Source organism: Eisenbergiella massiliensis, from assembly GCF_003435485.1.
In genome coordinates this window covers 57,672-104,176 of record NZ_QVLV01000017.1, presented here as the reverse complement: position 1 = coordinate 104,176, position 46,505 = coordinate 57,672, and the positions used below count along the sequence as shown (strand labels likewise).

34 protein-coding genes (1 of these 34 only partly in view) are annotated in these 46,505 nt (G+C 47.1%); 3 read left to right on the top strand and 31 right to left on the bottom strand.

Features of this window, described 5'->3' with window-relative positions:
• Positions 1-100: 100 nt before the first annotated feature.
• The 6 genes from DXC51_RS20545 to DXC51_RS20520 form a co-directional block, all read right to left on the bottom strand.
• Entirely contained in the window at positions 101-817 is a 717-nt protein-coding gene (locus DXC51_RS20545; RefSeq protein ID WP_102287619.1) for an RraA family protein, read from the bottom strand.
• A gap of 12 nt (positions 818-829) precedes the next feature.
• The gene (locus DXC51_RS20540) at positions 830-2,212 is read right to left on the bottom strand and encodes an ABC transporter substrate-binding protein (RefSeq protein ID WP_102287618.1); all 1,383 of its coding nucleotides are present in this window, start codon (positions 2,210-2,212) and stop codon (positions 830-832) included.
• A 98-nt stretch (positions 2,213-2,310) separates the two neighbouring features.
• Complete coding sequence (locus DXC51_RS20535; RefSeq protein ID WP_117545290.1) at positions 2,311-3,147, bottom strand: carbohydrate ABC transporter permease; 837 nt, start codon at positions 3,145-3,147, stop codon at positions 2,311-2,313.
• 15 nt (positions 3,148-3,162) lie between these two features.
• Entirely contained in the window at positions 3,163-4,044 is an 882-nt protein-coding gene (locus tag DXC51_RS20530) for a carbohydrate ABC transporter permease (RefSeq protein ID WP_242991311.1), read from the bottom strand.
• A gap of 18 nt (positions 4,045-4,062) precedes the next feature.
• Positions 4,063-6,114 carry a glycoside hydrolase family 31 protein gene (locus DXC51_RS20525; protein ID WP_117545301.1) on the bottom strand — a complete coding sequence of 684 codons (2,052 nt, stop codon included), beginning with the start codon at positions 6,112-6,114 and terminating at the stop codon, positions 4,063-4,065.
• Positions 6,115-6,292: 178 nt separating this feature from the next.
• Positions 6,293-7,117 carry a helix-turn-helix domain-containing protein gene (locus tag DXC51_RS20520; protein WP_117545289.1) on the bottom strand — a complete coding sequence of 275 codons (825 nt, stop codon included), beginning with the start codon at positions 7,115-7,117 and terminating at the stop codon, positions 6,293-6,295.
• A 229-nt stretch (positions 7,118-7,346) separates the two neighbouring features.
• On the opposite strand from DXC51_RS20520, the gene DXC51_RS20515 reads away from it, so the two are divergent.
• Entirely contained in the window at positions 7,347-7,781 is a 435-nt protein-coding gene (locus DXC51_RS20515; RefSeq protein ID WP_102287615.1) for a PPC domain-containing DNA-binding protein, read from the top strand.
• A 20-nt stretch (positions 7,782-7,801) separates the two neighbouring features.
• The gene (locus tag DXC51_RS20510) at positions 7,802-9,244 is read left to right on the top strand and encodes a 4-hydroxyphenylacetate 3-hydroxylase family protein (protein WP_102287614.1); all 1,443 of its coding nucleotides are present in this window, start codon (positions 7,802-7,804) and stop codon (positions 9,242-9,244) included.
• Between the two features lie 128 nt (positions 9,245-9,372).
• Here the strand turns inward: DXC51_RS20510 and DXC51_RS20505 are convergent, their stop codons facing one another.
• From DXC51_RS20505 to DXC51_RS20425, 15 genes are all read right to left on the bottom strand, one after another.
• Positions 9,373-9,666: a hypothetical protein gene (locus DXC51_RS20505; protein ID WP_117545288.1), complete on the bottom strand. Its 294-nt coding sequence runs from the start codon at positions 9,664-9,666 to the stop codon at positions 9,373-9,375.
• Positions 9,667-9,817: 151 nt separating this feature from the next.
• Positions 9,818-12,208: a phosphoketolase family protein gene (locus DXC51_RS20500; RefSeq protein ID WP_021639015.1), complete on the bottom strand. Its 2,391-nt coding sequence runs from the start codon at positions 12,206-12,208 to the stop codon at positions 9,818-9,820.
• Between the two features lie 278 nt (positions 12,209-12,486).
• On the bottom strand, positions 12,487-13,335 hold the full coding sequence (locus tag DXC51_RS20490; RefSeq protein WP_021639013.1) for a MurR/RpiR family transcriptional regulator: 849 nt from the start codon (positions 13,333-13,335) through the stop codon (positions 12,487-12,489).
• Positions 13,336-13,371: 36 nt separating this feature from the next.
• Positions 13,372-15,105: a type 2 periplasmic-binding domain-containing protein gene (locus tag DXC51_RS20485; protein ID WP_117545286.1), complete on the bottom strand. Its 1,734-nt coding sequence runs from the start codon at positions 15,103-15,105 to the stop codon at positions 13,372-13,374.
• 56 nt (positions 15,106-15,161) lie between these two features.
• Positions 15,162-16,271: a sialidase family protein gene (locus tag DXC51_RS20480; protein WP_117545285.1), complete on the bottom strand. Its 1,110-nt coding sequence runs from the start codon at positions 16,269-16,271 to the stop codon at positions 15,162-15,164.
• A gap of 129 nt (positions 16,272-16,400) precedes the next feature.
• Positions 16,401-17,318 (bottom strand): carbohydrate ABC transporter permease, encoded by a 918-nt coding sequence (locus DXC51_RS20475; protein WP_021639010.1) that lies wholly within the window; start codon positions 17,316-17,318, stop codon positions 16,401-16,403.
• An 87-nt stretch (positions 17,319-17,405) separates the two neighbouring features.
• Entirely contained in the window at positions 17,406-18,353 is a 948-nt protein-coding gene (locus DXC51_RS20470) for an ABC transporter permease (protein ID WP_021639009.1), read from the bottom strand.
• Positions 18,354-18,691: 338 nt separating this feature from the next.
• Positions 18,692-19,216, bottom strand: a complete 525-nt coding sequence (locus tag DXC51_RS20465; protein WP_021639006.1) for a signal peptidase II — start codon at positions 19,214-19,216, stop codon at positions 18,692-18,694.
• A 9-nt stretch (positions 19,217-19,225) separates the two neighbouring features.
• Positions 19,226-20,983 carry a S8 family peptidase gene (locus DXC51_RS20460; protein ID WP_021639005.1) on the bottom strand — a complete coding sequence of 586 codons (1,758 nt, stop codon included), beginning with the start codon at positions 20,981-20,983 and terminating at the stop codon, positions 19,226-19,228.
• A 132-nt stretch (positions 20,984-21,115) separates the two neighbouring features.
• Positions 21,116-22,639 carry an ATP-dependent Clp protease ATP-binding subunit ClpX gene (gene clpX, locus DXC51_RS20455; protein WP_021639004.1) on the bottom strand — a complete coding sequence of 508 codons (1,524 nt, stop codon included), beginning with the start codon at positions 22,637-22,639 and terminating at the stop codon, positions 21,116-21,118.
• A gap of 463 nt (positions 22,640-23,102) precedes the next feature.
• On the bottom strand, positions 23,103-24,902 hold the full coding sequence (locus DXC51_RS20445) for a S1C family serine protease (protein ID WP_243003242.1): 1,800 nt from the start codon (positions 24,900-24,902) through the stop codon (positions 23,103-23,105).
• A gap of 201 nt (positions 24,903-25,103) precedes the next feature.
• Positions 25,104-26,624, bottom strand: coding sequence for a glycoside hydrolase 5 family protein (locus tag DXC51_RS20440; RefSeq protein WP_117545284.1), 1,521 nt, complete (start codon positions 26,622-26,624; stop codon positions 25,104-25,106).
• Between the two features lie 24 nt (positions 26,625-26,648).
• Positions 26,649-27,497 carry a carbohydrate ABC transporter permease gene (locus DXC51_RS20435; protein WP_021639000.1) on the bottom strand — a complete coding sequence of 283 codons (849 nt, stop codon included), beginning with the start codon at positions 27,495-27,497 and terminating at the stop codon, positions 26,649-26,651.
• A gap of 10 nt (positions 27,498-27,507) precedes the next feature.
• Complete coding sequence (locus DXC51_RS20430) at positions 27,508-28,401, bottom strand: carbohydrate ABC transporter permease (protein WP_021638999.1); 894 nt, start codon at positions 28,399-28,401, stop codon at positions 27,508-27,510.
• 64 nt (positions 28,402-28,465) lie between these two features.
• The gene (locus DXC51_RS20425) at positions 28,466-29,773 is read right to left on the bottom strand and encodes an extracellular solute-binding protein (RefSeq protein WP_021638998.1); all 1,308 of its coding nucleotides are present in this window, start codon (positions 29,771-29,773) and stop codon (positions 28,466-28,468) included.
• A gap of 265 nt (positions 29,774-30,038) precedes the next feature.
• Here DXC51_RS20425 and DXC51_RS20420 point away from each other — a divergent pair, with 265 nt between their 5' ends.
• Positions 30,039-30,965 carry an ArsR/SmtB family transcription factor gene (locus DXC51_RS20420; protein WP_181970146.1) on the top strand — a complete coding sequence of 309 codons (927 nt, stop codon included), beginning with the start codon at positions 30,039-30,041 and terminating at the stop codon, positions 30,963-30,965.
• A 108-nt stretch (positions 30,966-31,073) separates the two neighbouring features.
• Here the strand turns inward: DXC51_RS20420 and glmS are convergent, their stop codons facing one another.
• From glmS to DXC51_RS20370, 10 genes are all read right to left on the bottom strand, one after another.
• Positions 31,074-32,900, bottom strand: a complete 1,827-nt coding sequence (gene glmS / locus DXC51_RS20415; protein ID WP_035323520.1) for a glutamine--fructose-6-phosphate transaminase (isomerizing) — start codon at positions 32,898-32,900, stop codon at positions 31,074-31,076.
• 21 nt (positions 32,901-32,921) lie between these two features.
• Positions 32,922-33,854: a glycosyltransferase family 2 protein gene (locus tag DXC51_RS20410; protein WP_102287601.1), complete on the bottom strand. Its 933-nt coding sequence runs from the start codon at positions 33,852-33,854 to the stop codon at positions 32,922-32,924.
• 160 nt (positions 33,855-34,014) lie between these two features.
• On the bottom strand, positions 34,015-35,337 hold the full coding sequence (locus DXC51_RS20405) for an LCP family protein (RefSeq protein WP_117545282.1): 1,323 nt from the start codon (positions 35,335-35,337) through the stop codon (positions 34,015-34,017).
• A 26-nt stretch (positions 35,338-35,363) separates the two neighbouring features.
• Positions 35,364-36,794, bottom strand: a complete 1,431-nt coding sequence (locus tag DXC51_RS20400; protein WP_117545281.1) for an undecaprenyl-phosphate glucose phosphotransferase — start codon at positions 36,792-36,794, stop codon at positions 35,364-35,366.
• Between the two features lie 580 nt (positions 36,795-37,374).
• Positions 37,375-38,346 carry a glycosyltransferase family 2 protein gene (locus DXC51_RS20395; RefSeq protein ID WP_117545280.1) on the bottom strand — a complete coding sequence of 324 codons (972 nt, stop codon included), beginning with the start codon at positions 38,344-38,346 and terminating at the stop codon, positions 37,375-37,377.
• Positions 38,343-39,698, bottom strand: coding sequence for a glycosyltransferase (locus DXC51_RS20390; RefSeq protein ID WP_117545279.1), 1,356 nt, complete (start codon positions 39,696-39,698; stop codon positions 38,343-38,345). The genes DXC51_RS20395 and DXC51_RS20390 overlap by 4 nt, the downstream gene beginning before the upstream one ends.
• Before the next feature lie 195 nt (positions 39,699-39,893).
• A complete protein-coding gene (locus DXC51_RS20385; RefSeq protein ID WP_025488567.1) occupies positions 39,894-41,621 on the bottom strand; it encodes a phospho-sugar mutase in 1,728 nt (575 codons plus the stop codon).
• Positions 41,622-41,748: 127 nt separating this feature from the next.
• Positions 41,749-43,746: a glycosyltransferase family 2 protein gene (locus DXC51_RS20380; RefSeq protein ID WP_117545278.1), complete on the bottom strand. Its 1,998-nt coding sequence runs from the start codon at positions 43,744-43,746 to the stop codon at positions 41,749-41,751.
• 96 nt (positions 43,747-43,842) lie between these two features.
• The gene (locus tag DXC51_RS20375; RefSeq protein ID WP_181970145.1) at positions 43,843-45,837 is read right to left on the bottom strand and encodes a glycosyltransferase family 2 protein; all 1,995 of its coding nucleotides are present in this window, start codon (positions 45,835-45,837) and stop codon (positions 43,843-43,845) included.
• Positions 45,834-46,505: the 3' portion of a class I SAM-dependent methyltransferase gene (locus DXC51_RS20370; protein ID WP_243003241.1), read on the bottom strand. It continues 1,374 nt past the right edge of the window; the window shows 672 of its 2,046 coding nt (coding positions 1,375-2,046); its start codon lies beyond the right edge, outside the window; the stop codon is at positions 45,834-45,836. Before DXC51_RS20370 ends, DXC51_RS20375 begins: the two co-directional genes overlap by 4 nt.

Genomic DNA, 46,505 nt, shown 5'->3' with positions numbered 1-46,505 from the left:
TCCCTCCGTCTTTGGCACAGGGCTCCGATTTAAAACCCCCCCCCGCCGTTCCCGGCAGAGGAGGTAATTATCTGTTACGAAAAGCCGTTCTTACAACTCATTACCCTTCAAACTTTTCCTGATTATTAACGACGCTTTCGTCCAGTTCCCAGCCAAGCTTTTCATATTTTTCCCGACGGGCATTTTTATCATTGAATAATTCTCTGTGAGCGTATTTCGCCACATCCTTTGCTATCTTTCTGGGCACGGCAATCACACCGTCGCCATCTGCAACAATAATATCTCCGGGTCTGATTGTTACGCCGCCGATTGCAACAGGAACATCCTTTGCATCATACTGCAGCCTGACCTGATCCATTTTCTGTGATACAAAATAACTCCAGACCGGAATTTCTTCCTGGATGACCTCATCAGTATCTCTGATTCCGCCGCCGTTTGTCAGAAAGCCTCTGGCCCCCTTAATCTTAGCTCCCAGCGCATTTTCAGAACCCATAAGCCCCACATCCACACCGGATACGTCAAGGACCACAAAATTTCCTTCTTCAATTTCATCAAACCAGGGATAAATACATACATTTCCATAGTACCAGTTGGACCACTGGGTATATTCATCTCCGATCACCTTCGGATCCGGACCTTCGTAAGGAAGATATCTGGCCGTTTTAGCAATCCCAACGGCTCTTGTCCGGTACAGGGGCCTGATTTTATAATCAAGAGTCCCATAATGATGATATCCCATCCAATCCATGCCATCTCTTACATCCGCCACACGCAGTGGCTCAAAAAGTTTGAGTAATTCTTTGTCTTCGCTGTTCATAGCTTCCTCCGGTTAATTTTTATTTGCTTCCAAAATAGAATTCGCTTCTTTCATAAATGCCGCAGCAGCTGTAGCAGAATCCTCCTGTCCATATCTTACCTTATCGGCAGCAGTCTGATAGGCTGTTGCAATTTCACTTGCTCCCTTTGCCGCCGGTGTTGCTGTGTCACAAAGAGGCATCAGTGCCAGTGCAAAATCAATTGCTTTCTGGTTGGGTTCATCCAACAGAGGCTTAATAAATTCTGCCATATCGGAATTAGCCGGCACACCCTGATCCATCTTAAACAGTTCCATTGACTGCTCTGTATTTACGAAGAAATTAATCAGCTTTGCAGCCGCTTCCTGATGGGCTTCATCAATATTGGAAGATATCGCAAAATGTGCGCCTTCAAGATATTCCGCACGGGTTCCGTCATCCGCAGTGGGAATTCTGATTGCCGAAATATTATTGTCAGGCATTGCATCTGCATATAAATACAGCTGATTTATCGGAACATTATGAAGAACCATTTTACCTAATGAAAATAGCCTCTGCTCCAGAGCCAGGGAACCATCTTCAGAAGCTGTTGCCGCATCCGGGATGGCTCCTTCCTCCCTAAGGGCGCTCCACATATCCAGGAAGTCAACCACAGTTTTTTCTTCAAACCCAAGCTGGCCATCCGCGGTATAGTTATCTCCGCCCGCCTCTCTTGATGCCCAACGGAAGCAGTTGATATCAGCGGAGCTGTCTCCTGAGAAATAAATTCCTGTACCTGCTGCCGCATCCGTAAACTTCTTAGCTTCCTCCTGGAACTGAGCCCATGTCCAGTCCTCATTGTATGCCGGAAGCGTAACACCATATTGTTCGGCCAGCTCATTATTTACAAGATAACAGGTAAAGCTCACCCCCATGGAAACCATATAAAGCTTGTCTTTATATTTTCCGCTGTCGATAATTGCATCTGAAAATTTTGACAAATCAATGGTGCCATTATCCACATAGGGCTGAATCTCCAGCAAAGCGCCGCGAAGTGCATAATCAGCAGCATACTGAGGATGCATTCCAAACATATCGGGAGCATTTCCTCCGGCAACCTGTGTTGACATCTTGGTCCAGTAATCGGACCATGACATAGGCTCCCTCATAACCTTAATATTGGGATTCTCCGCCTCAAATCTGTCACAGATCTCATTGTACATATCATTCCTCTTGGTATCACCCCACCAGGAGAAGCGGATTTCCACCTTTTCCCCGTCTGCCGGCTTTTCTGCCTCAGTTTCGGCCGCCTGCGTTCCTTCTGCCTTACTTTCAGCTGCCGGCGCCGGATTTTCCGTCGTTGCCTTACTTCCGCATCCTACGGCTGTTAATGCCATTACTGTCGCAAGAAGCACCGCTAACATTTTGTTGTGTTTCATACTAAAAACCTCCCGTATTATTTTTTTTGAACCGTATTATAAAGCAATCCGTTTGTCAGATTGCACGGTTTTAAATATAATTTACGTTTGCCTGCCGCTTATCCTTTAATACTTCCCGCAGTTATTCCTTCCACCAGATAATTCTGGAAGAAAACAAACATCAGGAACAAAGGAAGCAATGATAAGGTTGACATGGCAAACAACGCGCCCCAGGAACTGTTCCCTGTAGCATCCACAAACTGACGCAGCGCCAGTGCCACAGTAAATTTCTCAATTCCCGTTATGTACAGCATCTGTGAAAAGAAATCATTCCAGGTCCAGATAAAGGTAAAAATTGTTGTTGTTACAATTGCAGGTACGGATAGCGGGACGGTAATACGGATAAAACGCTGCCATTGTCCACAGCCATCACAAATAGCCGCTTCATCAATTTCTTTCGGCAGCCCCCTCATATACTGTGTCATCAGAAATACAAAGAAACCCTCCGTGGCCAGGAATTTCGGCACCATTAACGGCAGATAAGTATTAATCCAGCCGAGTTTATTGTACATAATATACTGTGGAATCAGCTTTACATGCATGGGAAGCATCAGCGTTCCCATCATAAGTGCAAACCAAAATCCCTTCAGCGGAAACTTGATTTTGGCAAACGCATTTGCCGCCAGCAGACAGGAAGACAGATTCCCAATCATGGCTACAATAACAATAAGAAAAGAATTCATAAAAAATCTTCCGAAGGTAACGCCTGACAGCCCTTGCCAGCCTTGTGAGTAATTATCCGTTTTAAAGGTCTCAGGCAAAAAATGGGTTCCCTGGAAAATTTCCAGCGTATCCTTAAAAGAAGCACTGATCATCCACAGCAGAGGGTACAGCATTAACAATGCGAACGTAATAATAAATACATGATAAAATACATTTCCAACTTTTCTTTTCATACCCTGCCTCTCCCATCAATCATCATAAAATACCCAGAATTTAGCGAACAGAAACATCAGTCCGGTTACAACTGCAATAATAAGAAGCAATATCCAGGCCATCGCGGATGCATATCCCATCTGGAAGTGGTTAAATGCCTTAATATACAAATACAGTGAATAGAACAAGGTGGAATCCAGCGGTCCGCCGGAACCATTGCTGATAATATACGCGGAGTTAAACGACTGGAAAGCGTTAATAACCTGCATGACGATATTGAAAAATACCATTGGAGTAAGCAGCGGAAGCGTAATTCTGAAAAACTGCGCTATTTTACCCGCCCCATCCAGCGTTGCCGCCTCATAATAATCCTCCGGTATCTGCTTCAGTGATGCCAGGAAAATAACCATGGATGCGCCGAACTGCCATACTGCCAGGACAATCAGCGTATTCAGGGCAGATGAGGGCGTTGCAATCCAGTTCTTTCCTTCAATTCCAAAAACAGCAAGAATCTGGTTAAATACGCCTTCCTTGTTAAACAGCTGCCTCCACAAAATAGATACTGCAACCGATCCCCCAAATAAGGACGGCAGATAATACATTGCCCGGTAAACCTTCACTCCCCGCCTGTTTTTCTTAAGCATCAGGGCAACCAGCAGGGCGAAGGCCAGCTGCAGAGGTACGCTGACAATAACATATTTAAAGGTTACCTTTAAACTGTTTATAAATCTTCCGTCTGCAAACAGGGATTCATAATTTTTCAATCCCACAGGGATAGCCGGTGTCAGCATATCATACTGTGTAAATGAAAAATAAAGTGATGCAATCATCGGAATCAATGTAAGACCAAAGAAACCGACTAACCAGGGCAGCAAAAACAAATAACCGGCAATTCCTTCCTTGACATTTTTTTTCACCTGTAACACTCCTTTCTTTTATAAATCAAATTCAATCTTTGCGCCGTTTCTGATAAATACAGGGATCTTATCAACAGGCGCATCCACCATCACACTGGTTCCTCCGGAATATTCCTCTTTACCGGAAGCCGCTGTCCACTTTTCATTCCCCGGGAAATAAACCATTTTTTCCCTTTGTCCCTCCTCCGTAACCGGCGCTACGAGAATATCCCGCCCAAACAAATACTCGTCCTTTACATTCCAGCACTCAGGATCCTCAGGATATTCCAAAAACAAAGCCCTCATAAGCGGCATTCCGGTCTCATGCGTTTCCTGCATTAAATCTGTAAGATATTCTTCAAGGCTTTTTCTGATTAATACATACTTCAATAAAATTCCGTAAATCTCTTCTCCGTAGCTGTATATTTCGTTAGGCTGTCCGCTGGTAAACTGTTTTACCCCATTTCGGAATTCCTCTTCCAGTTTTTCAAAGGGCTGCCTCGCACCATGCATCCGGAGCACCGGAGTGAAAACCGCCCATTGGAACCAGCGGATCAATAGCTCTCTGAATGTTTTATCCCCCGGATAACCGCCTAAAAATCCACCGATATCGGTTGCCCACCACGCAATTCCGGCAATTCCCATACTTATCCCTGCCTGTACCTGCTCCTTCAGCGCCCGGAATGATGAGTGTACATCTCCCGACCAGACCAGCGTCCCGTATTTCTGGCTTCCCGCCCACGCACAGCGTATCAGATTCATTACCCGTTTCTGGCCGCTGCCTGTCATTCCATCCCAGAACGTCCTGGCATACAATACCGGATAATAATTGCTTATCTCCAGTGCAGGTCCTGCCTGATACCTGAAAAGGTCATAATCATAAGGGCCATATTCCGGTTCTGCCTCGTCCAGCCAAAACATTCTGATTCCCTTATCATAATAATTTTTTCTGCACAGGTTCCAGACAAATTCTCTGGCCTCTGAAGAAAACGGATCCCAGAATCGGGTTTCTCCCATCCAGTTCATATGTATCTGGAGTCCCCGGTCATTTCTAACAAGATAACCCTTGTCCTCCATTTCCTTTTTCCCTGACGCACCTGCATCTACCGTAGGCCATACCGATACCATAACTTTGATACCATATTCCTCCAGTTCCTTTACCATTGCTTCCGGATCCGGCCAGTCCTTCGGATCAAATCGAAATTCTCCCTGTTTAGTCCAATGGAAAAAATCTATTACTATGACATCAACAGGAACCTGACGCTTTTTATATTCTCTGGCTACTGCCAGCACTTCCTCCTGATTCCTGTAACGCAGCTTTGACTGCCACAGGCCAAGCACATAAGAAGGCATCAGGGGAGAACGGCCTACGGCCTGTGTAAACTGTCTGAGTATTTCTTTCGGTGTTTCAGCCGCGGTTATATAATAATCAAGTTTTTTTGTCCGTTCTGCAGTCCATTCTGTTCTGTTATTTCCAAATATCACCTTCCCGATAGCCGGATTATTCCATAGAAAACCATAACCACGGCTTGACAGGTAAAAAGGGATACTGCACTGCGTATTTTTTTGTTCCAGGTCAAGAATTTCACCTTTTTTGTTCAGATTTGTTTCCTGATATTGGCCTAAACCATAAATTTTTTCATCTTCATATGCTTCAAATCTTGCTGTCAGCCTATATTCCGCTGCCCCCTGTACAGCCTTAAATTCTCTGGCAGAGGTATCCTGCGGAACAGCGTAGCGTTCCAGACGGTTCCGGTTTCTCCAATATTCCTGCAATAATACTTTACCGGTACAATCTTTAAAACATATCCAGCCTTCCGGATTGATTTCCCCCCGGATACGTCCATTTTCCATGTATCCACACTGAGCTGTCTGCCCCTGCTCCTCCCACGGTGCTTTTAATTCACACTCCTGTATCCCAATCTCCGGTTCCGCATCCGGCACCGCCTCTGTCAGCGCCCAGTTTCTTTCATCCTCTGAACCAGCTGGCTGCATGACAACTCTGAGAGAATTCATCCCCCATGGCATCATACGTAACAGCATCCCGTCCATCAGCATACATAGATTTTTATTATCCTTCCAAAGTCTCATACATTCCTCCAAAAAATGGACAAAAAAACAGTGCCTGCCCGTTTCAAGAAACATATTGCAAGCACTGCACAAAAAACAATTCGTGAATATGCCAGCTCTTTGTTTCATTTCCCCTGTTCATGCTGAAAATATACACAAATATAAAGCCGCATTCCACTCATTTTTTGTCCGTTTTAATTTACTTTTTGCTTTTCAAGCTCTTTTTATATTGACTGGGTGTCACACCCCTGTGCTTTTTAAAAATACGGTTAAAGCACTGAATACTCTTAAATCCGGTAGTATATGCTATATCGGTGATACACATTTCCGATGTCTGAAGCAGTTCTTCCGCCTCTCTCAACCGAATAGAATTCACATAATCCAGAAAATTTAGATTCGTTTTCTTTTTAATATATTTAGAGCAGTAAGCTGTACTGAATCCAAGATAATCCGCCACCATGGTTAATGTAATATCCTTGTGGAGATTATCTTCCATAAACTGCTGCATTTTATAAATATTTTCTGTGTTTTCAACTGTTTTTGTCGGAATATACTGCTTGATGGTATTTTTATTGCTTAATATTTCTATCGTCAGCTCTGATGCCTTTATTCCGGAATAACATTCATTCATCCTGCCATATTGGGCATTTATAAGCTCCTTAAAAATACTTTTCATCTTATCCGTAGTTTTTATAATCAGAGTATTCCTGTAAATTTCCGTTAATCTTTCTTTTGTATCCAGATAGCTCAGTATGTTTTTCAAATATACCTTTGCCACCCATATCACAGTACCCGGCTCGGTTTTCATATATGCATGCATGGCATTGGAACTGACAATCATTATTTGCCCTTCCACTACACTGTACATATTGCCGTCTACATCAATGTCCAGTTTTCCCTTATCCAGATAAATAAACTCCATTTCATTATGCCAGTGATTGCAGATTGCAAATCCATGCGTAACAACACTGCCGTATATATTGTCTTCAACAAGCATCCTAATAATGGTACAATTATCAGCCATCTTATCTCCTTCATATTTGTTGCCATGCTACCTTTCTATTGTAGTGGAAAACAATGTTTTTTTCAACTCCTGCCGCAGCTTTGCCAACAGTTTCTAAATGAACGGTTATTGTTCCCTGCTAAAGAGAGGAAAACAAAAAATAAAAATAACAGGACAAAAATAAGACAGACTTTTAAACAATATGCTTTTAATATTTTAATATAACTATATTTTATCGGGAGGGATTGCCATGCACACATTTACAACAAATGAAATCGGAAGAATAATAATTATCCATCTGGGAAAGGGCGAAGATATTCTGTCCTCCGTCCAGTCGGAAATCAATCGTCTGAATGTTAGGAACGGCATTTTAGTATCAGCTATAGGATCCTTAAGATGTGCAAAGCTTCATGCGATTACCACACTGGAGGATCTTCCTACTAATGAATATTTTACCTACACAGATCCCATTGAACTTGGCAGTGCTCAGGGACTTATTATAAATGGCGAGCCACACTTCCATCTTACCGTCTCAGACTCCAAACGGGTTTATACAGGTCACATGGAACCCGGCTGCGAAGTACAGTATCTTGCCGAATTAGCCATATTGGAACTACCTGAGCTTTCCGTAACCAGAAAGCTGGATGAATTCGGAATTTCTTATATATCAGCTTTGGAAGAATAAAGACAGGAGTAATATACACTATGATGACAGGTGAACAATATATTGAAAGCATCCGACGCATGAAAATGCATATTTTCTGCCTGGGCGAAGAACTGGAAACAGCTGTTGGGCATCCTATGCTGCAGCCTGCGCTTAATTCTGTAAAAATGACCTATGATCTTGCTCAAGATGCGGAATACAAAGAACTGATGACCGTTGTTTCCCCTTTAACAGGCAAAATAATAAACCGTTTTACAAACCTGCACCAAAATACTGATGATCTTATAAACAAAGTTAAAATGCAGCGTGTTCTCGGTCAGAAAACCGCGTCCTGTTTTCAGCGTTGTGTGGGCATGGATGCCATGAATGCTGTATACAGCACGACCTATGATATTGATCAGAAATACGGCACCAATTATAACGAGCGATTCAAAAAATTTATTATTCGTTGCCAGGAGGAAGATCTAACAGTTGACGGCGCTATGACTGATCCAAAGGGTGACAGAAGTCTTCCTCCTCATCTGCAGGCGGATCCGGATCTGTATTTGAGGGTTGTGGATAGACGCGCTGATGGGATTATCGTCAGAGGTGCAAAAGTACATCAGACAGGTATCTGCAATTCACATGAGGTACTTGTTATGCCTACCATTGCCCTTGGAGAGGAAGATCGGGATTATGCCGTATCTTTTGCCGTCCCGACCGATACCGAAGGTATCACCATGATTATAGGCAGACAAAGCTGTGATACCAGAAAGCTTGAAGATTCCTGCCGCGATGCCGGCAACTGCAGGTTCGGGGGTGTTGAGGCGCTTACTATCTTCAATGATGTTTTTGTACCCAATGAAAGAATTTTCATGGATGGTGAGACAAAATATGCAGGCCTTTTGGTAGAACGTTTCGCGGGCTACCACAGACAGAGCTACGGCGGATGTAAGGCCGGCGTTGGAGATGTGCTGATTGGAGCCACAGCTCTTGCCGCCGAATCCAACGGCGTTGCAAAGGCATCACATATAAAGGATAAGCTGATAGAGATGATACACCTGAATGAAACCCTTTATGCCTGCGGAATTGCCTGCTCCTGTGAAGGGCATAAGACTCCCAGTGGTATCTATGATATAGATACGCTGCTGGCGAATGTCTGTAAACAGAATGTCACTCGCTTTCCGTATGAAATTGCAAGACTGTCACAGGATATTGCCGGAGGACTGATGGTTACCGCACCTTCAGAAAAAGATCGCACAAATCCTGAAACAGCGCCTTTCATTGAAAAATACCTGGCCGCTTCCTCCTCTTTTTCTACCTCTGACCGCCTTAAAATATTACGTCTTATTGAAAATCTGACTCTCGGATCAGCGGCAGTCGGTTATCTGACAGAATCCATGCATGGAGCAGGCAGTCCGCAGGCACAGCGGATTATGATCTCCCGTCAGGGTTCTTTGGAAAAAAAGAAGGATTTTGCCAGGTCTATACTGGACATAAATTAAGTCTGTAAATCCAGAAAGAGGATGCCCCGCTAAAGGCATCCTCCTTTTTCGTCCTGCCGCCAGGCATACATTCTTTTTTGATAACCGCAGCCTTCCTGTGCCTTCGGCTCTGCATCCCCCAGGCCCTATCAGGCCCTAATATCCTCCAGCTTCCCCTCAAACTCCGTCATATCCGTCTCCGTCTCAAAGAACTCTTCCTCCGGATACGCATCCAAAACCGCATTCTCCCCAGTCCCGGCCGCATCCCTTTCCGCGCCGCTTTCAAGCTGTGACTCCTGTCCTTCAAGCCGCGCCTCCTGTCCCGCTTCCGTTCCCAAGATCTGGAACCCATGCATCCCCAGGGCGGCGGCCGCAACCAGCACCGCAGAGCCCAGCCCCAGCAATCCCATTCTTTTTTTCACTGAATTCTGTGTAAATTTCATGAAAAAACCCCTTTCCGGATAAAAAAGTCAGTTCCATTTGAATCAAATATCCCCGCAGTTTTATTCTACCCGGAAAAGGGCAGTTCTAACATCAAAGTACTGTTATGCTTTTGTAAAGAAAAAGTAACGCTGTTTTGGCAGGACTGTTATATCATCTTCCGAACGGCGTATGCCATTTCCAGTCGCGCACCTCCGGCAGATCCTGTCCGTATTCCGCAATATACTGCTTGTGCTCCACCAGCTTGTCGCGCATCTTCTGCAGCAGATAGGATCCCTTGTTTCCAAGCTGGGGCAGGTTATTGATCACCGACTGCACCAGATGATAGCGGTCAATTTCATTCTGTACGCGCATATCGAAAGGCGTGGTAATCGTCCCTTCCTCCTGATAGCCGTACACATGCAGGTTCCGGTTGGTACGGTAATAGGTCAGCTCATGGATCATGGTCGGATAGCCATGGAACGCAAATATGATAGGTTTATCCTTCGTAAATAACGCATCATAGTCCGTATCGCTCAGGCCATGCGGATGCTGGAATGCGGACTGCAGCTTCATCAGGTCAACCACATTCACAACACGGATTTTCAGCTCCGGCATGGCATCCTGCAGAATAGTCACTGCTGCCAGCGTTTCCAGCGTGGGTGTTTCGCCGGCGCAAGCCATTACCACATCCGGTTCCGCGCCCTGGTCGCTGCTTGCCCACTCCCAGATTCCCACGCCCTGGGTGCAGTGCTTCACCGCCTGCTCCATGGTCAGCCACTGCGGCCTGGGATGCTTGGAGGTCACAAGCACATTCACATAATTTTTGCTTCTGATGCAGTGATCAAAGCAGGAAAGCAGACAGTTCGTATCCGGCGGCAGATACATGCGCACCACATCCGCCTTCTTATTGGCGATATGATCCAGGAAACCGGGATCCTGATGGGTAAATCCGTTGTGATCCTGCTGCCATACATTAGAAGAAAGAATCAGGTTCAGGGAAGCGATTTTCTGTCTCCAGGGAAGCTCGTTGCATACCTTCAGCCATTTTGCATGCTGCGCCGCCATGGAGTCAATGATACGGATAAACGCTTCATAGCTTGCAAAAAAGCCGTGGCGTCCGGTGAGCAGATAGCCCTCCAGCCATCCCTCGCACATGTGCTCGCTGAGCATGGAATCCATAACCCTTCCGTCCGCAGCCAAGAATTCATCCTGTTCCTTCTGTTCGGCATTCCAGCTCCTGTTCGTCTCTTCAAATACGGCGCCCAGGCGGTTTGACATGGTTTCATCCGGTCCGAAAATGCGGAAGTTCCTCGTCTCTTCATTTAATTTGAAAATATCCCTTACAAAGCTGCCCAGGTTAATCATATCCTGGGATTCCACAGAGCCGGGCGCAGGGACCTCAATCCCGTAATCCCTGAAATCCGGCAGGCGCAGATCACGCAGCAGCAGTCCGCCGTTAGCATGGGGATTGGCGCTGATTCTGCGGTTTCCTTCCGGAGTCAGCGCACGAAGCTGCGGAATCAGACGGCCATCCTCATCAAACAGTTCCTCTGGATGATAGCTTTCCAGCCATTCCTTAAGCACCTTCAGGTGCTCCTCGGGCTTATCCATCAGAATCGGCACCTGATGGGCGTGGAAGGAGCCTTCAATCTGCGTTCCGTCCACTTCCTTAGGGCCGGTCCAGCCCTTGGGTGTGCGCAGGACGATCATCGGCCAGAACGGGCGGGCGGTATCACCGTTCTCCCTGGCATTTTTCTGGATTGCCTTGATTTCTTCTATTGCCTGATCCAGCGTTTCCGCCATTTTCCTGTGCATGGTCATGGGATCGTCACCCTCTACAAAGTAAGGCTTCCAGCCGCAGCCATGGAAGAAGCTCTCGATTTCATCGTGGGAAATTCTGGAAAAAATAGTAGGGTTGCTGATCTTGTAACCGTTCAGATGCAGAATGGGAAGCACCGCCCCGTCCGTTACAGGATTCAGGAATTTATTGGAATGCCATGCCGTGGCCAACGGGCCGGTCTCCGCCTCACCGTCTCCCACAATACATGCGGTGATCAGATCCGGATTATCAAAAACAGAACCAAAAGCATGGGCGATGGAATAGCCCAGTTCGCCGCCTTCATTGATGGAACCGGGTGTTTCCGGAGCCACATGGCTGGAAATGCCTCCGGGGAAGGAGAACTGCTTGCACAGCCTCTTCAGTCCGTCCATATCCTGGCTCACATTGGGATATACCTCGCTGTAGGTTCCCTCAAGATAAGAGTTTGCCACGAAAAAGTTGCCGCCGTGCCCGGGCCCGGAAATGAGGATCATATCCAGATCGTATTTTTTTATGGCACGGTTCAGATGCGTATATACAAAGTTCTGTCCGGGCACTGTTCCCCAGTGTCCCACAATTTTTTTCTTAACATCCTCAAGGGTAAGAGGTCTGCGAAGCAACGGGTTGTCCAGCAGGTACAGCTGTGCCGCCGCCAGATAATTGGCTGCGCGCCAATAGGCGTCCATCTTCTGCAGATACTCCTCCGTCAGAGGCTGCTTTTCAGCAATCATTGTGTTTTCCATTGTTTTCCTCCTCGTCGTGTCCCGACACGAAATATGCTTTATCCATATTATTTCCCATTTATTTTATCGCAGTCATTTTTTCTTCGCAACCGGTTTCAAAAATTTCGTAAGATTTATCAGACGCCCTTCTGCAAAGCTTCTGCCTGCGGGAAACCTTGTCCATCCCTTCCCCCCTCTCCTCCCTCCGCAGTCGGAAAAATGCCCTGATTTTCTGGTAATTTTCGGAAAACCAGGGCAATCCTCTTCAACAATATGTCAATACGGGCAAGGCCTGTTGTTCAGCACACCTCATCCTCCGTCCCTCTCCGTCCGCTTTCTTTTTTTCCAATAGCGGTCAGTGTATCCTGAAAAAGCGCCGTCCTGTACTTGGAATCCATTCCCATAAAAAGGCTGTAAATCACGTCCGTAATTATGAGGAACGGCAGCTGCGGGGATATATTGTCCCCAAGAGACAGCCCTTCCACCGCCGGGACCGTCAGAATCTGTCCGAACTGCTCCTGGAAATGCTGCTTCCGGCAGGCTGTGATCAGCACCGTCTCCGTATGATGGAGCCCGGCTGTGCGCAGCGCGTCCAGCACTGCCTCCGTCTCCCCGCTGATGCTCATGCCGATCACCAGATCCTCCGGCTTGGTAAGCACCGCCTGCATCTGCATCAGGTGCGGATTGTCGATAATTTCCACCAAAAGCCCCAGCCGCATGAAACGCAGCTTGAACTCCCGCGCCGCGCAGGCGGAGCTGCCCAGGGCGAAAATATAAACCCTGGCAGCCTCGGATAAAGATTCGCAGAACCGATAAACCTGTTTGGTAATCCCGCCGTCAAAATGCAGCAGTATTTTCTGGTAGGTATCAATGATTCTGTGCAGCAGCTCCTCATCATCACACTGTACCATCTGAAAATTAATTTCATATAAATACTGGAATTCCCGATACCCGGAAAACCCGATTTTTTTGGAAAATCTGGTCATGGCAGGCTCCGAAACATGCAGCCTGGCAGCCACCGCCTTGGCGGAAAATTCCATCTTTTCCGTATTGCTGAGGAAAAAATCGGCAATAATGCGCTCCGTATTCGTCATCTTTTTATAGTGCATCCGGATTCTTTCCATGATGTCCTGAAAATAAATATTCATCTCTCGCTCGCTCCATGCTGTCAATAAGAACCGCTTTTACTTTCCATAGCTGGCGATAATGTCATCCAGCGGTTCCACCTTTTCCAGTTCATCCATCATTTTGTTATAGCCCATACGATCCAGCTCCGCCAGATAATCATCCCAGGTGGCATCCACATCTATCTGTCCCAGAACCGCTTCCGTACAGTAATTGTTCACATAGGCCCATACATCGCTGCTGATTTCGGAAGAAATGGTTGCATAATCTGTCTCACTCCTGATATCGGATTTATAAGGGATCGTCTGCCACTTCATCCAGCTTCCGTTCTCTTCCGCCGACCAGTATTTCAGCCCTGCAACAAACAGCGGCTCATAGGTGGTCCATCTGGTTACGTCACGATCCTGTCCGTACTGGCCGAAGGTCCAGGTTCCCTTCTTTCCGGAAGGCATTACGTTGAGCTTCACAGGCATTTCCCCGGTTTCATCCCATTCCCAGTCAACTCCCTTTTCACCGTAGAACAGGGACGCATGGATATCAAGATCACCATCTCCGAACAGTGTGTAGTTCAGGAACTGAAGTATTTTTGCCAGCTTCTGATCATCCACATTGGCATTCACAAAAAAACTGCCGTAAGCGGGGGATTCATTGGTTCTGGCCTTCACTTCACCGCCGTCCGGCTTCACTCCGGGCGTTGCAAGGATTTTCACATCGGGGTATTTTTCAATCAGCGTCAGCGGAGGACGTTCCACTGCCCAGGAATTCAGGGAGTTGGTGGAGGTAATCCAGTAGCCTGCCGTCTGATTGTTCACTTTTTCCCAGGACAGGGTTCTGTCGCCCGTGATGATTTCCGGATCAATCAGACCGCGCTTATACATATCCGCAAAGCCCTTCAGAAATTCCTTATATTCATCCATCACATAATACTGCTCCGCCCTGCCGTTTACATCATTCACGCCGGTGTAAAAATCATAGCCGGAGAAAAATACTCCCTGGGTAAGGCTGGGAGCCGTAACGCCCACCGTATCCCTGGCCCCGGTATGGTTGGGATCCTTATTTACAAAGGCATCCATAATTTCCAGGAATTTGCTCAGTTCAATCCCATCGTCAGCCACATAAATATTATCTGATATCTGCTCCACATTCACGCCCAAATCAATGCCCAGGTCAAGAATCCAGTCATAACGGTAATAATCATTGGGCAGATAATAATCCACGAACTGGAAGGTGATCCCCGTCAGATACCGGAACTGATCCTCATTTTCCGGATCCAGCGTCATTTCATACATCAGCGGGAATTCTTCATAATATTCAATCAGCTTCGGGCAGTAATATTCCACCATTGCCCTGGGTATCGTCCTTGCCAGTTCCTGCTCATACATCCAGTTCACCGTCTTGTTGAACCATCCGCAGTCCGGCATCTCCCCGGAGGCCAGCAGCAGGTCAATGGTATCGTTGGTTTCCGCCTTTTCCACCGTGATGTCAACGTTCAGCGCATCCTCAATCATGGTTTCTATGTAGGATCCGTCTTCATAATCCGCTCCCGACCACATGCCGGTATAGCTGATGCTGTACCTTTCATCCGGGTCAGGCTGGGGAATATCCGCAGGCGCGTCCTTTGTTTCCCCGCCTCCGGCAGACTCCACCGCCGCGCTTCCCTGTTCCTGTGTTGCCAGGGCATCCGCCGTACCTGAATTTCCGCCCGCGGTATTTCCTCCGCATCCTGCAAGCGATGCCGTAAGAATACAGGCCACCCCCAATGCAATCCCCTTTTTCAATGCTCTTAACTTCATTTGTTCTCCTCCTCCCAATCATTTTCAGTTACTTAATCATGAAAACTCCCTGCGGCTCAGCGTATTTCCTCCAGCTGGGAACGCGGTATCCTCCGGATTCTCGTTTTGGCCAGACAGCTTCCGTCCTCCGGCCCGCCTGCGCAGTAAGCCAGCAGCATGGCATCTTTTGTAAAATGAATGGCACAGTAGCAATAACCGTGATCCTCTTCCTCTTCAAAGCTCACCGGCTCCGTAAAGGTCTGTCCATTGTCCCTGCTGACTGCAATCACATAAGGCGTCCTGCCTCCCATGAAAACCTTCCCCGGCTCTTCTCTCCCGTTATACTGTGGGATAGGATTCCAAATGGCATACAGCACCCCATTTTCATCCCTTTTCATGCTCAGGGGACCGTTGGGCGAAGTAAACCGGGATGGCTGGCACGCGGTCCAGGTATTGCCGTAATCCATGGAAAACATTTCATACTGCCGCCCCAAATCGGTCCTTGCCCAGCCCCACAGATGTCCGGGCGTAAGTTCCACAACTCCCGGTTCCTGCAGTCCCGAATAACAGCAGTTAGAGTAAGGCATGCTGCATTTCCCGGAAGCAGGCTTCCAGGTGGCGCCGTCATCCTCGGAATAAAAAAACATATCCTCCGCCCGGCTGTCAAAAAATCTGCTTCCTTCCTCCATATCACCACGCAGCCCAGACCTGTGGGATGCTGCCGGGATCAGTATCCTTCCGTTGGAAAGCCGTATCACCCTGTCATTATTTACAACAAAGAAACCTTCCTGCGGTGTGCACAGCACCCGTTCCCCCCAGGTTCTTCCCCCGTCCCGGGATCGCCGGAGGAACATCCGCAGCAGCGTATACGTGGTCCTGACCAGGTAAAAAAGTCCGATATCCCCGTTTTCCATATGCATCATGGACAGAGACATGGCGTTGACGCCGTCCTCACCCTCGCAGGTCAGAATGGTGCTCTCCTCGCCGAAGGTTCTTCCGTCATCCCGTGACCGCAAAAGACATAAATCCGTTGTAGCCTCATCCGAACAGCTCTTTCCCTTATAGCGGCTGTACGCATACAGAATTTCCCCATCCGGCAGCGTCAGGAACGCTCCCTCACTGTTTCTGGGATTGTCCGGCCCGGGGACCAGATCCAGACTTACACTCCCCAATTCCATTCTTTTCATACTCATCCTCCCTCGATATCGCATTTTCCTGCAATACCGCATCAATCAGCAGTTTGAAAGAAGCTGTCCAACAGCCTCCCGGCTGCGCGTTCCGACGCGCATTCTGCTGCAACTGCGTCCCAATTCCGGTCAGCCCTTCACGGCCCCAATCATGATTCCTTTCACAAAATACTTCTGCAAAAACGGATAAACAAGAATGATAGGAAGCACGACAAGGACCGTTGTGGCCGCCTTTACCGTATCAGGGTTCATATCCACCATTTCTCCCATGGCCTCGATTTCATAAGGGGTATCGGGCGTCCGGTTGAGGCTGTCCAGCATTCTGCGCAGAAGGTACTGTAGAGTTGTCAGGCTGGCGCTCCTGCGGCAGTAAATCATGTTGTCAAACCAGGAATTCCACTGGCCGACCATCTGCCACAGCGCCACCGTAGCGATAACCGGCTTAGACAGAGGCATCATAATGGAAAAGAAAATCCTCGTCTGGGATGCGCCGTCAATGCTTGCAGCCTCCTCCATTCCCTTATCCACCGAAAAAAAGTAATTCCGGATGATAATGCAGTTAAAAATGCTGAACCCGCTGGGCAGGATATAAACCATAAAGTTATTCAGAAGATGAAGATTCTTCATATTTAAATACGCAGGAATCATGCCGCCTGAAAAAAACATGGGAATCAGCAGCACTGCCGTGATAATTTTCCGGAACGGCATCTGTGTCCTTGTGAGCGAATACGCCGCCAGGCAGCACACCAGCAGATGGAAAACAGTGCCGCATACGGTCCTCGCAACCGATACAAAGGCCGCGCCAAGTATTTCATTATTCTGAAGACAGTACTGATAGGCGCTCAGCGTCCATACTTTCGGGAAAAAATTAATATGCATGTAGGAAATATCCTGCGCCCTGGAAAAGGACCGGACTATCATATCCCAGAAAGGAATCAAAATGGTAATACAGAACAGTATCATAAAGATAACATTACAGGTATCGAATATCCTGCTTGCCTTTGACTTTTTTATTTTATTTTTCTTAGTATAAGCATGCTTATTCATGGCATCCTCCCTCCCATAGCAACGGCCTGCCTCCGGGCAGCCGGATCTGCGCAGCCCGCAGCTCCTGTCCCGGACGGCTCCTGAGGCCTAAATAATCTTGTAATCCGGATTTGCCTTTCTGGCAAGCCAGTTCGCACCCAGCACCAGCACAAGGCTGACCACATTCTGGAACAGCCCCACCGCCGTGGAAAGATCATACTGGCTGTCCACCATACCTTTCCGGTAAACATAGGTGGAAATAACATCCGCCACCGGATAGGTCGCATCATTATACAGGTTGAAAATCGGATCAAAGCCAACGCTGATAAGAGAACCCACATTCAGAATCAGCAGCGTGCACATCGTGGGAAAAAGCGCCGGCAGAGTGATGTACAGAACCTTATGCAGACGGTTAGCGCCGTCAATGGCCGCCGAATCATACAGCTGAGGATCGATTCCCGAAATGGTCGCAAGATAAATTACGATACTGTAGCCGGTAGACTTCCACAGGTTTGTCAGCAGATATATGGGAACAAACATGTTCTGCTGTACCATGAAAAATATGGGCTTCTCCAGGACTCCCAGCTTAACCAGCACCGCATTTATAATACCGCTGGAGGGAGAAAGCATCTGATATACAAACGCCCCGACAACAACCCAGGAAAGAAAGTGGGGCATATAGGTAATCGTCTGCACCACCCGCTTGAATTTCATATTCAGGATCTCATTTACAAGCAGGGCAAAGCAGATTGTAACCGGAAAAGACGTAACCAGGGTCAGTATGCTGATTTTAATCGTATTCCCCAGTACCCTGTAAAAATTCGGATCGGAAAATACCTTTTTAAAATGATAAAGACCCACCCATTCACTGCCCAGGATCCCCCTCGCCATCTTATAATCCTTGAATGCAATGACTATACCCCACATAGGAAAATAACAGAATACAACAACCAGAACGAGCGCCGGCAAAAGGAAGAAGTAAAAAGGGACATGCTTCTTCACCTGCTTCATAAGCTGCGCGTTTCTGGCTGTTTTGACACTTCTCGTCATACTCATGTCTGCCTCCTCTGATTTTGCAGAATGCGAAAAAGCCGACAATCATTCCCGGGTGGATTATCATATTTTTAAACATTCCTATACTGTTTGTAATACATCAATTATCTTACCATTCCGAAAAAGAATTTGCAATACGTCAATCTATTTTTGGTTAACCATTTAACATATTGTACGTTTTTGTAGTAATTCCCAGAAAAATGTATGAAAATTTGTGCATTATTTCATACGTATTATACTGTTCTTTCATTGCCCCGCCATGCTGCGGCGCACTAAAAAAAGCGGCCGAAGTTCCGCTCCGCCGCTTTTTTCAAAGGCCCTGCTTCTATCGTCCGGGCCCCTTATTCCACTCCATTCCCGCCGGTCAGCGCCACGATCAGCGAACCTGCAAGAATACAGAAATCCGATATATTAAATACCACAGCTCTCAAAGGCGCCCATTTTACGCCCAGGCTGAAATAATCCACCACATATTTCCGCTTAAGCCGGTCATAGGTATTGCTGAACGCCCCGCCCAGCAGAAGAGACAGCCCCGCCTTCAGCCATGCATTTCCCTTCGCCGTAAGGGTAACGAGAAACACAACAGTAAGAACAGCCGTCAGAATCAGTGAAACTGCCGCCACCACGCTCCTCTTCTTTTCTCCCAGGTTCATGCAGGCTCCCTTATTGTGATATTTTCTCAACAATATCCTGCCCTGCAGTATCTCCTTCTCTTCCCCGTCCTTCCTGTTTTTTTCCACATGGTTCTTAATAAACAGTTCCCCGATAAATATCAGCGCGATAATGCCTGCATATACCATACGGCCACCCGTACCTTTCCGATTTAAGCCGCAGCACCGCCGCCCAAATCTGTCCTTATCTTTCATCTGTCCCTCTTATGGCGGTATTCCGGCAATCCAGTTGAATACGCCTTCCATATCAAGCCTCCCCATCCCCCACTGGCGGCTGGGATAGGTATAAGCCGCGTCCCTTGCGGCCCCTCTCAGGAAATAATTCCTTGTGGAAACTCCTCCGGCATATGGCGAATTATATTCCACAACCGCCCACTGCATAAACTGAGCGGCAGCGCCTGCCGTCAGCGCGGCGGCAAGGGAGGTTCCCGTTCCGGTTCCCACAACAGTTCTACCCTGTATGGTGCCTGTAGCCACCGAGATATCCACCCCCGGGGCCGACAAATCCGGTTTGATTTCACCGTTTGCACCAAACCCCTGGCCCGAATTATAATAAAAGCTGTTGTTTCTGCTGTTATAGGCAGTGACCGCCATAGGCGGCTGCGCAAACGACGGAGAGGTCAGCGTAGTCTCCGGGTTGGGTTGGAGGAACTCTGCAGTCCCATTAATAAACTGCCTTATCGGAAGCCACATGTTAAAATTCCCGCTCCCGTTTCCGCCCTCGCGGATGACAATAACTGTCCAAATCCCCTGGGTGGGATTTTCAAAACGCAGTACTGCCACTTCCTTTCCCGTTTCCGCTTCTACAGGCTGGTAATCCAGGCGGATTCTCGTTTTTTCGTACACAAAGGTATACTCCAGGCTCTGTCCCAGCCGTCCGCTTACCGGTGGGATCACCTCCCCGCCCGGCGAACGGACGGAAATGGAAAAGAAGTCCGGCACGCTTCCCCAGGCTTCCAGAAGGAAGCCTTTTGTCCCTTCACTCACCCGTATCTCCACATTGACAGAACCGGTACCATCAATATGTCCGCTGAAATGATGGGCAGAATTACCTTCATTGCCTCCTGCCACCACCACCACCTGGTTAATCTGTGTCCCAACGGTGGAAATGTACTGGGACAGCGCGGAGTTTCCGGTATGATCCCCGAAGCTGCTTCCCACCCCCAGGCAGATAACCGCCGGACGATGAAAGGGGATGCAGAAGGAACTCAGGTATTTTACCGCAAGCATGATATCGTTGGTCCCATAAGCCGGGACTCCGGGAGGCGTCATATAATAATCACGCAGAAACTGCTTCGCCTGCTTCAGCTTAACCACCACAATATCCGCATCCGGCGCTGCTCCCAGGAAATCAATGCCGCCGTTCAACGCACTTCCCGCCGCAGCGGATGCCATGGCTGTACCATGTCCGATATCATCGGTAACAGGCACCAGCTCCAGCGGATTATCCAGCTGAAGCGCTTCATTGATCTGCTCCCTTGTATATTCACTTCCATAAATAAGGCCATCCGGAGGTGTGCCGGTCTGCACACTTTGGTCCCAGATGGCCAATATTCTTGTGCTTCCGTCCTCCCGTCTGAAAACAGGATTCCGGTAATCTATTCCCGTATCCGCAAATCCAAGGACAACATTCCTGCCCGTCAGATTCAGCGGCTCCTTCTGTACGAAGGAAATCCCGCTGCGTATCAGCGGCTGTGGATCGAAATTCCTGTCCAGCGCTTCCGGCACAAACAAATCCATCAGTCCATACAGCCTGGGGATATATCTGTAAAAATAACTGGAAACCTCCAAAGGCGGCAGCACCGCCCTGCTGTAATAAATGGACAGAAACCTTTCATTAATCGGGATATAGCAGAAAACATCATCATTTCCCTGCACGCTGCCTTCCGGAAGAATAAAATAGTTAATCAGATCCATGTAGTCCTCTGACAATATTTTTTCCTTACATGTCATAGATGCCATAGACGTCAAGCTTCCCTACACCATTTTTATCAATGTATGTCGCTTGCCCTTCCGGCATACATGCTTTTTCCGCAGTCTGTTATTCCGCCGCTTATTATTTCGCCGCCGTTGCTATTCCGATGCTGTCGCCTGTTATTCTGCCGCCTCAGCCTGCTTATCCGGGATGGCGTAGCCCGCCCCTCTGATCTGGATAGCCGGCCCTCCGGTCCCTTCAATATAATTCTTCGTTATCGTTACTCTGCCGATGTTATCATCCTTGGGAATCTCATACATGATATCCAGCATAAAATCCTCAATAATGGCGCGCAGCGCCCTGGCTCCCGTATCCTTCTTCGTGGCCTTATCCGCAATGGCCGCCAGCGCCTCTTCCTCAAACTGCAGATCCACTTCATCCAGCGCAAGAAGCTTCTGATACTGCTTCAGGATGGCATTTCTGGGTTCCTTCAGAATTCTGACCAGCATCTCCTTTGTCAGGCCCTGCAGAGTGCAGATGATGGGAAGCCTTCCCAGAAACTCTGGAATCATACCAAAGTTCCTTAAATCCTCCACAGTTACCTTGGAAAGGATATCCGGATCCTTATCATATTTATCCTTCAGTTCCCCGTTAAAGCCCATGGAGGTCTGCTTTGTCAGTCTCTGCTTGATGATACCCTCCAGATCGGGGAATGCCCCTCCGCAGATAAACAGGATATTCCTCGTATTCACGGTGGCAAGGGGAACCATGGCGTTCTTGCTGCTCGCACCAACAGGCACCTCCACCTCGGAACCCTCCAGCAGCTTCAGCATCCCCTGCTGGACGGACTCACCGCTCACATCCCTTGAGGTTGTATTTTTCTTTTTGGCAATTTTATCAATTTCATCTATAAAAATAATACCCCGTTCCGCCTTCTCCACATCGTTGTCCGCCGCGGCAAGAAGCTTGGATACCACGCTCTCAATATCATCGCCGATATACCCGGCCTCCGTCAGAGAGGTGGCGTCCGCAATAGCAAGCGGCACATCCAGAAGCCTGGCAAGGGTTTTCACAAGATAGGTCTTTCCGGAACCGGTGGGCCCGATCATCAGGATATTGGATTTCTCTATCTCAATATCATCCATTGTATTCGTCACAACACGCTTGTAATGATTATAAACCGCCACAGAAATTATCTTTTTGGCCTGCTCCTGGCCGATAACATATTCATCCAGGCTGGCCTTGATCTTATGAGGGGCCGGAATATCATGGATGTTGAATACAGGCTCAGTCTCTTTTTCCTTCGCTTTTTTCTTTTTAATCTTCTGCTTGTTGGGAATCCCGTCGTTTCCCTGAAGATCAGCCAGATTGACAAAGCTGATATTGGGATATTTCCCGTCCTTGTTCATGTTGTTCAGCATGTTCATCATTTCGGGATTGTTCAGCATACCCTGATAATCATACTGGCTCACTGCATCCATAGTCCTGTGCATGCAGTCGTCGCAGACACAGATATTATTGGGCAGATGGTACATCTTGCCTGCCTTGCTTTCAGGGCGCCTGCAGATAAAACAAACATCCTCATATTCCTTTTCCGGCTTATCCGTCTTTTCTTCCTTTTTATCCGAAGGCTCCTTGCCCTTATTTTCTTCCAGGCCTGTTTCCTTCTTTTCTTCTTCGTCTCTATTATCAAAATCGCTCATCTGGCAATCCTCCGTTTGATTTAATTTGTGCCCTTCCGGCAGTCCTGTGCTAATACACACCGCGACACCGCCGCAACAGCATAAGCTCCCGTTTCTGGCCAACAGACATTGTATCAGCAGCTGTCGCAGCCAGCCCAATCAGCTGGGCAGCTGCAACTGTTTTCATTATAAATCATCGTGTATATCCATACAAGTTAAGTTTCTATAAACAAACTAAATAAAACAGGCAAAAACAAGGACAGGCGCCCTTACTGCCGGGCATCTGTCCTCATCTGACGGCTGTATTTTAAAAACAAGGCCGTTTCTTACTGTAATTAATTGCAGCTGCTTCCTTTATTGCTGCTCGATTTATTGTAACCGCTTCATTTATTGCAGCCGCTTCATTTATTGTACCCGTTCAGCAGACCCAAAATCCGCCTGAGATCCGCCGAATGGGCTCTATATCCATAATTTCCCGCCGGCTTTAATTTCTGCCGGATGTATTCATGGCTTCCTGGGAAGTAAGGGTTACATTCACCTTCTGCTCCTGATAGCCTTCCGTCGGGTTACCGCGCATAATGGTTAACTCAACAGTGTCTCCTACAGCATAATACTGCATGGAATTGGTCAAATCATCCTGCGTTGTTACCGTAGCGCCCGCAAAACCGGTAATGATATCTCCCTTTACCAGACCTGCATTATCCGCGCCTGTGGCAGGATATACCTGTGCAACGTAAATGCCCTCCGGCATACCATATGCCTCACCCATGGCCTTTGTTACGTTGATACAGGAAATTCCCAGGAATCCTCTGTTACTTTCATCTACCTTTTCCTTGGTCTCCCGGTTCATCAGCTCTTCTATAATCGGTTTTGCAGAAGAAATCGGGATGGCATAACCCATACCTTCAATGGTGCTTCCGCCGATCTTGTTGGAATTAATACCGATAACCTGGCCCTTGATATCCAGCAGAGCGCCGCCCGAGTTACCGGGATTGATCGCCGCATCGGTCTGAATCAATGCATTGCTGGTACCCGTTTCGCTTACCTCAAGCGTACGGTTCAGGGCGCTGACCACGCCTGTGGTTACGGACTGCCCATAGCCCAGCGCGTTGCCGATGGCTATAACAGGCTCGCCTACCTTCAGTGTATCGGAATCGCCCATAGTCGCAATGGCAATGCTGCCCTTGGTGGAGCTGTTGATATCCTCAAGCTTAACGGCAATCACCGCCAGATCCATGGAAGGGCTGGTTCCCTTAATCTGCGCTTCAACCACTTCATCGTCAATAAATTTCACAGAAAGCTTAGTGGAATCCGCAACCACGTGGTAATTGGTCACCACCAGCAGCTCCTTATCATTTTCACCGATAATAATACCGCTGCCCGCCGCTTCCTGCTCCTGTTCCATATTCTGTCCCCAGAAATCCGTGCCGGAAATAATCATCTGATTTGTTATGGAAACGATGGAAGGCATGGTAGCTTCCACCACCTTTGTCACATCCGTTACCACCGCGCTGGAGGTTCCCTGCGTTACTGTGGATTTGATTCCCGAATCATTCGCTGCGCCAGACTCCTGTGTATCCTGCGCATTCTCCGCTCCATCTGCAGTGGCCTGGGTGATTTCCTTGGGCTGCTTATCATTTCCAAGAGAATTCACCGCAAGGAAGCTGACTCCTGCGCATACACCGAAAAATACGCCGCATACCACCACAGCTATCACTTTTTTCATCAGCGGGTTCATCGGCTTCCTGGGCTTTTTCTCCTTATGCTTCTTTCCCTGACGCCCGCCTCCGGGTGCAGCGCCATAATCGTTATTGGAAAAAGTACTGCCGTACTGGTAATTTCCCTGCTGGGACTGATAGCTGCCATAACCGCTGTAGCTGCCGTGAGGCTGTCCGTTCTGCCCCATGCCTCCCTGTCCGGCGCCGTTTTGTCCTGTTCCGTTCTGTCCCGCATTCTGATAAGGGCTGCCCTGATATCCGCCCTGCGCTCCCGCGCCGCTCCGGTAACCTGCGTTGTTCTGGTAACCGCCCTGTCCGCCGTTCTGGTAGCCGCCCGCATTCATCCCGGAATAGCCGCCCGTATAGCCGCTTCCCGAATAACCTCCTGTATAGCCGCTTCCTGTATAGCTTCCGGTATTGCCGGTACTGTCCGCATTGCCAGCAGCGCCGCCGGCCGTCTGTCCGTTATTATGTTCTGTATGAGCAGCATCACTGCCGCTCTGGACAGTCTGCGAATTATTTTGTTCATTCACGTTTTCATTTGAATAATTATTGTTTTCAAACATATCGCTTACCTCTTTTCTCCTTTATCATTTCAGGTTTATCCCAAGCTTTATTTACAGTATATACAGGAATTGTGTTCTTTCTGTGATAAATCTATAGAAAATATGTTAAATTCCTAATATTAACCTCAAAATCTTATCACATCCAATACTTACATTTAAAAAAAATGCCAATGGGTTACACCTAAACCCATTGGCATTTTTTTAAAATGTAATTTTATAATTATTAAATGGAAATATCATTAATTTAATATCAGATGGTTCAGTCACATAAAATGTCGCAGGCATCCCCATTTCCCCCGCTACTGCCTCCCCATGAAGAACTCCTTTGCATATTGTAAAAAAACTGACAAAAGGATCATTATATTTACAATGAACACAAATAAAATCATCTTCACATAGTGTTTTTTCTTTCTTTTTTTTCATGAAACTATCCCACGTGCCAAGACCAAACAAGATGAATAGCTCCTTTTCTCCCTCTCCTCCTATCAGAAGCACTTCCTCATTTTCGTCATGCATACCAAAAGCGCTGAAATCTGTTCTGTTAATAGTTACCGAAAGTAATTTATGCGCTCCTGCTTTTTTACTGCTAATATAGATGTCTTTGCCTACACTTTTATCCAAATCCACTATATTACGATGATGCGAAGGATACAACCGTAAAATTAATCCTTTATTCTCTAATTCATCCATTAATTCATGTGTCATTTCCCTTATCGGAATTCTAATTTTAATATTTTCATTTTGAGTTAGTTCTTTGATTATTCCTGCTTCTAATTTGCTGTATGGTTCAAGGTTGTCAAAAAAGATATCATGCTGCCAGATCTTTGGTTCACCATCTATACAATTTTCTTCAGCATCCCAACTTAAATAAGTCTGCGTTTTTCCCTTTACCAGTCCCCAATTAAAAACTCCAATCCTTTTGTCTTTGTAATAAGACAAATGAGTATCAATTCTGTTATCAGCAATCCTATTCATCCACTCAGTACAGATCATAGGTTTACCATAAATAAGCAATTCTTCAACACGTTTTTTTGTATTTGGCAAAGCGGTATAATCGTGAAATGTTATTATATCAGATAAGCCGACACATTCCATATCGAAATCCCGAAACGCCCATATGCCTGCTGTCAATGGCTGATCAGCTTCGCAAAGACGTGCCCAGTTAAAAGAATCTTCTAATAAAGAAAGACACTTTTCATTTCTGTTACTATTACCTGGCTCATTATACAGATCCCATAAAAGAATTCTTCTATCTTTTTTGTAACTTTCAATTATTTCTGATACATATTCCTTTAAAAAAGGGCGCTCGTTTTTATCGTCAGCAATTCTGAATCCAGGACTTGGTGTCCAACCACTGTTATGGACTCCTTTAGTTGGATAATCTTGTTTTCCAAGATAAGGTTCCTTATGAGAGAATGCACAATCATCAAATAATACCGGCATCACGGTTAATCCGCATTCATTTGCTATATGCAGAAAAATTTCAAAATTTTTTAGAAATGTCCTTTTTTCACTTTTCCACAAAATGTACTGAAGAAATATCCGACATGAATTATAACCCAATTCTGCTGCTGCCATTAACTCTTTTCTAATCAAGTTTGGAGAGAAACTCTCTTCCTGCCACATTTCTGTACTATTGACTGCATTAGATGTTACATAATTGAATCCTACAATCCACGGCTGTCTTTCATACCACTCCATTATTTCGTTTTTTGACCACATAAAACCTTTCTCCTCTGCTAATCATTATCCCTTCACGCCTGCCGATATTTGAACTCCTTTTATCATCCATTTTTCAGCAAAGCAATATAAAACAATCATAGGAACAATTGAAACCACCGATACAGCACTTAGCTTTGATACAAAAGTTTCATAAGTTCCCCTGGCTAACTGCAACCCTGCCGTTAATGTAAGCTTTTCAATATCATTAATCGCAATAGAAGGCCATAAAAAATCATTCCAAATCCCGGTAAAACTAAATATGCCAACTACAACCAGAATAGGTTTTAGTATCGGAAAAATGAGAGAAAAAAAGATGTGTATATCACCAGCGCCATCAATTTTTCCGGCCTCGATTATACTATCCGGCACTCCTATCATAAACTGTTTTACCAAAAAAATATTAAATGTACCTGCCAGACCCGGAAAAATTAACGCCATGGGAGTATTTACCCATTTTAATAGTTTCATGGTATGATAAAGAGGCACAATATTTACTATGCTTGGAAAAGACGAAATAAATAATATTGTTAAAAAAAGAAAATTTCTTCCTTTAAATTTAAGTTTACCAAAAGCATAAGCCGACATAGAAACAATAAGTATTGAAAGCAAGGTATATATTGCGGACACTAAAACCGAATTTCCAAACCATTTATAAATTGGGACTTTCACATTTTTAGGATCTAATACTTCAATAAAATTTTGCAACGTCCAAGTTTTAGGCAAAAACAAAAATCCTCCTGCCCGATTAAGTTCTGCATCTACTTTAAATGCCGAAAGAAATACCCATATAATAGGTACTAAAAATAAAATCGAAAAAATAAGCAAAATAATAAAGGATATTGCTTTTTCAAAATTAAACTTTTTATTTTTCATTGATTCTCCTTTATTCGTCTTGCAATTTAATAAGAACTATCATTTGTGCAACCGAAAAGATTCCTATTACAAACCCTAATATAACAGCCATTGCTGAGGCAATGCCTGCAATAGGCTTACCTGAACCAAAAGCTAAGTTTCGAATATACATAATGAGTACAAACGTACTTTCAGTTGGTCCTCCCTTTGTTAACATTAAAGGTTGACCATAAATATTAAATTGAGAAGTAGTTGCGGATAAAATAGTAAATAATAAAGGGAATTTAATTAAAGGAATATAAATATGAATAATCCTTCTCCCCCACCCCGCCCCGTCAATTTGAGCCGATTCTATAATGCTTGAATCGATTCCTCCAAGAGCTGCTACATAAATAACCATATTTAAACCGATAATCCACCAAATAGTTACTATAATTATGGAAGTCCAGGCATACGGCTGTTCTCCAAACCAATTTATTTCCAGTCCAAACAATTTATTTATCAGTCCATAACTTGGATGCAAAATAAAAAACCAAGTTAAAATAACTGCTGAAATTGAGAACAATGTGGGTATATATATAATACCCTGAAATATTCTGGCTCCTTTGGGCTTTGCATAAAGAGCCAAAGCAATAATCAAAGGGACAGCAATTTGAAATGGCACAATCATAATTACAAATCTTAATGTATTGCCAAAACCATTCCAAAATTGCCTGTAAAACGAAGAATCTTTATTAGTAAATAGTGTCAAGTAATTTTCAAAACCAATCCATTGCGGTTTTGAAAACATATCCCATTTTGTAAAAGATATATATATTCCATAAATAAAAGGAATGAAGAAAAAGATAATGAATATAAGCATATGTGGTGCGAGAAAAAAATAATGTGCCTTAGATCCTTTTTTTCTGCTTTTACCTTTTTCCATTATACCCTCCTTTCTTGTTGCGGCACTGATATGTATCAGTGCCGCCCGTTAATATTTTTAGAATTTATTCCATTGAAATTTTATCTTTTGTTTCCATCTCAGCCTGCTTAAGTCCATCCTCAATACTAATTTTTCCAAACATAATATCACCCAGAACTTTATCCAATGCGTCCACCGCATATCCATAATATTTATAGTTATAAATTTTTAATTCCTCGCTTTCAGATGCCAGAAAATATTGAGGCATTTTCGTAAACTCTTCACTCTCCAACGCTTTCTTGGCAGCTGGAACCAAACCTGCAATTGACCAATCTGCTGCATTTTCTTCTACAAATTTAATGAAATCAAGGCAAGCCTTTACTCGTTCCTCATCCTGTTTTGGCTGTACCGGTATGGTAAACTGATGTGATGAAGTCCAGTTCCCCTTTTCTTCTGGCGTAAATACAGGAAAGTCATAGGCCTTTATATTTAATCCGGAATCCCGTACAGCATTATACATCCATACTCCCTCAGGTTCATAAAGAACATTTCCGCCTAAAAATGCTTTCCAAGAATCGTCTCCGTCCTTCTGAGTATTTCCATCCTGCACCAAACTGCAATATTGTTCCAGAGTCTGAACAGCAAGTTCATTATTAAAAGAAGGATTTGTTCCATCTTCACTGAGGGTTCCACCTAACTGTGCATAGGATCCTAAGAATATAGGACGGAACCAGCTTAAACCAATAGGTATAATATTATCCTGTTTAACCACTTCTGCAGTAGCTGCTAATTCATCCCATGTAAGAACTCCATCGTCCAAATCCTTTAATCCGTACTTTTCATATAAGTCCATATTTACCCACAATACATAAGAATGTACATCCAAAGGAACTCCATAATGCCCGCCATTGAGATCAGTCATTTCCCATGCTTTCGAATTATAATTATCCTTTTTAATATCAGATGCTTCTAAATAGGGGGTTAAATCCAAAATTCTTCCCTCTTCCTGATATAAGGGAACCCTCTCTATATGGTTCATTGCCATATCGGGAATTCCTTCACCTGAAGCTTCGGCCATCTGTAATTTTAAATATAAATCTTCTGCAGTCATAGGACGGTGTAATACGGTATAATCTGGATTAGTGGCGTTGTACTTATCCACAATATCAGGAAACGCAGCCCCATCTGCACCTGTGAACATAGTCCATATTTCCAGAGTCCCCTTCTTTCCTTCTGGAACAACGGCATCACCGGGAGCAGCTGTAGTTTCCACAACACCTGAATCTCCAGTATTATCCGCAACATTTTGCGGTGCAGCTTCTCCACCGGAACTGCATCCCCCAAACAACATCGTCAAAGTTACCAATAAAGTTACCCCAATCATTTTTCTCATGTGCGACCCTCCATAATAAATTTGTTAAATTATACAACTAATATATTGTTAACTTTTGTATATGTCAATCAATTATATCTCATTTTATTTAAAATATATGGCATTTTTCTATATCAAACCATATTTTCTGTTTTGTAAAAATATTATTATAAAAAACTATTATCACAACAGTTTTTATGGAGCAATTAATAAATTATATTTGAAATCGACAACCCATTATACTGTTGGTATAATATTTTATATTAAAAATACAGGGGGAATGAACATGTCATCTTCAGGTTTATTTGAATTAAATTCGGAGAATAAAGAACTTCTGTGCCAGGTGGCTAAAGCTCTTTCTGTCCCTACACGGATTGATATCATAGGATTATTGTACCAAAATCCCCTTTCAGTTCAGGAAGTTGCTGAACAACTGCACCTTCCTCAATCCTCTGCTGGTGTGCATATTCAAATTTTGGAAGATGCCGGAATAATACGCTCAGAAAGAATAATCAGAAATGGCTCTGTATTTAAAATATGTTATGTTGAAAAATTTTTGGTAAATATAATATTGCGCTCTTCCTCACCAAGCATCAATCATATATCTTCTTTAGAAATTCCAATAGGAAGTTATACTGACTGTTATGCTGAAATGCCATGCGGCCTTATATCCGAAGATAGTTTTATTGGTACAGAAGACGAGCTTCGTTCTTTCTATCTTTTTGATAAAATAAATGCACAACTCATATGGATGGCCAAGGGATTTCTTGAATACAAAGTCCCCAATATCCTTCCTAAACATAAACAATGCAAACAACTTTCTTTATCGATGGAGCTATGCTCAGAAGCACCTGGATATAATGAAAATTATCCTTCGGATATTTATCTTTCCATTAATGATAGAAGCTGTGGCCATTACCATTCAGCTGGTGACTTTGGGGCAAGACGCGGTATTTATACCCCTCAATTCTGGCAAAGTGGATTAACACAATATGGTAAATTAGTCACCTGGCAGATAAACCAGGATGGCACTTTCATCAATGGAGAATATGTAAGCAGTCTAAAAATTCAGGAATTAATGGTTGAATTAAAAAGCTATATTAAATTTCGTATTGAATGTCGAGAATCAAGTAAATATTGCGGCGGCATTAATCTCTTCGGTGAAAAAGCGGGTGATTATGATCAACCTATTATTCTGACCTTAGAACACTAAAATTTTATACACAATAATAAAAAACTGCAACGATTTAATACGTTACAGTTTTTTTAATAAACTAAATATATCTACTAAAAATAGCATTAAACTTTAGCGCCAGAAATACTATTCCACAGTAACAGATTTTGCCAGATTCCTCGGCTTATCCACATCACAGCCCTTTCCAACCGCCACATAATAACTGAAAAGCTGTAGCGGGATAATCGCCAGCGAATTGGCGAAGAAAGGATTGGTCTGCGGGATATAGATTACATAATCCGCTGCTTTTTCGATTTCCCTGTTTCCCTCACAGGTCACGGCAAGCACAAATGCGCCTCTCGATTTTACCTCCACCATATTGCTGATGGTTTTCTGGTACAGCGAGGGCTGCGTGGATACCGCCGCCACAAGCGTTCCTTCCTCTATCAGGGATATTGTGCCATGCTTCAGTTCTCCCGCCGCATAGGCCTCCGAGTGGATATAGGAAATTTCCTTCAGCTTCAGAGAGCCTTCCATGGAAATGGCATAGTCAATTCCCCTGCCGATAAAGAAAACATCCTTTGCTGCAATATACCTGTTGGCAAATCTCTGAATCCTGTTTTTATTATTCAGAAGAAGTTCTATCTGATCGGGCAGACGGCCCAGATCTTCCAGCATACCCTCAAATTCTCTTTCCGTTACCGTGTGTCTCACCCGAGCCAGCTTTAAAGCAAGCAGATAGAGCGCAATCAGCTGGGCGCTATAGGCCTTTGTCGTAGCTACCGCAATTTCCGGTCCTGCCCAGGTATACATAACATTATCCGCCTCCCTGGCGATGGAGCTTCCCACCACATTGACGATGCCCAGAACCTTAAAGCCACGTTTCTTCGATTCCCGCAGCGCGGCCAGTGTATCCGCAGTTTCCCCGGACTGGCTGATCACCACCACCATGCCCCCATCCTCCAGGATCGGGTTGCGGTAACGGAACTCGGAGGCCAGATCCACCTCCACCGGTATACGTGCCAGCCCTTCCAGCACATATTTCCCGGTAACTCCGGCATGATAAGCGGAGCCGCAGGCAACGATATGGATTTTCCTTACGGACAGAAGATCCTCATCACTCATTCCCAGCTCTTCAATGACGATATCATTCTTCCTGATCCTGGGGCTTATGGTATCGGTTACCGTCTTTGGCTGCTCATACATTTCCTTCAGCATAAAATGCTCATAGCCGGCCTTTTCCGCCGCTTCCGCATCCCAGTCGATGGTAACGCTTTCTTTTTCCAGCTCTTCCTCATCCACATTATAGATGTGCAGTCCTTCCGGAGTCAGACGGACGATTTCCTGATTGTCAATATAGGTGACCGTTCTGGTATACTTCAGTATGGCAGGCACATCGGAGGCGATAAAGCAGCCCTCCCCACTCTGCCCTACAATAAGCGGGCTGTCCTTCCTTACCGCAAACATTTCCCCGGGAAAATCCGAGAACAAAATTCCCAGCGCATAGGAGCCTTCCACACGATGAAGCACCTTTACGATAGCCCCCATGGGATCTCCCTTGTAATAATAGTCCAGCATATGGGCCAGGACCTCCGTATCCGTCTCCGAAATAAAATGATAGCCCTTGCTTTCCAGTTTTTTCTTCAGCGGAAGATAATTTTCAATAATTCCGTTATGTACGACGGCAATTGTGCCCTTTTCGTTAAAATGCGGATGGGAATTCACATCACTGGGCGCCCCGTGGGTCGCCCATCTGGTATGGCCGATTCCAAGATTTCCCGGCATCGTCGCCCCGTCATGGGTAAGCTCCTGCAATACCTTCAGTCTTCCCACAGATTTGGTGATGTTGATTTTGCTGCCGTCAAAAATGGCCATCCCCGCCGAATCATATCCGCGGTATTCCAGTTTGGAGAGTCCATCAAGGACGATGGGTGCTGCCTGATTTTTACCGATGTAGCCTACAATTCCACACATACTTGCCTCCATTCAATCACATTACACTTGTTTCCAATAATCTTTATTCATTGCGCAGGCCCTTACAACGCCTGCGGGCAGGCTTTTATAACGCCTCCCCAGGAAAAATCCCGCATATTTGGCCGCGCTTTCCGCAAACAGCCGCAGTACAAGCCAGGGCTTATGGATACTGCACAAATGGGCCGCCGTCTGTTTTACCAGCTTAACCCCCTCCGACTCGGAAGGAAGCCCCTTAAAAACCTCCGGATGCTGCGCCTGGGACACTCCGTTGTCAAAATTACGGTGAAACTGCTCTGCGCAGGTATAATTATGGCAGTGGTACACCTTCGCCCCGGCACAATAAGCAATTTTCCATCCCGCCTGCACCGCTTTGGCCGCAAACAGCATATCTTCATTGAAATTCACATGCCGTTCAAAGCCTCCCAGCTTACGGAAAACCTCTTTTTTATAAGCAGCGCACACATTGGAACAGAAATAGGTCTTAATTCCCATTTCAGGCAGCTGCCCTTTCCCCTTTACACAGCTCTCCTCCGGATAGTTAAACTGCCTGGTGTATTTTTCTATCTCTCCGCTGTCCTTTTCAGGCAGCTGCCTTGCATAGGAAACAGCAATGTCCTCTTCCGCGCTCAGCGCCGCCGTCAGCTCCTCAAGAAGCCTGTTGTCGGCCGGCAGCGCATCCTGAGTCATGCATACGAAAATATCCCCTGTGCTGCGGGCCGCTCCATCATTTCTGGTTCCACCATGATTGAATTCCCACTTGGAAAGATGGTGCACCTCGGCGTTCGGATGCTCCCTGGCAAAATCTGTACCATACAGAAGAGCTTCAAAATATTTTTCTTCCGTATTCATTATTATGATCCGGTTCGGCTTCAGAGTCTGTTTTTCCAGCCTGCTGATCAGCTCCAAAAACCTTTTCTCCGGCTTGTATACAGGGATAATAACATCAATCTTCATTCGTAACTTCCCTTTCCTTCCGGCCAGCATCATTCATTGCCGGATTAAAGCACATAAGAATAACTATAAACAGTTATCCTAAATTTTAGAAAAAGGGGCCTTGGATTGGCCCCTTTTAGCTCATTTCAGGTAATATCTTCTTTTTTGTCCTGATTTCCGGTTACCTTCCGGTATCCCTTGACACAATAGCGCTGTAGCTCTTCACAGACGGAGAAGGTGTATATTCCTCCTGCTCAAAGAAGAACTTGTGGAGAAGCACTACATTATCCTCCAGCGAGGTGGGGATAACACAGCTTCCGGCCTTACCGACCTTTCCGGTAACCCTGTTGGTTTCAAACGGGAAGCCGTCGGTTGCCACTACCTTATACTTGGTCAGTTCTCCCAATACCTCCAGCATCTCCGCCGTATTTAAATTGGTGGCCACATGCGGCATAACCGAATCCAGTATCGAGTTCAAAGTGGATACGGAAGCGGTCTTCGCCTTTTCAAAGCAGGCAAGCAGTACGGTACGCTGTCTCTCCGCCCGCTTGAAATCATCCCCTGCCGTATAACGGATACGGCAGTACGCCGTAGCCTGCAGTCCGTTCAGTGTCTGTAGGCCGGGCTGCGTTACCTTGACATAATTATCCGTTAATTTTTCCTTGGTTTCCGTACTGAACATACTGGCCTGGTAATTGTTCAAATGCTTGATTTCATCTTCCTTAACATCAATCTGTATTCCGCCCAGGCTGTCAATGGTCTCTATCAAACCCTCAAAGCCAATGCTGATATAATTGGTAATATTCATGTCCAGGTTCATGTTCAGCATATCTATCGCCTGTTTCGGCCCGCCAGCCGCATAGGCAGCATTGCATTTGCTGTATTTATCATTACCCAGATTCATATACGTATCACGGTATACGGAACAAAGCTTCACTTCTCCCGTATCCTGATTGATAGAAGCGATCATTATTGTATCGGAACGGTTTCCTTTATCCAGATTATCATTTCTGGCATCAATACCGAACAAAGCGATATTACGGTATCCCTTCATAGCTGTATTATTCTCTACTGTATCGTTGATTACAATGTCCTCTTCGTTAACATTGATTTTCTGAATGGAGGTCTGTTTCAGCACCGCCCAGAGAACAACTGCCAGCACAACAAGAGCGACCATTTCCACCGTAAACATTACAATTCTTCTTGTCTTTCTGGCCTTTCTCTTTTTGGACATGTTCTTTTTCCCTTTGGAACCACCATTTTTTACGCCGGTATTCCTTCCATCGTTATAACTGCCACGGGAACTGCGGGGTACGTCATACTCGTCACGGGAACCGCCTCTGCGGGGTTCATCATACTCGTCACGATAACCGCCTCTGCGGGGCTCTCTGTATTCATCACGTCCGCGTGAGCTGCCGCTGCGTGACGCACTGTTACGGGAACCGTTGTTTCTTGAGCCGCTGTTCCGGTTCCCTCCATTACCTCTCTGCGATGATGATGCCATACTTTTTTCTCCTGTTTCCTGTATTTCTAATAAGCATTCTCATTGATAAATCCTTTGAAAAAAGTAAGAAAAAGGATTTTGATATCAAAGGCCATGCTCCAGTTCTCAATGTAGTATATATCATATTCAATCCGCTTGCGGATGGACGTGTCCCCCCGGTAGCCGTTAATCTGTGCCCAGCCGGTCATTCCGGGGCGCACCTGATGCTTTATCATATAGCGGGGTATTTCTTCCCTGAACTTCTCCACAAACTGAGGCCGTTCCGGTCTTGGCCCCACCAGGCTCATATCCCCCAGCAGGACATTAAACAGCTGAGGCAGTTCATCCAGGCTTGTTCTGCGCAGGAATGCCCCAACTCTGGTAATCCTTGGATCGCCCTTCACTGTCCAGCCCTTCTTCTCTTCGCCGGGCTGCTGCTGCCGCATCGTCCGGAATTTATACATCATAAAGGTTTTATTATGAAGCCCTACTCTTTCCTGCTTGAATATAACTGGCCCCTTGCTGGTAGCTTTCACCAGAAGCGCCACAACAAGCAAAAGCGGCGATATCAGGATCAGTCCGAAAAAAGATCCTGCAATATCCACACAGCGCTTCGCCAGTGCGCTGAGCGTATTGGAAAGCGGCACATACCTGATATTGATTACCGGAAGCCCCATCAGATCCTCCATGTAAGGCTTTCCTGGGATCAGAGAATTATAATCCGGTATAAATTTGGTATGGACACCCGATTTTTCACATAAATCCACCAGCTCCTCCAGTCTGTCATAGCTTTCCAGGGAGAGCGTGATGGCGATTTCATCCAGCTTGTTTTCCGGTAAAATATAGAGAAGGTTGTCAATTGATCCTAATACCTTCACTCCCTTATAGGTTGCTCCTCTGGGCACTTTATCATCCAGAATTCCTCTTACCACATATCCCCATTGAGGGTTGGAATTGATTCTGTTGATATATTCTTCCGCCGCTCTGGAATATCCTACCAGAAGAATGTATTTGAGATTGTAACCTTTTTTCCTTACATAATACAGTATATAGCGGATAAGGGCGCGCATGAGCAGGGTATTTACCGTATTAACGGCACAGAAAATACCAACCATGCCACGGGAAAAATCGTGCACCTGGAAGGAACTGAAGGTATTATTTACCGTAAACAGCACCGCCAGAAAAACTGTCACGCCAACGATGTTCGCCTTGCAGACATTAACGATTTCCGATTCACTGCGCTGAACCCGTTTGGGTGAGTAAAGCTTGAACCAGTAATACAAAATCAGATATCCCGGCACAACAAAATACAGGGCGCTGAAATATATCTTCATATCCAACACGCCCACCTCAGGACCCGTATCTTTTAAATTGCTCCCTATTTTCAAATACCACGCAAGTATATAGGAGCCTGCAATAACAAATGCATCTACTATGACATGCAATCGGTTAAAGTATTGCTGGTTGTCCTTAATCATGGCTTCACCTGTTTCCCCATATACAAATTGTATTGTACAATAATAATCTTAAAAGCACAACTTAAATTTTCCTTAATCGCCATTTTACGACAGTGTGATGTTGTATCTGTGGTGCGTTAGGTATTGTTGCCCGGTATGGGTCCGCTTCGGATGGGATGGGGCATGGGAGAGGGGGATTTTCAATTGCCATATCAGCCTTGGGCTGTTTCTAAAAGCCTGAAACGGCAGCTTGGGCGACCTTGATACGGCAGGAACTCGTCGCTGGCGCTCCTCAGACAGCTGCCGTATTGGCAGGTTAAGCTGCCGTTTCAGGCTTTAAGAATCAGCTCCAAGGCTTCCCAGGCATTTGAAAATCCCCCTCTCCCATGCCCCATCCCATCCGAAGCGGACCCATACCGGGCGGCGATAGCTGATGTACCACAGACATAACGCCGGAGAGTTTTCAAAAGCCGGTTATGAGTTGCCGGAGCAGATTGAGGGAGGCTAAGGTGTGTCTTATATTAAGATGTAATTGGTTGTCTGAAAGTTTTAAAAATCAAAATATTTTTCCGGCGGTTTGTGTGCTTTTTAAGCCGGCGGCTTATATACGGCGGAACATGTTGAGCCAGAGTTCCAGCTGTATGGTTATATAGTGCCCGAAATTGGCGGGTTTGAAACGGACTTTTCGGGCGCGGGCTTCGGGCGTTGCGCAGAGTCTGAAGCCCTGGCCCATGCCCTTGAGGTATACGCCTCCATAGCCTTTGGCGCAGAAGAAGAGGATTTTCAGGAAAAATCCTGCGGCCAGGAAGGGGAGGTTCAGCAATAACTGGAAGAATGGCATGTTTTTGTAAATGAGGTATATGTTATTCCTGGAGGAGTGGGCAATTTTAAAAGGGTTGTAGCGGGAACCAGTGGTGGCGCTGCCGGCATGGTACACCCTGGCAGTGGGTTCGTAACAGTTTTTATAGCCCAGGATTCGGGCGCGGTAGCCAAGATCCACATCCTCCAGGTAGGCAAAGTGGATTTCGTCCAGTAGCCCGGTTTTTTCCAGGTATTCCCTGCGGTAGAGGGCGGCGCCTGCACATGCGGAGAATACGGGCACGGGAGCATTGTAGTCGGCGGATGGCCGTCCCTTTCCTATTGCATAGGCCCAGCCAAGGGCGCTGTAAAGATCTCCGGCGCCGTCCATGACGTCCGGCTGTGTCATGGAAAGCATTTTGGTTGCGACGGAAAAAAGGGCGGGATCGCTGTCCATGCGGCGTTCCAGCCTGCGGATGCAGCCGGGATCCACGGTGGTGTCATTGTTCAGCAGGAAGACATAAGGAGTTGCCGACTGTCGGATTCCCTCGTTTACAGCCTCCACAAAGCCTTTGTTTTCCGGAAAACGGATAAGACGTACCCAGGGAAAAAGACGTTCCGCCATTTCCGCGCTGCCGTCGTCGGAACCGTTATCAACGATAATGACTGCAAATGTGGGTCCGCCGTGCTCCGGGAAGCAGTGTTCCAGGGAGCGGAGGCAGTTTTCCAGATATTGTATGCCGTTATAATTGGGGATAACTACGGTTGTTTTCAATGGATTCCCTCTTTCCTGTCCGGATCCCACAGAATGCGGAAGCCTCGTTTTCTTAAGGTCAGGCAGAAGGCAATGCTTGTCCTGACCGGATCGGCGCCGGCGCGTATTTCCTGCAGGGCCAGATCCAAATCCTTCCTGAATTCAGGCCGGACCTGCATGGTGCGGATGTCTGCGGCCTCCACATCCTGGGTGAGGACCGCCCGGTGCATGTACCCGCTGAAGCGGCGTTTAAGGCCGTCATAGCGCATGGTAACGGTGGAATCGGGCGCTTCGTCGTAAATTCCGCTCACCAGACGGCCATTTCTGGAAGGGAGGGGGCCGGCTACAGCGCCCAGATCACTGCGCTGGCTGAGCGCGTCCGGCATAAACTCCAGGCGGTAAAAGCCCAGGTGCCTGGTATCTTCCGCCTGCACTTTCCAGCCGTGTTCCCTGCCAAAATCCTCAAGGGCTCTCCTCCCCGCTTCATAGGCATAGGTCTTGCTGGCAGGATTGGAGGCCGTGGAATTACGGTGGCAGCGCCAGTGGTAGAGGATCTTTGGGATATGGACATAGGCTTCCTCGGGCGTCCCTTCAAGAACCTGTCCCGCCGCGCGAAGCACCAGATCATAATCCTGTGCGCCGTCAAATCCGGTGCGCAGACGCAGACGTTTCATAACCGCAGCGTCCATCACCAGGAAATGACAGATATAATTATTAGACAGCAGCAGATCCAGGTTAAAGTCCTTTTTTCTGTGGGGCTCGTAGGTATTCTGCGCTTCGCCGTCACATTTATCTTCATCGGAATACAAAAATACGGGATGTATTCCGTTTTGTTCCTGTTTTTCCAAGGCGCAGGCCATTTCGTAAAGAGCGTCCCGGGTGAGAATATCGTCATGGTCAAGAAGGCCGATATAGGCTCCCTGTGCCAGTTCTATCGCCGCATTGGTATTTCCGGCAATTCCATCATTCGAGGCCAGCCTGATGTAGCGGATTCTCTCATCAGCCCTGGCTTCGGCCGCTTTTCTGACACTGTCTCCCGTGCCCGCATCCGCCAGGATAAGCTCCCAGCAGGGGTAGGTCTGTTCCTGAAGGGAATCCAAAAGCTCCTTCAGGTAAACAGGATCTGTTTCATAAGCCGGCACCGCAATGCTGAAGAGCACCGGATCAGGCCAGCTGCGTCTGCGCTGGGCATCCAGTTCTGTCTCAGTGGGCGGCTGGTACCGGCTGCCCGTACCATTGCCTCCGGCCTCCTCCGCCTGGGAACGCTCCTGTAAAATACGTTCTTCCACGGCAGAAAATGCCGCGCCCAAGCCGTTTTTTTTCAGATAACGGAATGCCTTTGTGAAATTGGACAGGTTCAGAATATGTCCCATGCAACTCTCCTGTTTTTAAACTCTAAAGTGCAAGAAGCGGTGTCCACCCGAAAAAGAACGGATGGGCACCGATACCTGCCGGCTTTCTGCGCCGTGATATTCATTACTGTAAAAATAAGCTTCCGTCAGGGTACTGCGCATACACTGCGCAGTCCGTACACGTAGAATAATAACGTCCCTGCAGCTTCCCTTGCTTTATGCTTCGATCACTGCCTTCAGTTCTTCCGTCAGCTTTTCGTTCTTAGCCTTCGCATCCTCCAGGCTGGTTCCCTTAACGCCCATGTAGAATTTGATCTTGGGTTCGGTTCCGGAAGGTCTTGCACAGCACCAGGAATCGTTGGTCAGGTCAAAATACAGGACATTGGACTTGGGCAGTCCCGTAGGGGTTTCTTTCCCGGTTGCCAGCTCCCTGGTAATTCCTGTCTCGTAATCGCGGACATTTACCACCTCCAGCTCTCCAAAACGGGCGGGAGGATTCTTTCTCAGCTTATCCATCATTTCCCCGATCTGCCTGGAGCCGTCGATGCCCTTTAAGGTAATGGTGTACAGATCCTCTTTAAAATATCCGTATTTTTCATAGAGGGCAAGCATCTGATCCCACAGTGTCAGGCCGTGCTTCTTGCACCATGCAGCTACTTCACACAGACACATAACCGCCACAACGGCATCCTTGTCTCTCGCGTGGGTTCCTGCCAGGCAGCCGTAGCTTTCCTCCAGGCCGAATACGTAGTTGTTGGAGCCGGTCTGCTCGAACAGCTTGATCTGTTCCCCGATAAATTTAAAGCCTGTGAGAACTTCAATCAATTTTACGTTGTAATCCGCCGCAATGGGGTCTGCCATATTAGTGGTAACGATGGTTTTCACCATAGCCGGGTTGGCGGGCATGGTCCCTGTGGCGGTGCGTTCCCTCAGGATGTATTCCGCAATGAGCATGCCGGACATGTTTCCTGTAAACGGCACATATTCACCGCTCTTTGTATCCAGCGCATAAATGCCCAGACGGTCGGCATCCGGATCGGTTGCCATCACGATATCCGCATTTTTTTCCTTAGCAAGCTTCAGCGCCAGCGTAAATGCCTTGGGATCTTCCGGATTGGGATAATCCAGCGTGGTAAATTCGGGATCAGGAAGCTCCTGCTCCGGAACCACATATACATGCTTGAAGCCCAGCTCGGAAAGCACTCTTCTGACCGGCTTGTTGCCCGTGCCGTGGAAGGGGGTGTATACAATCTTGATATCATCAGCCATTTCCTGAATCACTTCGGGATGGATGATCTGTTTTTTCAGCTCTACCATATAAGCATCGTCGATTTCGGAGCCGATTACCTGGTAAAGCCCTGCTGCCGCGGCGGCATCCTTATCCATGGTCTTCACATCGGCATAATCGGTAACCGCCTTCACCTCATCGATGATTTCCTTATCCTTGGGCGCGGTCACCTGGGCGCCGTCCTCCCAGTATACCTTATAGCCGTTATATTCCGGCGGGTTATGGCTTGCCGTTACCACGATTCCGGAGATGCAACCCAGGGTGCGCAGCGCAAAGGAAAGCTCTGGTGTGGGCCGTAATTCATCAAAAACATAGGCCTTAATGCCGTTGGCCGCCAGGCACAGAGCCGCCTCGTCCGCAAATTCAGGGGACATGAAACGGGAGTCATAGGCAATTGCCACGCCCTTTTTCTCTCCGCCCTGCTTTAAAATATAGTTTGCCAGGCCCTGTGTGGCCTTTCTTACCGTATAAATGTTCATGCGGTTGGTTCCCGCGCCGATTACGCCGCGCAGGCCGCCGGTGCCGAATTCCAGTTCCTTATAAAACCGGTCCTCGATCTCCGCTTCGTTTCCTTCGATTCCCTTCAGTTCCTCTTTTGTCTTCGGGTCAAAATAGGGAGCTTCCAGCCAGAATTTGTATTCCTCCATATATCCCATGTGTTTCTCCTCCTTTTCTTCCGCTTCCGCGGGCCTGTGCAGCAAATGTGCCGCCCCGCCGGGCGGTTATCTCTGATCTCAATCGTTGAAGAAGTCATACTGTCCTTGTTCAGTATACTACATTTTTTTATACCCGTAAAGAAAAGTCACTTTTATCCATCGTAAAATTCGGGTTGTAATAGGGATCCCCCGCCTCCAGCTGCACCTTCCACTTTTCCCGGAAACGGGCGGATTCCTCATTATAGCGCGCCGCCTTTTCCCCATCCGTATCAAGTCCCCTGGACACGGATTCATAATGATACAGCTCCGCAAAAGGGGTGAATACGTTCAGATAGCCCAGCTGCCGCAGCTTCAGGCAGAAATCCACGTCGTTGAGGGAAACGGCAAAGCCTTCGTCCAGGCCGCCGGCTTCTTCATACAGCTTTTTTTTCACCATAAGGCAGGCCCCGGTTACCGCGGAAACGTCCTGCGCATAGCAAAGCCTTCCCATATACCCCAGGTTTTCCCGTTTCTGACGGTAATGTGTATGCCCCGCCGTCCGGTGGGCGCCAAGGCCGATTACCACGCCGGCATGCTGGATGGTCTTATCCGCGTAATACAGCTTTCCGCCCACAGCACCCACATCCTCACGCTGTGCGTACATAAGCAGTTCCTCCAGCCAGTTTACGGTTATGACCTGCGTATCGTTATTCAGAAGCAGGACGTAATCTCCCGTGGCCGCGCCCACTCCAAAATTATTCACGGCAGAGTAATTAAAGGCCCCCTTGAAGGTTACAATTTTTATGGAAGGATTGTTCTTAAGCTCCTCGTAATAGGAGAAAATCTCCTTTGTTTCACTGTTATTTTCCACAATGACGATTTCGTAATTGTCATAGGTGGACTTCTCTATAATAGAAGTAACACATCTGCGCAGATCCTCCACATGATCCTTATTGGGGATGATAATGGATATCTTCGGATCCCCGATGATTTCATAGGTGATCTTGAAAATGGTCTCAAAGGCCCTGGTGCTTGTGATGGTAAAATGCTCAAAACCATGCTTTCTCAGATGATCCGCCACCGCACCCCTTGCCGATTCAATGGCGTAGGGCTTGGCTTCGATTCCCGAGGCGACGCTACCTGCGTGCAGTCTCCAGTAATACAAAAGCTTTGGCACATGCACCACATGCTCCGCCTTATCCGTAAGCCGCAGAATCATATCATGATCCTGGCTGCCGTCGAATTTCGTGCGGAACAGCTCGGTCCCATCCAGAAGCTTTCTGGAAAAAACGCTGAAATGGCAGATATAATTATTGGCCCGCAGGTTGTCGATAGCGTAGTCCGGTTTAAAATGCATGGTAATCATCTGGTTGATGTCGCCGTTTTTAAAGGTGGCTTCATCACAGTAAACGTAATCCGCATTTTTCTCATTGATTGCCTTGACATATTCAAAAAGCACACAGGGATGCAGCATATCGTCATGATCAAACAGGCCGATATATTCTCCCGTGGCCATTGTCAGGCATTGGTTGGTATTTCCTGCAATGCCTTCGTTCTTTTCCAGCTTCCTGTAACGGATTCGTTCATCCTTCCCCGCCAGCTCCCTGCAGATTTCTCCCACATAAGCATGGGCATCATCCGAACCATCCGCGAGGCACAGCTCCCAGTTCCCATAGGTCTGCTTCTGCACGGAGCCGATCATGTCCCGCAGGAAATTTTCCGGCGTATTCCAGAGAGGGGTCAGGATACTGATTTTCACCATATTGGGAAAAACGGTTTCCTCCTGCCGCTTCCTTTCCTCTTCCGAGGGGAAGCTCTCCGTACCGTAATGCTTCATGGCCTTGCGTTCATTGGCTTTATACTTCATCTTCGTCACAACACCGCCGATGCTGCCGCAGTTTTTCACACGGTCCACCTGGCGGATGGCAAAATGCATGCATTTGCGCAGCGGCGTGCTCGCTTTCCAGACAGGGTTGTTTTTAATTCTGTCCAGCTTGAACTGCAGGTCATCCACCTGATCCTCCAGCTCCGCCACACGGCCCGCAAGATAGGTGCTTTTATAATGCTCCTGCTCGTAAGCCTCTTTATAATCCTTTTCCGGCACGACCGATTCCTGTCCGCCGTTCTTTTCTTTCTTCTGATCCATACGAATTGTCCTGCTCCTCTCAAAGTACGGTGCATCCGGCCGCCTTCCTTTTCATACAGCCGGACGGCCGACGGCCGACATCCTCACAGCTGCCGCTCAGTGTACGATTTCCATGGTTTCCGCCGTCCACTGATACAGCTTCTGCCTGGAACAGCAGTCCTCCCAGAGGAAGCCGATGCGGTATTCCCCTTCAGGCAGCGCCTCTCTTCCAAACTGCAGGCATACGCCTGTAAGCGCCACCATCTGCAGATGGCCCAGATTTTCCTGGATATCCGGCCTGTACTGCCTGTTGACGGGCAGCTTCCACACAGCGCCTTCCTCCCCACCATTCTCCGCCGACGGGCCGTCGCCCCGATCCACCGGCTTTAACAGAAGGTTAAAACGATACTGGCTGTTGTCCACCTGAAGCGCATAGCACCAGCCCTGGATAAAATAATTTCCGCCGCCGCTGCGGCCGGTTTCCCATTTACACAGATCACCGGCAAATTCAATCCCCATGCGCAGCACCTCATTGCACCACTCCGGACGTAAACCATCCCGCAGGCTTTCCGGCTCCACGGTATCCAGCCGATCCGTATACTCATATCTGTTTCCGGCGTAAAATTCCTGATCCAGCACATCCTTCACCAGATATCTGTGGTAAAAAGGATCCCGTCCGTAAATATCCGGATGCAGCTCATAAAGCATGTTCAGCTCCTGATGGAGGCGTTTCAGCTTCTCCACGCTGTCGTCCATGCCCCGGCTTAAGGACTCATGATGATAAAGCGCCACATCATTACAGATCACATTATAATAGCCCATCTCATAGACATGATAGCAGAATTCCACATCATTAAAGGCCACGCGCAGCGCCTCGGACAGACCTCCGGCCTCCTCGTATATACTTTTTTTCACAAGCAGGCAGGCCCCGGTCACGCCCAGCACATCAAAGGCCAGACGGTTCCTGAGGAAATAATAATCCGTCCTGTCATCCCGAAACTGCAGCTTATGGGCCGGGCCAAGACGGATATTGGTGATGCCGGCATGCTGGATGGTATGGCTGCCCGGATAGAAAAGCTTCACACCCACCGCCCCCACATGGGGAAGCACGGCCTTACGCATCATTTTTTCCAGCCAGTCTTCCTGGATAATTTCTATATCATCATTCAAAAGCATTACATATTCGCCGCGCGCCAGCCCCACGCCTTTGTTGCACATGGCGGAAAAATTAAATTCCATGGGCTCATACACATAACGGAACCGGCACTCCGGCGTCATCAAGGACAGCATGAGTTCAATGCGCCTCCGGTTCTTTTCACTGCTGCCGTTATCTACGACGATGATTTCAAAATTACGGTAGGTGCTGGCTTCCATCACGGAATGGATACATGTGGACAGGACGCCCGGATTGTCCTTGGAGGGAATCACAATGGAAACCATGCCTTCCGCCTTCAGGGGCCATCCCCGTCTTATGTATGCCGCGCTTTTGAGCTCTTCATATTTTTCTTCCATACCGAAAGGACGGATGGGGCTTGTATTATGGAAAAGCACGCTGTCAAAATGGCAGGCCTCCCCCGCCTTTTCCACCGCCTTCAAACAGAAATCATACAGATTGCTTCTGAAATCCCCGGAGCCCAGCCACGGGATATCCTGGAGGCTTTTAGTCCTCACCGCAAAGAGGTTCCCGAAATAAAAATAGGAAATCAGCGTATCCGGGGACCAGTCCGGCTTCAACCATGGATTCCGGCGCCTGGGTTCTCCTGAAGCGCTGTCGATTTCATCCTCGTCCGCATAAACCAGCAGCGCCTTTGGATGTCTGGCAAAATAATCTGCAAGAAGGGCCATTTCTTCCTTCTCCGGTTTTCCGCCGTCCCCATAGAACACCGCAATGTCCGCCTCAACCTCCTTTAAGGAAAACTTTTCCCCGCAGCCGCTATAGGCGATATATTCCATGGAAAGATCCTGCCCGAGCAGGACAGAGCCTTCCCTTTCCTGCTGTTCCTTTTTCAGAATCCAGTCATGATAGGCAACCGTCTGACTTACGATTCTGTTTTCATATTTTAAAGTCTGTCGTCTCCGCATGGGAGCCTGCAATATTTTCTTCAGGTTCAAAACCAGTGCCTCCTTTTGAGATTGGCATCCACCGCGGACGCCGTTTCCTCCGACAGCCATTCTATCTCGAACTCCACCTCTAAAATCCCGTCGCCGCCCTCCGGCACTTTATCCAGCCGGATATTGATGTTGGGATCATTGCTGTGGAAAAAGAATACGGGATGGGGATCCTTTTTCGGCGTCAGCTCCCATCCGTTCATCGCCAGATAAGCCGGATCCGACAACGGCAGCTCCATGCCGTTCAGCACGGCGCTCTCCATGCGTACAATACAGGAGCTTTCCGCAGGATCGATACGGATTCCCCTGACGCCCTCCTTCACAGGCACACTGATACGCATGTGATCATCCACAAGATAGCTTGGAAAATGATGATAGGAATGCTCCGGGCTGTAGCCCGCGCCGTAATCTTCGAATATCTCCACCTTTTTGCGATCAAGCCTTGAAAAAAACTCCTGCCAGGGGATCGCCCTCCTGCCAAGCAGCACCCGCATATCGGAAACTGACACACGGTTGCCCGTAACGGCCTTTTGGAAACGCCGTTCCCTGGCCCGGTATTCCTGCGCCGCCTCCTCGCTGATTCCCAGTTCCTTCAGGAATTCCTCCACAGGAAGTCCCTTACGCTTGCCGTCTCCCATCTGATAGCAGTACAACGCACGGAAAGCCAGCGC

Coding starts and splice junctions, on each gene's coding strand:
- DXC51_RS20545 (WP_102287619.1), bottom strand. CDS start 817: ATGAACAGCGAAGACAAAGAATTACTCAAACTTTTTGAGCCACTGCGT.
- DXC51_RS20540 (WP_102287618.1), bottom strand. CDS start 2,212: ATGAAACACAACAAAATGTTAGCGGTGCTTCTTGCGACAGTAATGGCA.
- DXC51_RS20535 (WP_117545290.1), bottom strand. CDS start 3,147: ATGAAAAGAAAAGTTGGAAATGTATTTTATCATGTATTTATTATTACG.
- DXC51_RS20525 (WP_117545301.1), bottom strand. CDS start 6,114: ATGAGACTTTGGAAGGATAATAAAAATCTATGTATGCTGATGGACGGG.
- DXC51_RS20520 (WP_117545289.1), bottom strand. CDS start 7,117: ATGGCTGATAATTGTACCATTATTAGGATGCTTGTTGAAGACAATATA.
- DXC51_RS20515 (WP_102287615.1), top strand. CDS start 7,347: ATGCACACATTTACAACAAATGAAATCGGAAGAATAATAATTATCCAT.
- DXC51_RS20510 (WP_102287614.1), top strand. CDS start 7,802: ATGATGACAGGTGAACAATATATTGAAAGCATCCGACGCATGAAAATG.
- DXC51_RS20505 (WP_117545288.1), bottom strand. CDS start 9,666: ATGAAATTTACACAGAATTCAGTGAAAAAAAGAATGGGATTGCTGGGG.
- DXC51_RS20500 (WP_021639015.1), bottom strand. CDS start 12,208: ATGGAAAACACAATGATTGCTGAAAAGCAGCCTCTGACGGAGGAGTAT.
- DXC51_RS20490 (WP_021639013.1), bottom strand. CDS start 13,335: ATGAATATTTATTTTCAGGACATCATGGAAAGAATCCGGATGCACTAT.
- DXC51_RS20485 (WP_117545286.1), bottom strand. CDS start 15,105: ATGAAGTTAAGAGCATTGAAAAAGGGGATTGCATTGGGGGTGGCCTGT.
- DXC51_RS20480 (WP_117545285.1), bottom strand. CDS start 16,271: ATGAAAAGAATGGAATTGGGGAGTGTAAGTCTGGATCTGGTCCCCGGG.
- DXC51_RS20475 (WP_021639010.1), bottom strand. CDS start 17,318: ATGAATAAGCATGCTTATACTAAGAAAAATAAAATAAAAAAGTCAAAG.
- DXC51_RS20470 (WP_021639009.1), bottom strand. CDS start 18,353: ATGAGTATGACGAGAAGTGTCAAAACAGCCAGAAACGCGCAGCTTATG.
- DXC51_RS20465 (WP_021639006.1), bottom strand. CDS start 19,216: ATGAAAGATAAGGACAGATTTGGGCGGCGGTGCTGCGGCTTAAATCGG.
- DXC51_RS20460 (WP_021639005.1), bottom strand. CDS start 20,983: ATGGCATCTATGACATGTAAGGAAAAAATATTGTCAGAGGACTACATG.
- clpX (WP_021639004.1), bottom strand. CDS start 22,639: ATGAGCGATTTTGATAATAGAGACGAAGAAGAAAAGAAGGAAACAGGC.
- DXC51_RS20445 (WP_243003242.1), bottom strand. CDS start 24,902: ATGTTTGAAAACAATAATTATTCAAATGAAAACGTGAATGAACAAAAT.
- DXC51_RS20440 (WP_117545284.1), bottom strand. CDS start 26,624: ATGTGGTCAAAAAACGAAATAATGGAGTGGTATGAAAGACAGCCGTGG.
- DXC51_RS20435 (WP_021639000.1), bottom strand. CDS start 27,497: ATGAAAAATAAAAAGTTTAATTTTGAAAAAGCAATATCCTTTATTATT.
- DXC51_RS20430 (WP_021638999.1), bottom strand. CDS start 28,401: ATGGAAAAAGGTAAAAGCAGAAAAAAAGGATCTAAGGCACATTATTTT.
- DXC51_RS20425 (WP_021638998.1), bottom strand. CDS start 29,773: ATGAGAAAAATGATTGGGGTAACTTTATTGGTAACTTTGACGATGTTG.
- DXC51_RS20420 (WP_181970146.1), top strand. CDS start 30,039: ATGTCATCTTCAGGTTTATTTGAATTAAATTCGGAGAATAAAGAACTT.
- glmS (WP_035323520.1), bottom strand. CDS start 32,900: ATGTGTGGAATTGTAGGCTACATCGGTAAAAATCAGGCAGCACCCATC.
- DXC51_RS20410 (WP_102287601.1), bottom strand. CDS start 33,854: ATGAAGATTGATGTTATTATCCCTGTATACAAGCCGGAGAAAAGGTTT.
- DXC51_RS20405 (WP_117545282.1), bottom strand. CDS start 35,337: ATGGCATCATCATCGCAGAGAGGTAATGGAGGGAACCGGAACAGCGGC.
- DXC51_RS20400 (WP_117545281.1), bottom strand. CDS start 36,794: ATGATTAAGGACAACCAGCAATACTTTAACCGATTGCATGTCATAGTA.
- DXC51_RS20390 (WP_117545279.1), bottom strand. CDS start 39,698: ATGGGACATATTCTGAACCTGTCCAATTTCACAAAGGCATTCCGTTAT.
- DXC51_RS20385 (WP_025488567.1), bottom strand. CDS start 41,621: ATGGGATATATGGAGGAATACAAATTCTGGCTGGAAGCTCCCTATTTT.
- DXC51_RS20380 (WP_117545278.1), bottom strand. CDS start 43,746: ATGGATCAGAAGAAAGAAAAGAACGGCGGACAGGAATCGGTCGTGCCG.